The organism is Psychrobacter sp. PSi21, from assembly GCF_054960615.1.
Genome location: NZ_JBHNYR010000010.1, coordinates 57,672 through 115,342, shown reverse-complemented (window position 1 = coordinate 115,342; position 57,671 = coordinate 57,672). Strand labels below are relative to the sequence as shown.

Annotated in this window: 44 protein-coding genes (2 of these 44 cut by a window edge); 30 read left to right on the top strand and 14 right to left on the bottom strand. The window is 47.1% G+C overall.

Features of this window, described 5'->3' with window-relative positions:
• Both rpoC and ACFI32_RS08780 read left to right on the top strand, forming a co-directional pair.
• Nucleotides 1-2,498, top strand: partial view of a DNA-directed RNA polymerase subunit beta' gene (gene rpoC / locus ACFI32_RS08785; RefSeq protein ID WP_462626161.1) — the 3' portion only. The gene continues 1,720 nt to the left of window position 1, outside the view; 2,498 of the gene's 4,218 nt are visible here — the last part of the coding sequence; its start codon lies off the left edge, out of view; the stop codon is at nucleotides 2,496-2,498.
• A gap of 182 nt (nucleotides 2,499-2,680) precedes the next feature.
• Nucleotides 2,681-3,208, top strand: coding sequence for a DUF6586 family protein (locus tag ACFI32_RS08780; protein WP_462626160.1), 528 nt, complete (start codon nucleotides 2,681-2,683; stop codon nucleotides 3,206-3,208).
• A 121-nt stretch (nucleotides 3,209-3,329) separates the two neighbouring features.
• Here ACFI32_RS08780 and ACFI32_RS08775 read toward each other — a convergent pair whose 3' ends face one another.
• Nucleotides 3,330-5,936 carry a penicillin-binding protein 1A gene (locus ACFI32_RS08775; RefSeq protein ID WP_462626159.1) on the bottom strand — a complete coding sequence of 869 codons (2,607 nt, stop codon included), beginning with the start codon at nucleotides 5,934-5,936 and terminating at the stop codon, nucleotides 3,330-3,332.
• 193 nt (nucleotides 5,937-6,129) lie between these two features.
• Here ACFI32_RS08775 and pilM point away from each other — a divergent pair, with 193 nt between their 5' ends.
• From pilM to ACFI32_RS08720, 11 genes are all read left to right on the top strand, one after another.
• Complete coding sequence (gene pilM, locus ACFI32_RS08770; RefSeq protein ID WP_462626158.1) at nucleotides 6,130-7,185, top strand: type IV pilus assembly protein PilM; 1,056 nt, start codon at nucleotides 6,130-6,132, stop codon at nucleotides 7,183-7,185.
• Nucleotides 7,185-7,853: a PilN domain-containing protein gene (locus tag ACFI32_RS08765; RefSeq protein WP_462626157.1), complete on the top strand. Its 669-nt coding sequence runs from the start codon at nucleotides 7,185-7,187 to the stop codon at nucleotides 7,851-7,853. Before pilM ends, ACFI32_RS08765 begins: the two co-directional genes overlap by 1 nt.
• Nucleotides 7,850-8,569 carry a type IV pilus inner membrane component PilO gene (locus ACFI32_RS08760; protein WP_462626156.1) on the top strand — a complete coding sequence of 240 codons (720 nt, stop codon included), beginning with the start codon at nucleotides 7,850-7,852 and terminating at the stop codon, nucleotides 8,567-8,569. Before ACFI32_RS08765 ends, ACFI32_RS08760 begins: the two co-directional genes overlap by 4 nt.
• Nucleotides 8,570-8,613: 44 nt before the next feature.
• Entirely contained in the window at nucleotides 8,614-9,099 is a 486-nt protein-coding gene (locus ACFI32_RS08755) for a pilus assembly protein PilP (RefSeq protein WP_462626155.1), read from the top strand.
• Between the two features lie 27 nt (nucleotides 9,100-9,126).
• Entirely contained in the window at nucleotides 9,127-11,508 is a 2,382-nt protein-coding gene (pilQ, locus tag ACFI32_RS08750; RefSeq protein WP_462626154.1) for a type IV pilus secretin PilQ, read from the top strand.
• Between the two features lie 147 nt (nucleotides 11,509-11,655).
• Nucleotides 11,656-12,222, top strand: a complete 567-nt coding sequence (gene aroK, locus ACFI32_RS08745) for a shikimate kinase AroK (RefSeq protein WP_462626153.1) — start codon at nucleotides 11,656-11,658, stop codon at nucleotides 12,220-12,222.
• Between the two features lie 128 nt (nucleotides 12,223-12,350).
• Entirely contained in the window at nucleotides 12,351-13,445 is a 1,095-nt protein-coding gene (aroB, locus tag ACFI32_RS08740) for a 3-dehydroquinate synthase (RefSeq protein ID WP_462626152.1), read from the top strand.
• 91 nt (nucleotides 13,446-13,536) lie between these two features.
• Nucleotides 13,537-14,523 (top strand): hypothetical protein, encoded by a 987-nt coding sequence (locus ACFI32_RS08735; protein ID WP_462626151.1) that lies wholly within the window; start codon nucleotides 13,537-13,539, stop codon nucleotides 14,521-14,523.
• 864 nt (nucleotides 14,524-15,387) lie between these two features.
• A complete protein-coding gene (gltB, locus tag ACFI32_RS08730; RefSeq protein WP_462626149.1) occupies nucleotides 15,388-19,851 on the top strand; it encodes a glutamate synthase large subunit in 4,464 nt (1,487 codons plus the stop codon).
• A gap of 414 nt (nucleotides 19,852-20,265) precedes the next feature.
• Nucleotides 20,266-21,687, top strand: a complete 1,422-nt coding sequence (locus ACFI32_RS08725; RefSeq protein WP_462626148.1) for an FAD-dependent oxidoreductase — start codon at nucleotides 20,266-20,268, stop codon at nucleotides 21,685-21,687.
• 198 nt (nucleotides 21,688-21,885) lie between these two features.
• Nucleotides 21,886-23,094: an FUSC family protein gene (locus ACFI32_RS08720; protein ID WP_462626147.1), complete on the top strand. Its 1,209-nt coding sequence runs from the start codon at nucleotides 21,886-21,888 to the stop codon at nucleotides 23,092-23,094.
• A 102-nt stretch (nucleotides 23,095-23,196) separates the two neighbouring features.
• On the opposite strand, the gene ACFI32_RS08715 is transcribed toward ACFI32_RS08720, so the two are convergent.
• On the bottom strand, nucleotides 23,197-24,318 hold the full coding sequence (locus ACFI32_RS08715) for an ABC transporter substrate-binding protein (protein ID WP_462626146.1): 1,122 nt from the start codon (nucleotides 24,316-24,318) through the stop codon (nucleotides 23,197-23,199).
• A gap of 145 nt (nucleotides 24,319-24,463) precedes the next feature.
• Nucleotides 24,464-25,306, bottom strand: coding sequence for a Cof-type HAD-IIB family hydrolase (locus ACFI32_RS08710; RefSeq protein ID WP_462626145.1), 843 nt, complete (start codon nucleotides 25,304-25,306; stop codon nucleotides 24,464-24,466).
• Nucleotides 25,307-25,658: 352 nt separating this feature from the next.
• On the opposite strand from ACFI32_RS08710, the gene ACFI32_RS08705 reads away from it, so the two are divergent.
• Both ACFI32_RS08705 and ACFI32_RS08700 read left to right on the top strand, forming a co-directional pair.
• Nucleotides 25,659-26,270: a hemerythrin domain-containing protein gene (locus ACFI32_RS08705; RefSeq protein WP_462626143.1), complete on the top strand. Its 612-nt coding sequence runs from the start codon at nucleotides 25,659-25,661 to the stop codon at nucleotides 26,268-26,270.
• A gap of 115 nt (nucleotides 26,271-26,385) precedes the next feature.
• Nucleotides 26,386-26,874, top strand: coding sequence for a BLUF domain-containing protein (locus ACFI32_RS08700; RefSeq protein WP_462626141.1), 489 nt, complete (start codon nucleotides 26,386-26,388; stop codon nucleotides 26,872-26,874).
• A gap of 174 nt (nucleotides 26,875-27,048) precedes the next feature.
• Here the strand turns inward: ACFI32_RS08700 and ACFI32_RS08695 are convergent, their stop codons facing one another.
• Nucleotides 27,049-27,372, bottom strand: a complete 324-nt coding sequence (locus ACFI32_RS08695) for a hypothetical protein (protein WP_462626140.1) — start codon at nucleotides 27,370-27,372, stop codon at nucleotides 27,049-27,051.
• 181 nt (nucleotides 27,373-27,553) lie between these two features.
• Nucleotides 27,554-29,839: a DNA topoisomerase IV subunit A gene (gene parC / locus ACFI32_RS08690; protein WP_462626139.1), complete on the bottom strand. Its 2,286-nt coding sequence runs from the start codon at nucleotides 29,837-29,839 to the stop codon at nucleotides 27,554-27,556.
• Between the two features lie 389 nt (nucleotides 29,840-30,228).
• On the opposite strand from parC, the gene ACFI32_RS08685 reads away from it, so the two are divergent.
• The 6 genes from ACFI32_RS08685 to ACFI32_RS08660 all read left to right on the top strand — a co-directional run bounded on the left by ACFI32_RS08685 (nucleotide 30,229) and on the right by ACFI32_RS08660 (nucleotide 38,836).
• Nucleotides 30,229-31,977 carry a vWA domain-containing protein gene (locus ACFI32_RS08685; RefSeq protein WP_462626138.1) on the top strand — a complete coding sequence of 583 codons (1,749 nt, stop codon included), beginning with the start codon at nucleotides 30,229-30,231 and terminating at the stop codon, nucleotides 31,975-31,977.
• Between the two features lie 325 nt (nucleotides 31,978-32,302).
• Nucleotides 32,303-34,030, top strand: a complete 1,728-nt coding sequence (locus ACFI32_RS08680) for an AMP-binding protein (protein ID WP_462626137.1) — start codon at nucleotides 32,303-32,305, stop codon at nucleotides 34,028-34,030.
• Between the two features lie 443 nt (nucleotides 34,031-34,473).
• Nucleotides 34,474-36,189 carry an AMP-binding protein gene (locus tag ACFI32_RS08675; RefSeq protein WP_462626172.1) on the top strand — a complete coding sequence of 572 codons (1,716 nt, stop codon included), beginning with the start codon at nucleotides 34,474-34,476 and terminating at the stop codon, nucleotides 36,187-36,189.
• 214 nt (nucleotides 36,190-36,403) lie between these two features.
• Nucleotides 36,404-37,120 (top strand): ribonuclease PH, encoded by a 717-nt coding sequence (gene rph / locus ACFI32_RS08670; RefSeq protein ID WP_462626136.1) that lies wholly within the window; start codon nucleotides 36,404-36,406, stop codon nucleotides 37,118-37,120.
• Nucleotides 37,121-37,177: 57 nt separating this feature from the next.
• Nucleotides 37,178-37,678, top strand: a complete 501-nt coding sequence (locus ACFI32_RS08665; RefSeq protein WP_462626135.1) for a hypothetical protein — start codon at nucleotides 37,178-37,180, stop codon at nucleotides 37,676-37,678.
• Nucleotides 37,679-37,966: 288 nt separating this feature from the next.
• A complete protein-coding gene (locus ACFI32_RS08660; protein ID WP_462626134.1) occupies nucleotides 37,967-38,836 on the top strand; it encodes a hypothetical protein in 870 nt (289 codons plus the stop codon).
• 125 nt (nucleotides 38,837-38,961) lie between these two features.
• Here ACFI32_RS08660 and hemJ read toward each other — a convergent pair whose 3' ends face one another.
• From hemJ to serB, 6 genes are all read right to left on the bottom strand, one after another.
• Nucleotides 38,962-39,396, bottom strand: a complete 435-nt coding sequence (gene hemJ, locus ACFI32_RS08655) for a protoporphyrinogen oxidase HemJ (RefSeq protein ID WP_462626133.1) — start codon at nucleotides 39,394-39,396, stop codon at nucleotides 38,962-38,964.
• 85 nt (nucleotides 39,397-39,481) lie between these two features.
• Nucleotides 39,482-40,582 (bottom strand): biotin synthase BioB, encoded by a 1,101-nt coding sequence (gene bioB, locus ACFI32_RS08650; protein WP_462626132.1) that lies wholly within the window; start codon nucleotides 40,580-40,582, stop codon nucleotides 39,482-39,484.
• A 160-nt stretch (nucleotides 40,583-40,742) separates the two neighbouring features.
• Nucleotides 40,743-41,249 (bottom strand): hypothetical protein, encoded by a 507-nt coding sequence (locus ACFI32_RS08645; RefSeq protein ID WP_462626131.1) that lies wholly within the window; start codon nucleotides 41,247-41,249, stop codon nucleotides 40,743-40,745.
• A 328-nt stretch (nucleotides 41,250-41,577) separates the two neighbouring features.
• Nucleotides 41,578-41,967 carry an AciT family ciprofloxacin tolerance protein gene (locus ACFI32_RS08640; RefSeq protein WP_462626130.1) on the bottom strand — a complete coding sequence of 130 codons (390 nt, stop codon included), beginning with the start codon at nucleotides 41,965-41,967 and terminating at the stop codon, nucleotides 41,578-41,580.
• A gap of 187 nt (nucleotides 41,968-42,154) precedes the next feature.
• Nucleotides 42,155-43,144 (bottom strand): DUF368 domain-containing protein, encoded by a 990-nt coding sequence (locus ACFI32_RS08635; protein WP_462626129.1) that lies wholly within the window; start codon nucleotides 43,142-43,144, stop codon nucleotides 42,155-42,157.
• 122 nt (nucleotides 43,145-43,266) lie between these two features.
• Nucleotides 43,267-44,457, bottom strand: coding sequence for a phosphoserine phosphatase SerB (gene serB / locus ACFI32_RS08630; protein WP_462626128.1), 1,191 nt, complete (start codon nucleotides 44,455-44,457; stop codon nucleotides 43,267-43,269).
• Nucleotides 44,458-44,859: 402 nt separating this feature from the next.
• Between serB and ACFI32_RS08625 the strand changes: the two genes are divergently transcribed.
• The 6 genes from ACFI32_RS08625 (at nucleotide 44,860) to ACFI32_RS08600 (ending at nucleotide 48,790) form a co-directional block, all read left to right on the top strand.
• Nucleotides 44,860-46,260, top strand: coding sequence for a hypothetical protein (locus ACFI32_RS08625; RefSeq protein WP_462626127.1), 1,401 nt, complete (start codon nucleotides 44,860-44,862; stop codon nucleotides 46,258-46,260).
• A gap of 139 nt (nucleotides 46,261-46,399) precedes the next feature.
• A complete protein-coding gene (locus ACFI32_RS08620) occupies nucleotides 46,400-46,627 on the top strand; it encodes a PA3496 family putative envelope integrity protein (protein ID WP_462626126.1) in 228 nt (75 codons plus the stop codon).
• 157 nt (nucleotides 46,628-46,784) lie between these two features.
• Nucleotides 46,785-47,342: a UPF0149 family protein gene (locus ACFI32_RS08615; RefSeq protein WP_462626125.1), complete on the top strand. Its 558-nt coding sequence runs from the start codon at nucleotides 46,785-46,787 to the stop codon at nucleotides 47,340-47,342.
• 90 nt (nucleotides 47,343-47,432) lie between these two features.
• On the top strand, nucleotides 47,433-47,870 hold the full coding sequence (locus ACFI32_RS08610) for a YbjQ family protein (protein ID WP_462626124.1): 438 nt from the start codon (nucleotides 47,433-47,435) through the stop codon (nucleotides 47,868-47,870).
• 96 nt (nucleotides 47,871-47,966) lie between these two features.
• Nucleotides 47,967-48,491, top strand: coding sequence for a YbjQ family protein (locus tag ACFI32_RS08605; protein ID WP_462626123.1), 525 nt, complete (start codon nucleotides 47,967-47,969; stop codon nucleotides 48,489-48,491).
• A gap of 62 nt (nucleotides 48,492-48,553) precedes the next feature.
• Complete coding sequence (locus ACFI32_RS08600; protein ID WP_462626122.1) at nucleotides 48,554-48,790, top strand: hypothetical protein; 237 nt, start codon at nucleotides 48,554-48,556, stop codon at nucleotides 48,788-48,790.
• 101 nt (nucleotides 48,791-48,891) lie between these two features.
• On the opposite strand, the gene ACFI32_RS08595 is transcribed toward ACFI32_RS08600, so the two are convergent.
• Nucleotides 48,892-49,878 carry a formate/nitrite transporter family protein gene (locus tag ACFI32_RS08595; protein WP_462626121.1) on the bottom strand — a complete coding sequence of 329 codons (987 nt, stop codon included), beginning with the start codon at nucleotides 49,876-49,878 and terminating at the stop codon, nucleotides 48,892-48,894.
• Between the two features lie 346 nt (nucleotides 49,879-50,224).
• On the opposite strand from ACFI32_RS08595, the gene ACFI32_RS08590 reads away from it, so the two are divergent.
• Both ACFI32_RS08590 and ACFI32_RS08585 read left to right on the top strand, forming a co-directional pair.
• Nucleotides 50,225-53,170, top strand: a complete 2,946-nt coding sequence (locus tag ACFI32_RS08590; RefSeq protein ID WP_462626120.1) for a valine--tRNA ligase — start codon at nucleotides 50,225-50,227, stop codon at nucleotides 53,168-53,170.
• A 109-nt stretch (nucleotides 53,171-53,279) separates the two neighbouring features.
• Complete coding sequence (locus ACFI32_RS08585) at nucleotides 53,280-54,875, top strand: GmrSD restriction endonuclease domain-containing protein (RefSeq protein ID WP_462626119.1); 1,596 nt, start codon at nucleotides 53,280-53,282, stop codon at nucleotides 54,873-54,875.
• 153 nt (nucleotides 54,876-55,028) lie between these two features.
• Here ACFI32_RS08585 and ACFI32_RS08580 read toward each other — a convergent pair whose 3' ends face one another.
• Complete coding sequence (locus ACFI32_RS08580; protein ID WP_462626118.1) at nucleotides 55,029-55,736, bottom strand: hypothetical protein; 708 nt, start codon at nucleotides 55,734-55,736, stop codon at nucleotides 55,029-55,031.
• A 177-nt stretch (nucleotides 55,737-55,913) separates the two neighbouring features.
• Between ACFI32_RS08580 and ACFI32_RS08575 the strand changes: the two genes are divergently transcribed.
• Nucleotides 55,914-57,200, top strand: coding sequence for a VWA domain-containing protein (locus ACFI32_RS08575; protein WP_462626117.1), 1,287 nt, complete (start codon nucleotides 55,914-55,916; stop codon nucleotides 57,198-57,200).
• 115 nt (nucleotides 57,201-57,315) lie between these two features.
• Here the strand turns inward: ACFI32_RS08575 and ACFI32_RS08570 are convergent, their stop codons facing one another.
• On the bottom strand, nucleotides 57,316-57,671 hold the 3' end of the coding sequence (locus ACFI32_RS08570; protein WP_462626116.1) for a carboxypeptidase-like regulatory domain-containing protein. It continues 1,711 nt past the right edge of the window; the window shows 356 of its 2,067 coding nt (coding positions 1,712-2,067); its start codon lies beyond the right edge, outside the window — the gene reads right to left on this strand; the stop codon is at nucleotides 57,316-57,318.

Below are 57,671 nucleotides of genomic sequence, written 5' to 3'. Positions count from 1 at the left end.
CGGTTGCTGGTCGTCTATTGATCTGGAACATCATGCCAAAAGGTATGACCTTTGAAGAGTGCAACCAAGAGATGACGAAAAAGAACATTTCGCGTCTTATTAACTCTTGCTATCGTAAGTTGGGTGTCAAAGACAGCGTCATGTTTGCTGACCAATTGATGTATCTTGGTTTTGCACAAGCTACCTTGTCTGGTGTGTCGATTGGTATCGAAGACATGGTTATTCCGCCAATGAAAAAACAGATTATCGAAACGGCAGAAGCCGAGGTTCGTGAAATTGAAGATCAGTTTGAGCAAGGCTTTGTAACCGCTGGTGAGCGCTATAACAAAGTGGTTGATATTTGGTCACGTACCAATGATAAAGTCGCGAAAGCGATGATGGATAACTTGGCTACTGATAAAGTAACCAATGCTAAAGGCGATGAAGAAGAGCAAAAATCATTTAACTCGATCTTCATCATGTCGGATTCTGGTGCTCGTGGTAGTGCGGCTCAGATTCGTCAGTTGGCTGGTATGCGTGGCTTGATGGCAAAACCAGATGGCTCGATTATTGAAACCCCAATTAAAGCCAACTTCCGTGAAGGTTTGACGGTACTTCAGTACTTCATTTCAACGCACGGTGCGCGTAAAGGTTTGGCCGATACCGCATTGAAAACAGCGAACTCAGGTTACCTAACCCGTCGTTTGGTTGACGTGGCGCAAGATTTGGTTATCACCAGTGATGATTGTGGTACAGATCAAGGCTTGCTCATGACGCCGCATATCCAAGGTGGCGAGATCATTGAAAAATTGGGCGATCTCGTACTGGGTCGTGTGACGGCACGTGACGTGACGTACAATAATGATGAAAGTAAAGTATTGATTCCAGCAGGTACGCTCATCGATGAGCATTGGGTCAACATCCTTGATGAAAACGCGATTGATGATATCTGGGTACGCTCAGTTATTACCTGTGACGTAGCGCACGGCGTATGTTCACAGTGTTATGGTCGTGACTTGGCACGTGGTCATAAAGTGAATATTGGTGAGTCAGTCGGTGTCATGGCCGCACAGTCTATTGGTGAGCCGGGTACTCAGTTGACCATGCGTACATTCCACGTGGGCGGGGCAGCAAGCTCAGCATCTGTGGACAACAGCATTACGGTACGCAATGCAGGTCAGGCGCACTTCCATAACATGAAGACGGTTGAGCACACTGATGGCCACTTGGTTATCGTCTCTCGTTCTGCAGAAATCGCCTTGACTGATGATTTGGGCCGTGAGCGTGAACGTTATAAAGTACCATACGGTGCTAGTGTATTGGTTAAAAGCAGTGACCAAGTTGATGGTGGTCAAACCATCGCCAAGTGGGATCCGCACACACATCCAATCATCACTGAATTTGCGGGTCAAGCGCGCTTTAGCGACATCACTGATGGTCAGACAGCGACTGTGAAGATTGATGAAGCAACAGGTATGAGTTCGTTTGAAATTTTGGCCACGCGTGATCGCTCAAGCTCAGCAAAAGACTTACGTCCAGCCATTATCTTGAATACAGACGAAGGTAAAGAAGTGGTTTACTTCTTGCCAGCTGAAACTATCATCCGCGTCAGCGATGGTGAAAAAGTCGCTGCTGGCTCAGTACTGGGCCGTGTACCACAAGCCTCTTCAGGTACGAAAGACATTACCGGTGGTCTACCACGTGTTGCTGACTTATTTGAAGCACGTCGTCCGAAAGATCATGCCATTATGGCTGAAATGACGGGTGTGGTAAGCTTTGGTAAAGAGACCAAAGGTAAAAACCGCTTTATCATTACCAATGAAGATGGTGAAGTCCATGAAGAGCTGATCCCTAAATGGCGTCAGATCAACGTCTTTGAAAATGAGACGGTAGAGCGTGGTGAGGTGATTGCTGATGGCCCACAAAATCCACATGACATCTTGCGTCTGAAAGGTGAAACAGCGCTTGCCAACTATATCGTCAACGAAGTACAAGACGTTTATCGTTTGCAAGGGGTGAAGATCAACGACAAGCACATCGAAGTGATTATTCGTCAGATGCTACGTAAAGTTGAAGTCACTGACGGTGGCGATTCAAGTCACTTCAAAGGTGATCAAGTTGAGTATGCTGATGTGAAAGCATTGAATGCACAGCTTGTGGGTGATGATAAATTCCCAGTTCAGTATGAGCGTCAATTATTGGGTATCACCAAAGCCAGCCTAGCGACGGAAAGCTTTATCTCAGCGGCCTCATTCCAGGAAACCACGCGTGTACTTACTGCGGCGGCCGTTACTGGTAAAGTCGATGAGCTACGCGGCTTGAAAGAAAATGTCGTGGTTGGTCGCTTGATCCCAGCAGGTACGGGTCTGGCATATCATAAAGCTCGCAAAGAAAAAGCTGAGCAAAAACTGCAAGATAAAGACTTAAATGCAGCCTTTGATATGACTGCCAGCACTGATAGCAAAGATTTTGCCAGCTTTGATGAAGCATTTGCTCAAGAGCTTAACCAAGATAACTAATAGCTTGAAGCAGTTTTAATTCGATAAAAAAGCCAGCCTAAGTCGCTGGCTTTTTTATGTCTGTAAAAAAGTATAAGATGTCAGAGGTATTCATAAAGTACGCCTTGTGTATGTGAGGCGGCATATCGTTGCATCAGCTGTAATTAAGGTTTTATTTAACTATTTCAAATAAGGATAAACACATGGCAGGGAAGAGTCGCGTTGCAAAATATCAAGCAGATCGCACCAATCAAAAACTTTATTTTTGTCGTCTTGCTTGTCAATCGGCAGCGGCGACAGCCGACAAGCAACTGTACCAAGCTCACTGTGAAACCGCTATTTTTCATCTATACGGCACGCATTTGGCTTTTCTGCAGGAGTTGTCACAATTTTATGGTTTGAGCTTAAATGCGCCTAATCTTACCGATATAGAAGCCGCATTAGCGCTCAGGACGCAAGTGTCGCCAGAAGTGCAGCGGCTACAGCAACTATTAGAGCGAGGGTTTTTAGCCGATATTGACCATGCTTATCAGCGCTGCTTGTATGCTGTGTTACCAGCTGATAGTAATGAAGGCAGCGCCAATGTGTTGGACAGTACCGCGCAAGACTTGATTGTGAACGTAGTAACGTTATCCAACCAGTGGTTACCTGATGAGGGCACGATACGTGAATGGCGGCAGCAGTTTTTGGCATTGATTGAGCAGCTGCGTGCAGGTATGGTGGAGTATTAACCAAAAACTTCAGTAATTGCAGCCGATAAAAAAAGCTTATCGCCCAGAATGCGATAAGCTTTTTTATATGCAGTATTTTATCATTGATAAGACCGTCATCTGTATGGCGACTGATGCATAGTTATTCGGGCATTGGCGGCATCTGCTCTGCAGGTGTGGTTCTCAGAGGACTAGGCTGATTTTGATCACTGATCGGGCTATTAGTCACAGTGTCAACTGGCTCAGGTAGCAGTCGCTGTTGAATCGTGGGTTTAATGGGTTTTCTGGCACTATTGTCGTCAACATCTGCTTCAGTGGTTGTTGTTGCCACGACACCCTCATCCCTCATTTCTATAACATGCTGTTCTTGCTGTTCAGCTTTTGAGCGATTGTTAACCGTTACCCACTGGTGCGGAGTATCTTTGAGTTGTGACTTCATAAAATCCATCCAGACGGGTAGTGCTGCCACGCCACCGTATTCATGACGGCCAAGTGTTGAGGGCTGATCAAAGCCCATCCATACTACGGTAGCATTGGTTGGATGAAAGCCTGCAAACCAAGCGTCTTTGGCTTCGTTAGTGGTACCCGTTTTACCGCCGATATCGTCACGACCCAGCGCGCGTGCGCGCACAGCAGTACCATGTCGTACCACATCGCGCAAAATACTGGCCATATCGTAAGCCACTTTTGCTTTTAATATTCGCGGTGCTTGCTCAGCGTAGACATATTCAGTCTTAGGTGCTTTTAGACGATCGGCAGCTGGGCTAGCGTCATATACACGCAGACGTTTTTCTTCAGCTTGTTTGGCTTGTTCTGTCTCAGTATCTACTGTGTCAGCTTCAACACCATCTGCATCAGCGATGGGTTTGTCTTGTTCATCGATTAGGGCTTGTTTGTCCGCATCAATTTTTTCATTGAAACATGTGGCACAGGCCTGCTGAGGATTGGCTTGAAATAATAACTCATTGTCGTAGTTATAAATCTGGTCAATAAAGTAAGGTTGGATACGGTGTCCACCATTAGCAAAGGTAGAGTAGGCTGTGGCCATCTGTAGTGGCGTGGCTTGACCAGTGCCGAGTGCCAACGAGAGAGTGGTTGGCAGTTTCTCCTTATCAAGGCCAAACTGATCAAGCAAGTTACGAGCATCAGAAACGCCAACTGCTTGTAATAAGCGGATAGACACCAAATTACGTGACAAGTATAGGCCGCGGCGTAGCGTGATATTGCCCAGAAAACGACCGTCTGAGTTTTTTGGTTCCCAGTCACCCACTCGAATAGGGCGATCTGAAACGATACTGTCGGGCTTATACCCTTTTTCTAAAGCTGTGGTATAAATGAGGGGCTTTATGGTCGACCCAGGTTGGCGCCAGCCCTGTAAAGCTCGATTAAACTTACTGCGACCAAAGTCAAAACCGCCGACCAGCGCGTTTAATGCACCAGTATCTGGATTCAAGGACACCAAGCTGCCCTGTACTTTTGGAATTTGTCCCAATTGCCAATTGCCATTATCAGTTGCAATCAAACGCACGATATCATTTTCATTAACCACGTCTTTTGCGCTTTTCGGATAATAACCAATGCGGTCAGCGGAGATATATTTACGAGCCCATCTGATGCCTGACCAGTTTACGGTCACATTTTCACCTGAGGCCATAGTAGCCTCAAAACTACGAGCGTTGACCTTGGTAACTTTTGCAGGGTACATGCTACCGTAGCGTTGAAAATCACTGAGTGGCTTATCATTGGCTTCAGCGCCGCGCCAGCCGTGGCGATGATCGTAAGCAACTAGACCTTTTAAGATAGCCGATTCAGCAGCTACTTGTGCTTTACTATCAACCGTCAAGCGCACACGCCAGCCACCATTGATTACCTGTTCGCCATAGCGATTGACCAGTGCGTAACGGGTCATCTCTGCTAAATACGGCATGTTGACATCAAGTTTTTCTTTATAGAGGTTAAGACCAATGGGTGCGTTTACGGCTTCTTTGTATTGTGCTTCAGTGATATAACCCAGCTCATGCATACGGCCAATGATCCAATTGCGCCGTGTTAACGCTCGGCTTGGGTTGGCAACAGGATTATATTTAGAAGGCGCTTTTGGCAAGCCTGCCAGCATTGCCATTTCGGCGATGGTCAGATGATCAAGTGATTTGCTATAGTATTTTTTCGCCGCTGCCCGAATACCATAAGCACCTTCACCAAGATAGATCTTGTTTACATATAAGGTTAAAATCTCATTTTTACTAAGCTCATCTTCCATTTTGCGAGCCACAAAAAGCTCAGTCAGTTTCCGATTTAAAGTGCGCTCAGGGCTTAAAAAGTAATTTTTGGCAACCTGCATGGTAATGGTTGAACCGCCTGTTTGGCCTTCGTCATCGGTAACCACTTCAGTGACCGCACGCCCAAGCCCCTTAATACTGATGCCACTATGCTGAAAGAAGGAAGCATCTTCTGCTGCTAAAAATGCATGAGTCAAATCATCTGGGATCTCGTCGAAAGTGACTGGCAGAGACATACGATTGCCGTATTGTCCAACCAATTTATCATCGCTACTATAAATCTGTAAGGGCATCTCAAGGCTTGCGGTTTTAATTTCTTGGATGCTCGGTAGCGTCGGTGAAAGGTACATAGCCATACCATAAAAACCAATTGGTACCGCTAGTGCCAGTACGACTGCTAAGGCAAGACCAGCAACAACAAGTTTCACTAAAAAATGTATGATATAAACAGGCGCTTTTTTTTCGGTCATAATGAGACTTATTGATTAGAATGTGCAACAGATGACGCATTATACATTGAAGGAAATATGCAGGTCACATAAAAAGTGTAATTTCTCTACTATAGTTTCTTTAAATACTTGAAACTGTCTGTTAAGTAACGTATTGTATTCAATTATTACAAATACCCATCAGATCGTACATTTTATATAAGGTATAGAGTTTGTGAGGCTATTTTCTTCTAAAGGTCAGCGTTTGGTGGGGGTAGACATCTCTGCTACTTCGGTCAAACTTGTTGATATACAGCGTCAGCAAGGAATATTCCACCTTAAGTCATATGCTATTGAGCGACTATTGCCCGGCGCAGTGGTTGATAAATTGATTGTTGATGCTGAGCTGGTTGGTGATGCAATCATGCGGGCCGCGCGGCACTGTCATGTGGCTGGTGTAGATGCAGCAACGGCGGTTTCTGGTTCATCAGTCATCACCAAAATTATTGATATGGATATGAAGTTGACCGACGTTGAGCGTGAAGCTCAGATTCGTTTAGATGCTGATCAATATATTCCTTATCCGCTAGAGGAAGTGAATCTCGATTTTGAGGTGTTAGGCCCTTCATTAGTTGATGAGAATATGGTGCAAGTTTTGCTCGCCGCATCGCGTTCAGAAAACGTCGATCAGCGTGTGGACGCTCTCGTTTTTGGTGGACTAAAAGCAAAAGTTATTGATATTGAATCTCATGCTATTGAGCGTGCATTTGGATTAATGGCAAGTTATCTACCAGATCTACCACAATTGGTAGCATTGGTAGATATTGGTCACAATCAAACCACGCTATATGTCATCAAAGATGGTGAGTTTGTATACAGTCGCGAGCAGTTATTCGGTGGCATACAGTTAACAGAAGCCATTCAGAATCGATATGGACTGTCTTTTGAGGAGGCAACCATCAGCAAGCGTGAACGTAGCTTACCTGATGACTATTATTCAGAAATTCTAACCCCTTTTATGGAAAGTGCCATTCAGCAAATCACGCGATCGTTGCAGTTTTATTTTTCATCCAGTCCTTATAGCAGCATTGACCACTTGGTGCTTGCTGGTGGCAGCAGCTCAATGTCTGGTCTGTCTGGAATGGTACAGCAAAAGCTTGGCGTACCAGTCACTGTTGCTAATCCATTTGTCAAAATGACCCTAGATCCTTATATTGATAGTGAGCAGCTAGCAGTTGACGCGCCAAGCTTGATGGCTGCTTGTGGTTTGGCATTAAGGAGCTTTGACTGATGGCTCATATTAACCTGTTACCGTGGCGCCAAGAAGAACGTGAGCGCCGCAACAAAGAATTTATTACTTTGGTCGCAGCAGTCACTTTGCTTGCCTTACTGACAGCATTTGCGACATGGAGTTATTTTAACAATGAGTTGGCTGAGCAATTAGATGCTAATGCTTTGATTGAGCAGGAAAATGCACGTTTAGATACTGCGTTAACAGAAATCGATAGTTTAGAGCAGCGACGTGATGACATCGTTTCACGTATGCAGGTGATTCAAGACTTGCAAGGTCGCCGCCCTGTGCCAGTACATCTTTGGGATGACATTGCCAAAGCAATTCCATCTGCATTGTATCTCAATAACTTGAAACGGCAAGATGATCTTATTACGCTAACTGGTAAAGCTGATAATCCAAATGTGGTATCAAACTTGATTCGCAATTTAGACAATAGCGAATGGATGGATAATTCAGCAGTACGGACCATTCAGCAAGATATCACTGCTTATGCATCAGCACCAACGCTGCCTCAAGCATCTACTACAGGTGAACAGCCTCGTCCTGTTTATCCTGAAGACAGTTATGTACAATTTGTAGTCACCACAGAAGTGCAGCATGCCACAGAGACTGAAGAAGATGAGATAGCAGGTAATAATACAGCTGCCGTGGGAGATGCCTCATGAAACTGGCTCGCAAAAAATTACTGTTAAAAAAGAAAAAAACGATAGCATCGCCCAAAAAATCTTTTGATTTCAACGAATTTCGTAGCAGTTTTGAATCTTTAGATAATGACAATTACGGTAGCTGGCCAGCCCCCGTTAAAGTGACCATACTGGTATTGATTTGTGCTTTTATTGGTGCACTTGCTTGGGCGCTACCGATTAGCAATAAAATTGATGCTATTGATGCTGCTGAAAGCCAACAACAGACCTTGCTTGAGAGTTACCGTGAAAAAGAATCACGTGCTCGGCACTTAGCGGCTTATAAGGATCAGGTCACACAAATGGAGATAGAATTCAATACGCTGCTCGACCAGTTACCAAAAGAGACGCGGGTTTCAGAACTGGTTGATGGTATTAACATGACTGGAGTCGGCAGTAATATTCGCTTCCAAGATATTTCTGTTGAACCAGAGCTTGAGAATGAATTCTTTATTGAACAGCCTATACGTATCGCCGCTTTAGGTGAGTATCACCAATTTGGTAGCTTTATTAGTGGTCTTGCTGCTTTGCCTCGTATTATCACTATGCATGATTTTGAGGTCAGCAACCCGCAACCCACATTAGATGCAGTTCCAGAGCTGAATCTGGTACTACAAACCAAAACCTACCGCTCAAAAGAAATCACAGAAGATGCCGCAGCTGTTCCTGAAGCAGCAGCTACCGCGGGAGGTAATTGATGATAAATCGATCATTTATGTTCGCAGCTATAGGAATAACTAGCGTGTTATTGAGTGGTTGCGCTGACCGTATCGGAATGGCAGAGCAGGATATGGAGGCGATTCGTAATTCGCCAGCACAGCCGATTGCAGATGCGCCAAAGGCGGAGCTGATAGAGGATTTTGTATACAGTGCCAACATGGTACGAAGCCCCTTTTTGCCACCAAGCTTAGTTAACGTACAAGGACCTACTACCGCCATTGATGGTGTTCGTCCTGATATTACTCGCACAAAACAACCGCTAGAGCAATATGAGCTTTCTCAGCTTACGTTTCGCGGGATGGTAGTTTCACCAGAAGGTCAGGAGTACGCGCTTGTGCAACGTCCGGATGGCTCGGTTGCCAGTGTGAAAGTTGGTGATTATCTCGGGTTGAATAATGGCCGTATCGTTGAGATCACACCGACCCAAATTAATTTGATTGAAATTGTGCCAGATAATCGTGCTGGGTTTATCGAAAGACCGCAGTCGTTGGTTTCTCCTATCAACTAAGTTGGCATATTTTTTGAGGAATAAATAATGACAGTACGCCATAATAAGGTGATGACGATGAGTAACCGTGTATCCTCTACTTTCGCCATATCTGCATTGGCAGTCAGTATGATTGCAATCAATAGCAGTGCGTATGCTGAGCAGCGTATCAATAACGTTTCAGTGGTCCAGACTGCGCCTGCAGTTACCCAGATGCGTCTTGGATTTGATGGTGCCCCTGTGATACCAAAGGCTTACCAGTTAAATAATCCAAGCCGGTTGGTTTTGGATTTTGAACAAGTGGAAAATGGATTGACCAGCCGTTCTACTGATTACCATATCGGTATGGTCAATGATGTCACCACAAGAAGTAGTGATAATACGACTCGTTTGGTTGTGGGACTAAAGCAAGATGGCGCATACACCACAGCGGTCAGTGGTAATGACTTGATATTAACTATGACAGATCCCAGTGGTGTACAGTCTCAAGCGGCTGCACCTATGCTTGCTTCAACTGTAACAGTACCAACCACGGTCGTGACAGACAGCGCCTTCACCACTACGGCCATTAGTACTCCTGTTGTTGAAACCAGTAGTGTGGCAGTGACACCTATTGCTAACACTTCTACTGCTGTACAGGTAGAAGCACCACCAGCAGATACCATGGTAGTACGAGTCAATCCATTGCTTGACCCTAGATTGGCCTCGGCCCAAGTGAGCAAGCAGTATAATTATGATGGCTTGTCTGCATTAAATTTTACTGCAGCAGCAGATGGTGGCGGTAATGTCAGCATTGCGCTGGCTAATGAAGCGGTTCCTGTTGATGTACAGCGTCAAGGCAATAAGCTGGTCGTTCGATTAACTGGCAGTACGGTGCCACGTAACTTACTACGTCGCCTCAATATCAATAGCGGATTGGTTGGTAGTGTTGACACAAAAAATCAAGGTCAAAATGGCGTGATCACCATTAATATGCTTGGTGACTATGAGTATCAAGCTTATCAAGCTGGTAATCAGCTTAATATTGGTGTCAGCAAGCCTAAATTGCTGCGTGAGCCGACCCTTGAAGAAAAAACCTATACGGGTGAAGCGCTATCTATGGAGTTCCAAGACGTTGAGATTCGTAGCGTTTTAGACATTCTGGCGCAGTTTACGGATATGAATATTGTCGCCAGCGACTCCGTGACCGGTAATATCACCTTGCGTCTGATTAATGTGCCTTGGGATCAAGCATTAGATATTATTTTAAAGAGCAAAAATTTAGGTAAGCGCGAAAACGGTAAGGTGATTTTGGTTGCACCTGCGACTGAGCTTGCTGAGCAAGAGGCCCAAGAGCTAGCAGCGCAGCAAGCAGTCGAAGCTTATGCACCGCTACGTACGGAATACATTCGCCTGAGCTATGCGAACGCAGATGCAGTCATGACATTGATATCGGAAGGGAGCGGCTCTTCCAATAATAGTAATATCGGTATAGGGGCACGTATTGAAGATAATAATACGCTGCTCTCTAACCGAGGAACGGTAACGATTGATGAGCGCACCAATACTTTGATTATTAAAGATGTGGCTGATAGTATCGAGAACATTCGTGAACTGATCAGTAAAATCGATATTCCTGTACGTCAGGTAATGATCGAAGCACGTATCGTCAATGCTTCAGATACTTTTAGCAAGGAGATTGGCGTACGCTGGGGGATATTGTCTGATGGTGCCGCGACCAATCGTAATCTGCTGGTTGGTGGTAGTGACCAAACGTTATGGGACTTAAAGGATTTTGATGTAGAAACCACCACTGTCAATGGTCAAGAAGTCTCTTATCCGTCTTATACCATCAATCGTCCTGATAACCTAAACGTAGATTTAGGCGTTGCTAACCCAGCAGGAAGTATTGCTTTTGGTTTGCTTAACTTATCTGGGGTGACGCTTGATTTAGAATTATCGGCACTGCAAGCAGATAATCGTGGTGAAGTGATTTCTACCCCAAAAATCTTAACTGCAGACAAACAAACGGCAAAAATATCTTCAGGAACCCAGATTCCGTACCAAGAAGCCTCCGCCAGTGGTGCCACCACTACCAGCTTTAAAGAAGCTGCATTGAGTTTGGAAGCGACACCAAATATTACACCGGATGGTAAAATCGGTTTGCAACTGAATATCACTAACGGTAGTCCAAGAATATTGAATGGTGGCGTGGCGATTGATCAAGATGCCATATCAACCAATGTTATTGTTGAGGATGGTCAGACTGTGGTCTTGGGCGGTGTCTTTAGAAATACTACCAGTAATGAAGTTCAAAAAGTGCCATTCTTAGGTGATTTGCCATATATTGGTCGTGCTTTCCGCAAAGATGTACGTAACAATAACAAACAAGAGCTGCTGATCTTTGTGACTCCAAAATTGATTAACGATGGTGTTAGCCATTTAGATTAAAAGTAGTGTTATAGGCACAAAAAGAGCAAGCCTTCGGGCTTGCTCTTTTTGTGCCTGCTGATCAAGGATCTGATGAATAATCACGTTCAGTTACTAGCCAGAATATCGGTGACGTTGTATGATAGTTGATTTATCTGAGTGAGTATTATGTTGGAGGAATTGCCGTCGATATTCTTAGTCGGGCCGATGGGTGCTGGGAAGACGACAGTTGGCCGATTGCTGGCCAAGCAGCTGTCACGCGAATTTGTAGACAGTGACTGGTATATTGAGCTACAAACTGGTGCCGATATTGCTTGGATATTTGCTAAAGAAGGAGAAGCGGGTTTCCGTAGTCGTGAGACGCGAGCGATTGATGAATTGACGCAGCGCCAGCAGATCGTATTGGCGACAGGCGGTGGGGCGGTATTATGCGACGACAACCGTCGGTTTTTACACGAGCGCGGTATTGTGGTGTATTTAAATGCCCCCGTCGATGTACAGCTGGCGCGCACGGCAAAAGACAAATCGCGTCCGCTACTGCAGCAGCCAAACCCCAGAAAAATTCTACAGAACTTGTATAAAATTCGCGATCCGCTGTACCGTGACGTGGCACACATTGTCATGCCAACAGGTCACACCTATCCGCGGCATATGGTGCATCAGCTACTCCAGCAACTACAAACTTTATTTGATACTCATTTATCAGTATCTGACAGCACGTCATCTGAGTCATGATATTCGACAAAAATAAAAGCACCAATAAATATAACAAAGTGGTTTATTAAAAACGTGGCTTGCTTTGAGCCGAGTTAGGTACTTTTGACAATGAGTGGTAACGACTTCACTGAGGTAAGGAATAATTTATGACCACACCTTTATTTAATGATGACCTAACCGTCAGCACCCATAGCCATGATTATCCTATTGTTATTACAGCAAAGAGCACTATGGCTACGCAGATTGCACCGCATATCAGTGGTCAGCAAGTATTGATTGTCACTAATGAAACCATCGCGCCTTTATATTTGCAGCCGCTACAGAGTCAGCTGGCGGCTGATTTTACGGTGGCGGTATGTATTTTGCCAGATGGTGAGCAGTACAAACACCAAGAAAGCATCAATCGCATTTATGATGCTTTGATGGCAGTGCATTTCAACCGTGATGTCACACTTGTTGCGCTGGGCGGTGGCGTCATCGGTGATATGACAGGGTTTGCAGCGGCAAGTTTTATGCGCGGTGTGGATTTTATCCAGATTCCGACCACCCTATTATCGCAAGTGGACTCTAGTGTCGGTGGTAAAACAGGCATCAATCACCCTCAGGGCAAAAACATGATCGGTGCCTTTTGGCAACCTAGAATGGTACTTGCTGACATGAGTACCTTACAAACTTTGCCAGCACGCGAGTTGTCGGCAGGCTTGGCTGAGGTGATCAAATACGCGCTAATCATGGATCATGACTTTTTGGCATGGCTAGAGGACAATATGGCTGCCATGATGGCCTTAGATTTGACGGTACTTGGTCAAGCAGTTAAGCGCTGCTGTGAGTATAAAGCGCAGGTTGTTGCGGAAGATGAAAGAGAGACGGGCGTACGCGCATTGCTGAACTTTGGCCATACTTTTGGTCATGTGATTGAAACACATGAAGGCTATGGCAACTGGCTTCATGGTGAAGCCGTAGCCGCAGGTATGGTACAGGCTGCTGAGCTGTCTAAACGTTTGGGCTGGCTCAGTGAAGATGATGTGGCAAGGGTCAAGCGTATTCTGATATCGGCCCGTTTGCCGATAACGCCGCCGCCTATTGCAGTTAATACGGCACTGCACCTCATGGGTCATGATAAAAAAGTCAAACACGGACAAATCCGTCTGATTTTGTTAAAATCTTTAGGCAAGGCAGTACTGACTAATGAATTTGATGCTCAAATTCTGCATGATCTGTTGGCAGAAACTTCTGCTTAGTGCCGCGTATATGTTCAGTATATTATTCCGCCTGTTCTAGCTGATAATGCTTTTATGACGTCTTACTGGCGTTAATACCAAGGAAACACCCATGGCAGTAATCCCTCCAAGTAAGCGGCCTGCACGTCAGTCCTATCGTAGACAAGCCTTGATTTGGCTGATGACCACTTTGATTCTTGGCGTGGTGACTGCACTGGTGTGGATGTTCAGTCAAACACCCGCTATGGGTGCAAAGATTAAAAATGAACCAATTACCGCACCTGAAGTTTCAAAAACTGAGCTGAAACAGCCTTTGAAAGTGGAGTCGTTGCACGAGCTTGATACTGACGTACAGCCGATTGATTTTGAAGCGACTGTGCGAGATTTGCGCAATTATCCTGATGAGTTTAAGGATAAACGTTACTTGATAGCAAATAAAGGCAAGTGGACGGTACAAGTCATGAACGTCGCGGAAAACGACGTGGTTACCAATTACTTAGAAGGACGGCCTGACCGCAAAAAATTTGCGTATTTTCGCTATCGGGATGAAAATAACCAACTGCGTTATATGTTGACCTATGGTTTGATGAGTAGTCCGCAAGAAGCGGTAGGTGCGGCCAAACTGATTGATTTTAATCTACCAGCCAATGTGCGCGTGTTACCAGAGGAAATCAGCCGTTATATCAGCGTGATCGATAATTACGAGCGTCCAGAGCCGCTCAAAGACTTAAGCACGCAGCGCTCACGGGCTGTGCGCCTACAACCGACTAAGCGAGAAGTACCTGTGCGTCAGCCAGAACCTGAGCCTACAGCTGATAACAATGAAAATAGCAGCACCAGTAGTAATCGCCGTGTTGAGAGTATTCGCCAGTCCGAAGATACCTCAGAGACTCTAGCTGTAAACGAGGAGCGCGTTTTATCGACTGATAGTGATACGCCAGCCAAGAATAACGCTCCAAAAAATGAAAAGCCAGCCAAAGTGGAGCCTGAATCTAAAAAGCCGGCAGCAAACAACAATAGTGGCAGCGACAGCATGAAAGCGCTCATTGAGAATGGCAGCGACAGCATGAAATCGCTCATTGAGGACAAAACCAACTAACCCAATCATTTTATTACGTTTGTAGGTTCCTCCCCATAGCTGCATTCGATAATTATTATTTCGATGGAAAAACGAGCGCTCGCCACTTGCGGTAGCGCTCGTTTTTTTTATCAAGTGCGCTATGTGCCCCCTTTTTTTGACTGCATATTTTTGTTGAGTGTGATTTCACAGGTCACTCTGCGATGCTTATGTAGAACATTGTTATTATTCATATATATGAATTTTTAGGCGGTACAGATAAGAAGTTCACTTTAGTGGCTAAAGTGCTATTGATAAATGTTTATCCATTAAAGTTATGATGAGGCGAAAAAAAGACTAGATTTTTTATGATACATTAACTAAGATGAAGGTAGACGACATTATGTACGACCATCTTCGATGGCCTACAGCCTAAGCGGTATTGCTTATGATGTTGTTGCAAGCGCTGCTGTTTGCACCGTCATTATCGATAAGTGACCTGAATTTATCATCGATGATTACAAGGATTAGTTGGTTCATCGCAAGCAGCACAACTCCCTTTACCACGTTCCTCCTTTGGGCTATAAGGCGCTTGTTTATAAAGCGTTTTGTATTCAGTTACGACCATCCTACAGTCCGATAATTCATAGGCCTCTTTTTTAGCATACGCCTTATTGTAACCAGTGTGCTAGAGAATCGTGTGTCAGTGCTTAAGATACCAGCGGGCAGCACCTCGTCAACTTTGGCGTTTGCCGCTTTGCTGCCAGATAATATCCGTCTTTCGATACTTGAGTGCTCTTTTGGCTTGGTCGTGTGAATATGGCTCATCAGCCCGTTCTGCCTGCGGTCTTCAGTTTGTGTGCTGCATTGGTGCATATGCTGCCCGCCTATTTATAAGGACAAGCCATGTCAATGATCTCCCCCCACGCGCATCTTGCAACGCCAGATGACTTTTCTGATAACTGCGGTTTTGGTTTGATTGCCCATATCGAGGGTGCTGCCAGCCACGATTTGGTACAAACGGCCATTCATAGTTTGAGCTGTATGACCCATCGCGGCGGCGTCGCCGCTGATGGCAAAACAGGTGACGGCTGTGGTTTGCTGCTGGCGATGCCGACGACGTTTTTTACTACGATTGGTCAAGAACTCGGGTTTGAGGTTGACAGTAACTTTGCGGTGGGCATGGTGTTTGTTAACACCGATAGTGGCAAGGCTGCACACAGTCAGCAAGTGCTGGCAGAAGAAGTGGCGGCGCAAGGACTGAGCGTTGCAGGCTGGCGTGATGTGCCATTGGACTTGAGCATTGTCGGCGATATTGGCCGCGAAACATTGCCTGACTTTAAGCAAATCTTTGTGAATGCGTCAGAAGCGCTGTCGGCAGATGATTTTAACCGCAAACTGTTTGTAGCGCGCAAAAAAGCAGAGCAGCGCCTGATTGATGATGAATTGTTTTATGTGTGCTCGCTCAACTGCCAAACCATTATTTATAAAGGTCTGGTCATGCCATCAGATCTGCCTGCTTTTTTCTTAGACTTGCAAGATGAGCGCTTGGCATCGCATATTGTGGTTTTCCATCAGCGTTTTTCAACCAATACGCTACCGCGCTGGCCTTTAGCACAGCCGTTTCGCTATCTGGCGCACAACGGTGAGCTGAACACCATCACAGGCAACCGCAACTGGTCTGAAGCACGTACACCAAAGCTTAAGTCACCAAAGCTGCCGAATTTAAATGAGCTGCGCCCACTGGTTAACAGAACAGGTTCGGATTCGTCCAGCCTTGATAATATGCTAGAAGTATTGATGTCTGGCGGCATGAGTTTGTTCCATGCAATGTCGATCTTAGTGCCGCCTGCATGGCAGAACGTTGAAAACATGGATATGGATCTGCGCGCTTTTCATGAGTTTTATTCGCAGCATATGGAAGCGTGGGACGGCCCTGCAGGTCTGGTGATCCAAGATGGCCGCTATGCGGTTTGTATGCTAGATCGCAATGGTTTGCGTCCTTCGCGCTGGGTGACTACCAAAAATGGTTATATCACGGTTGCCTCAGAAGTGGGCGTTTGGGATTATGCCGCAAAAGACGTATTGGCAAAAGGTCGCGTTGGGCCAGGGCAGATGCTGGTGATCGATACCATGACTGGTCAAATCATGGATACCAAGGCCATCGCCACCTTACTTAAAAAAGCCCACCCTTATCGCAAGTGGCTGCGTGAAGAGGCTGTACGTATTCGTGATGATGAGCGCTTAGAGGAAACTTTGGCGGCGCAGGCCTACCGCAGCGATACTTTAAAATCGCTACAAAAGATGTATAACATCACCAATGAAGAGCGTACAGAAATCATTCGTCCCAATGCTGAAAATGGCCAAGAACCGGTTGGCTCAATGGGTGATGATACGCCAATGGCAGTGCTGTCACAGCAAATTCGCCACGTCGGTGATTTTTTCCGCCAACAGTTTGCACAGGTGACCAACCCACCGATTGACCCATTGCGGGAGTCAATCGTCATGTCACTACAAACTTGCCTTGGTGCGGAAACCAACGTCTTTGCGCCATCAGCTCGTGACGCGCATCGCTTGATTTTATCCTCGCCAGTGCTATCAGCCAGCAAAATGCATCAAATTGAAACCCTAGATGATCCTGCCTTTCGTTTGGCACGTGTTGATCTGAACTATGATCGCGAGCAAGACTTGGCCAGTGCCATCCAAGGGATTTGTGAGCAAGTTGAGCAGGCGATACGTGATGGTAATGCGTTGATCGTATTGTCTGATAAAGACATCAGCGCGGATAAAGTCCCTGCTAATGCCATCATGGTTACAGGTGCAGTGCACCATTACCTGATTGCTCAAGGTATCCGTACTGATGCCAACCTGATTATTGAAACAGGTCTGGTGCGCGACTCACACCAAGTGGCAGTACTGATCGGCTTTGGTGCGACGTGTATTTATCCTTATTTGGCTTATGACGTTATCGATGACTTGGTAGCGACAGGTGAGCTGCTTGGTGATCCGATTCAAGCGCGTGTTAATTTCCGCAAGGGCTTGGACAAAGGGTTACTAAAAATCTTATCTAAAATGGGCATCTCGACAGTGGTGTCTTACCGCGGTGCGCAGCTGTTTGAAGCGGTGGGTTTGTCAGAGCCTGTAGTGAATTTGTGCTTTAAAGGGGTGCAAAGCCGTATCAAGGGCGCAACCTTTGAAGATCTCGCCGCTGACCAAGCACAGTTGGCAGCCAATGCCTTTAAACGCCGCGCCCCACTAGAACAAGGCGGCTTGCTCAAATTTGTGTTTAATAAAGAATATCATGCCTTTAACCCTGATGTGATCAACAGCCTACATAGCGCTGTGCGTACAGGAGATTATGAAAACTATCGCCAGTATGCCGACTTGGTCAACAGTCGTCCTGTCGCTACCTTGCGTGATTTGTTGCAGGTTAAGACTGACAATCCCATCGATGTTGATGATGTGGAAGACGTCAGTGAAATCCTAGCACGCTTTGACTCTGCGGGCATGTCGTTGGGTGCACTCTCACCTGAAGCGCATGAGTCTATTGCTATCGCCATGAATACTATTGGCGGCCGCTCAAACTCAGGTGAGGGCGGGGAAGATCCAGTACGCTACGGCACACTGCGCAACTCTAAAATCAAGCAAGTGGCCTCTGGCCGTTTTGGGGTAACGCCTGCTTATCTGCGCTCAGCTGAAGTGATGCAGATCAAAGTCGCACAGGGGGCAAAACCGGGTGAAGGCGGTCAGTTACCAGGGGGTAAGGTTAACGCCCTGATTGCCCGTCTACGCTATTCAGTTCCGGGCGTCACATTGATTTCACCGCCGCCGCACCATGATATTTATTCTATTGAGGACTTGGCGCAGCTGATTTTTGATTTAAAACAAGTCAACCCTGATGCCTTGGTATCGGTTAAGTTGGTATCACGTCCGGGTGTGGGTACCATTGCGACTGGGGTTGCCAAAGCCTATGCTGATTTGATTACCATCTCAGGCTACGATGGCGGTACAGCTGCATCACCACTGTCTTCTATCCATCATGCTGGCTCGCCGTGGGAATTGGGTCTTGCTGAAGCGCACCAGTCGCTACGGGTCAATGGCTTGCGCGACAAAGTACGTATCCAGACTGATGGTGGTTTGAAAACGGGTCTTGATGTGGTCAAAGCCGCTATTTTGGGTGCAGAAAGCTTCGGTTTTGGTACCACGCCGATGATCGCGGTTGGTTGTAAGTACTTACGTATTTGTCATTTAAACAACTGCCCCACAGGTGTGGCCACGCAAAAAGCCGCGCTGCGCGACGAGCATTTCATTGGCGAAGCAGAAATGCTGATCAACTTCTTTAAATTTGTGGCAACGGAGACTCGTGAATGGCTTGCCGCGCTGGGCGTACGCAGCATGGAAGAGCTGGTTGGCCGTACTGATTTGCTTGAAGTGTTAGAAGGCACGACTGACAAGCAGCGTCATTTAGACTTATCGCCGCTGTTATACAGCCATCCTGCCAGTGCTGGTGCGCCGCAAACCTGCCAAGTACCGCGTAATGAGCCATTTGATAAAGGCTTGCTGGCTGAGCAAATGGTCAATGACATGTTACCAAGCATCCGCCAAGGGGTCGGCGGTGACTATAGTTATCATGTGGGCAACTGTGACCGTTCTATCGGCGCGCGTATTTCAGGTGAGATTGCACGCTTGTGGGGCAATGTGGGTATGAGTGACAAACCGATCAAAGTACATTTGACCGGTACGGCAGGACAAAGCCTTGGCGTTTGGAATGCGGGTGGGCTTCATCTTGAGCTTGAAGGCGATGCCAATGACTATGTAGGTAAGGGCATGGCTGGTGGCGAGATTGTGATTTATCCGCCGCAGGATTCAAGCTTTATCACTCAAAATACCGCCATTATCGGTAACACCTGTCTGTATGGTGCTACAGGCGGCAAGCTATACGCGGCAGGTACAGCAGGTGAGCGCTTTGGGGTGCGTAACTCAGGCGCACATGCCGTTGTTGAAGGTACAGGCGACCATTGCTGTGAGTATATGACAGGCGGCGTCATCACCGTACTTGGCCGTACCGGACTGAATTTTGGTGCGGGTATGACGGGCGGTTTTGCCTATGTACTGGATATGGAGGGCGATTTCTTTGATCGCTGCAACCATGAACTGATTGACCTTAACCGCATCTCAAGTGAGCAGACCGAGGCTTATCGTATCCACTTGCATCAAGTGATCGAAAATCATGTGGATAAGACGGGCAGCGCGTGGGGTCGTACCATACTGGCAGACTTTGAGCATTATGTGCGCAAATTTTATCTGGTGAAACCAAAAGCGGCAAATATTGCCTCACTACTCAAAACCACCATGGCCGATCCTCAGTAATGACCGCGATAAGGCGTCATCCCAATGATGATGCTTTATCCCCGTCATAGATATTGGCAGTGTGTCACAACGAGGATCATACTTTGTTTCAACGCTGCCCCTTTATATTGCAAGCAGGTCAGTAACACCATACGATTAAGATAGCGTCAGTAAAATACCATTAAGCGCATGATTCAGACAGTACGACCATCACTGTCATTAGCAGCGCTTCAATGATTATCACCGCTTATTGGTGTCATTGAGCCATCATTATCAGGTGCTAAAGTGAACGTGTCATCGTTATCGTCAGATGGTGATGACAGCCATCCAGCTGAGATGGCCGACGCACATCAGTGAATGATGACCAGCAATCATTTTTTACGTCCAGTCTTATCCTTATGGTTGTTTGCGCCCACTACCAAAGAGAGTTTTATTATGGCAAAACGCTTACAAAACAGTTTCCAGTTTTTAGACGTCCCTCGTTCAGAGCCAATCAAAAAAGATGTGGTTACCCGCTCAACCGAATTTGTAGAAATTTATACCCCGTTTGAGAGTGAAAGCGTGGCGCAGCAAGCGCATCGCTGCCTTGAATGTGGCAACCCTTACTGCGAATGGAAATGCCCCGTACACAACTACATTCCTAACTGGTTGAAGCTGGCGACTGAAGGCCAGATTTTTCAAGCGGCTGAGCTGTGTCATCGTACCAACACCTTACCTGAAGTCTGTGGTCGTGTTTGTCCGCAGGATCGCTTGTGTGAGGGTGCGTGTACCTTGAACGACGGCTTTGGTGCAGTGACCATTGGTAATGTTGAAAAGTACATCAATGACACCGCCTTTGCACTAGGCTGGCGTCCAGATATGTCTGATGTGATCCCCACGGACAAAAAGGTCGCTATTATTGGGGCTGGCCCTGCTGGTCTGGGCTGCGCCGATATCTTGGTTAGAAATGGTGTCAAACCAGTGGTCTTTGACAAGCGCCCAGAAATTGGTGGCTTGCTTACCTTTGGTATTCCTGAGTTTAAAATGGAAAAAGATGTTATGCGTAACCGCCGTGAGGTGTTTGAAGGCATGGGCATTGAGTTTCAGTTAGAGACCGAAATTGGCACTGATGTCAGCATGGATACCTTGATTGAAGAGTATGATGCGGTGTTCATGGGTATGGGTACTTATACCTATATGCGCGGCGGTTTTGCTGGTGAGGCACTTGATGGTGTCTATGATGCGCTTGATTTTTTGATTGCCAATGTTAATCGCTGTAATGACTGGGAGAAAAACCCAGACGACTATATTGATTTTAAAGGCAAAAAAGTAGTGGTGCTTGGCGGCGGTGATACCGCGATGGACTGTAACCGCACCAGTATTCGCCAAGGTGCGGAGCAGGTGGTTTGTGCTTATCGCCGTGATGAAGAAAACATGCCCGGCTCGCGCCGCGAAGTGGTCAATGCGCGAGAGGAGGGCGTTGAGTTCTTATTCAATCGTCAGCCAACCGAGATCATTGGTTTAAATGGTAAGGTCAGTGCAGTCAAAGTGGTCACCACTCAGCTGGGTGCGCCCGATAACCGCGGCCGCCGCCGTCCTGAGCCGATTGAAAATTCAGAAGAAATCATCGACTGTGATGCCGTTATTATGGCTTTTGGTTTCCGTCCGAGTCCTGCTGACTGGTTTGACAGTCAGCAAATTGAGATGGACAGCACTGGCCGTGTATTGGCACCAGAGGAACAGACCTTTAAGTTTCAGACCAAAAATCCAAAAGTGTTTGCTGGCGGGGATATGGTACGCGGCTCTGACTTGGTGGTTACGGCCATCTGGGAAGGTCGCCAAGCGGCTGAAGGTATCTTAGACTTTTTGGATGTTTAGAGATGAATTGTGTGCTTGATAATCTTTTATCAAGCGCTCACATTTTTTGGTATTATCCGTTATCATAGCCACATTATTAACGCCTTTTCCCTCAAAGCGGGTTAAGGCGTTATTTTTTTGGACTGCGCGTGATGATGGATGCTGCTGGCATTGTATTACTTACCGCGACCGTTACTTATTGATACAGGGTATGACTGCGTGACAACGTCTATTTGGCAACGCTTTGCCGCCTTATTTGTCGAATCCTATGCCCGCTACCAGTATGCTGACATACTGCACGCCATACGTTTGGGCGTGGCGGTGGTATTGGCACTATTGTTAAACAAACTCACTCATTTTCCGCATGGCGAATGGACCACCATCACAGTCTTTATTATCTTAGGTCTGCTGCAATATCAAGGGGCGATTTATACCAAAGCCAAAGAGCGGGTGCTGGGCACGCTGCTTGGGATTATCGTTGCCTTGGCGATTTTGTGGCTGACTCAAGGCTTGGGCGGTTGGTCATGGCTGTATTATGTGCTAATCGGTGTTGCCAGTGCGGTAATCGGTTATACTGCCGTGAGACAATTGGGCTATATTGGCTTGCTCACAGGCATCACTATGCTGATGATCGTGTCCAACACTAATCAGGTCAATGTCAGTCAGGATGGGATATACCGCGCGCTCAATATATTGATCGGTACAGGAGTGTCGGTTGCGGTAACGTTGATACTGCCGCTCAAATCGACGCTGATGTGGCGCTTTTTGCTGGCAAGCAATTTGGAAGCCTGTGGCAACTTATATTCAGGCGTGGGTGATCATATTGACAATGAACCCGTAGCGCATGTACCTAAAAAAAGCAATGTACCGCAGGCCTTTATTGACAATGACATTCCGGTGAATAAAGCGCTGATCGCAGAGCTAAAACAAATCAATAAGCGGCTGCTGGCGGTACGTCCGCATATTGCAGCCACAGCCAGTGAAGCGCGTATCAAAAAAGAGACGCTTGAGACCATACAGCGCACTCACCGCAATATCATCGGTACGATTGATTTGCTGCTCAACGCTGCACCGCGTCTGGCCAACATTGACATTGACGACGACAATCACGTCCTGCTGATGCATTATCAGCATGAGTTGACCCAAGCAATGCGGCATATGGCTGCGGTACTGCGTAGCCCCAGCGATCAGGTGTTTCGCCCCATCACCCGTATTGCGGTGTCAGAATATCCCAGCGTCAATCATCTTAGCTTTGAGTGGCAAGGGTACTTTTGGTTGACTCAAAAGCTGCAAAGCCAGTTGCAATACTTAAGTGACTTACTACAAGCCACCAAGCCGCAGTGGTATGCCGCCTCAGGACTTGGCTATCAGCGCCGTGAGCAGCGACGCATCCAAGAAAAAGGTGGCGAGACAGATTTACATGTGTAGTGCAACGCGGTCGCCACCTTTGATTGAGGTGTCAGTGACTGGCTCGGACTGGCTTGGCTAATCACCGTAACAAGCGCTTCATAATACCAGCCAGTGTACTGATTAGTTGGCTTTGAGCTTATCCCAGTATTGCTGATAAATTTGCAGCGCTTCATCACCCACATCTTCTTGGAATTCAGCTTTGGCAAGCGTGGCTTTATCAGGATAAATGGTCGGGTTGTTTTTGACCGCATCTGGCATCAGTTCGCGTGCAGCTTGATTGGGTGACGCATAGCCAATTTCTTCACTGACAATTTTGGCATTTTCAGGGCGCAGCAAGTAGTCAATAAACTGATGCGCGGCATCGACATGCTTGGCATTTTTGGGGATGACAAAGTTGTCCATCCACAAGATAGCGCCCTCGCTTGGGTATTTGTACTCAAGGTTGGTGAGGCCTTCATCCTTAGCCATCACCGCTTCGCCATTCCAAATCATACCGACGTTGGTTTCGCCTTCAATGTACGGCATACGTGCAGCGTCTGAATTGAAGGTTTTAACGTTTGGCATTAAAGTGGTCAACTTATCGTAAGCGGCTTTGATTTCGTCAGGGTTTTTGCTGTTACCTGAGTAGCCCAGCGTCATCAGTGCCATGCCAAACACTTCACGCACATCATTCATCAGCATCACCTGACCTTTATATTCAGGCTGCCACAGATCATTCCAGCTGTTAACAGAGGCAGGATCGACAGCGTCGCCATTGATCGCCAGACCTGTGCTGCCCCACATATAAGGAATCGAGTATTTGTTTTCTGGATCGACCTTGGTATTGGTAAATGAGGTATCAAGGTTGCTAAAGTTGCTCAGTTTGGATTTATCCAGCTCTTGCAATAAGCCCTCATCGGCCATTTTTTCAACATAATAGGTAGAAGGTACGGCCAGATCATATTGGCTAGAGTCGTCAAGCAGCTTGAGCTTGGCGTACATGGCTTCATTAGAGTCAAAGGTGGTGTAATTGACGCTAATACCTGTCTCGGCCTCAAAACCGTCCAAAATTTCCTGCGGCATGTATTCAGACCAGTTGTATAGGTTGAGCGTCACGTCACTGCTGGGTGCACCGTCAGCGGCGGCGTTGTCATTGTTACTACAGCTGGCAAGTGCCATGCCGATGGCCGCACATAAGACAGCTTTAGGCAATACACGAGTCGAAAAGCTTGGGGATGGGTGAGATACGGATAAACGTGGCAAAATAGCGCTCCTAAGCAAGGCAAGCAGATAAAAATGGCGAATCATAACAGTTTGTTGCGTTTAACGTTACTATTATGGTTATGATGACCCTGAATTTAAAGGGGAATTAACCAATGGATATTTGATGGGCGACTTGGTTTGCCCATCAGCGGTGACTGGTAATGGCATCGATATACAGAGGCTCAAGCACAGACTGAATGCCATACGCCTCAATCGTGCCTGTGATTATATCTGCACGCGCCTTGAGCTCAGGTTTGGCATCGCCCATTGCCACTGCAAAACCCACCAAATCAAACATTTCTAAGTCATTCATACCATCACCAAATGCCATACAATCGCTGACATCAATGCTGTAGTGCGCGCATACGTCTTTTATACCGCGCGCTTTAGAGGCATTGATGGGCAAGATATCGGCACCAATTTGATGCCAATGCACCAGTTTTAGACCATATTGGGTAAAGTCAATCTCTTGCATCTTATCTTGTTGATTATTAAAAAATACCGAACACTGATATACAGGGGTCGTTTGGTAATAGACGGGATCGACGATTGAATTTGGCGTACGTGCATTAAATTCTCGCAAAAGATCATTTTCACCTGACCAAGCAATATGGGTGGCTGAGTCAAACTTATAGATTAATTGGCTTTTTTGGCAGAGAGTCGCGATGGTATTTACCTGCTCATCAGACAACGGGTAGTGGCTGATCACCTGATCACGATCAAAGCTGTATTGTCCATTCATACAAATGATGGCATCCAAAATATGGTTGTCGAGCAGTGCCAAAATGTCATCAGGTAGTATCGCTTTAGAACGACCTGTTGAAATCACCAGCTTGATGTCTGTTTTGGCCAATGCTTCTAGTGTCGCTTGGTTGTGGGTGGCGATAATACCACCGCGACTCAAAGTATCGTCAATGTCAAAAAAGATAATCTTTGGTGTGGCTATTTCTGGTATGGGCAGTTGCGTTACCGTGTCGTAGGTAGACATAGGCTTCCTTAGTTGTCGTATCCCTTATGTGTGCTACTTGAGTATCAGCAATCATTTGGGTGTATGGTATGGCACTTGGGTGTTTGGTATAGATAGGCATATTTTATACTCAGCTTTCACTTTATCCTACCGATTCGTCTATGCCGATTGATAGACTTTTTGACGAGATTGTGTAACGAGCCAACTTGTTTCTAATTTCTTTTTATATCAACCAGTTAATGTAAATTTTTATTGATATTACCGTTGTTTTTCTAAGTTTTAGTGCTATATAGATGAGGTACGTCGCGGCTGTTCTTAATTTTATCTATACAAATTATAGCCGCGTAACTGATCAAAAAGGATATGATATATAGTGACTGAGCAAATTCAAGACATAGATAATAACGCACGGCTGGGCGATGAGGTGGTAAACGTATCAGCGCGCCACCCTGAAAGCAGGCTGGATGCAGATCAGCTGTTTTTGTACCAACAACTGCCGCCTAAGCAGTGGCAAAGCGGAGCATATCGTTATAAAACCTCATTTTGGCTGAATATCCATGCCGATATTCGCCAACATCAGCAGCGACTTTATGATGTCAGTACCATGTATCAGACAGGCGATTTGACATGGACAGTGTACCGTACTCAGATCATGCCACTTATCCACCAGTATATCTTTAAGTTGCATCAGCACCACAATATCGAAGATCAAGGTTATTTCCCGCATTTTATCGATAGATATCCGCAGCTACAGTCAGGATTTGAGATATTAGATGATGATCATGTGCGCTTGGATGCGCGGTTAAATGACCTGCAGGCGTTGAATGAACAGCTGGCGAGCAGTCAAACCCAGGATGCAGACCTTGCCAAGCAGCTGCATCAAGTGTTAATAGATACCAGTGAGTTGCTCTTGCAGCACTTAAGTGATGAAGAGGATTTGGTGATACCTATTTTGGGTTTGAATGAAAGCGTAGAGACGTTTTGAGTGCCTATCGTTTGAAGACAGAATTTAATTATTAAGAAACCTAAAAATACTATTGATTAGAGTTAGAATTAAATAGTATCTTAAATGAAATTATTTATTATCAAATGGACTTATTATGACCATTAATGCTAAAGATACCTCGAAAATGCGAAAAAGAAATGGTGAACATATCTTGATTAGCCTGACGTATATCGGCAAAAATGTCGAACTGAAGCCAGGGCTGGAGTTGACCCGTGCGCTTGAACACTGGCGCCGATATTTTGAAGAAAGTGGCTTGGTTTCAGCACTTGTGATTAGCGAAGGTTATTTTGTCCAAAATATTCAAGGATCCAGACCCGCTGTCAATGAGGCATTAACTAAGATCGTTGAGGAACACTTGAAGATTTTCCCTAATGTCGTCAAGGTAAAAGAAATAGAGGCGCGTCGATGGAATGGCTTTTTGGTCAAGCATCTGACCTCAAGTCTTGAAGATGAAGACTATGCGCTCAGAAGCTTTTCGGCAGGCCACGACTATAACCCTTATTTAATGAAAAATAATCAGATCACCGACTTTATAAAAGCAGTCTTTGATGAGCACGATGCAGAAGTGGACAATATCATTTGATTTTAATTTTTTGTAACTAAGCGCTTGCCAAGCAATGGCTTGAGCGCTTGCCTAATGCCATTAACTGATGGCCGCGATACCTAAATGGTATCTACACGGCAGGTCAATGGCACACCTTAGTAGACATCTTATATATGAAGGGAAGGCAAATCCAGCCAGTATGTATCGCCAGTCTTATTTTACCCCAAAGAAACCGACCTCATAGCCCGCTTGACGCAATACTTTTGTCCCTTTTATGCTTAAAAAAATGAGCGTAATTAAGCTTATGAACGGAATAAATAAAAGTATGATGACTAAAGCTTTGATACCGATCGAATAATCGAGCCCTGTACAAAGACGATAAGCACCGTAAACCGCTGCTGCGCTGACCAGTAGCGACAGTATAACAAGAGTAACACCGAGCTCAGGGGTGCTGCGTTGTGATACGCTCACCAAAAAATTGGCGACAATGGCATAAATAACAATTTTTTGTCCAGAAGCGATATCTTGTATATTCATAGTAAAGACTCAAGTTATTTAACGATATATATTAATGGCAAACCATCGTGATCGAATATGAGGGTTGTTATTTCATTAGCGATCAATCAGCAGGGTTAACCCTCTGAAAAAAACCATCTGACGGATGTGCGGTAACAGGGTAGACACGGTTGCCGCACATCATGGCAAAAAATCAGTAGCGCTACCCAATATCAAGACGAGTCACATTTTGAAAACCTCTTGGCAACTGTGCGCCGCGATTGCCCCGTTTGCTGGTATAGTTGGCCAAATCGATCGGCTTTAGGGTCACATGACGTTTGCCTGCCGTGATGACCAGGCTGTCTTGCTGATTGAGCACTGTCATGGCGATGATAGCTTCATTGTCCTTGAGCGCGATCATTTTATTTCCCTTACCACGAGCCTGTTCAGGCAAATCATCAAGTGGAAACATGAGTAGATAGCCTGCATTAGTCACCACGGCAATGTGGTCGGGTGTCCGCTGCGCCGCGTCATCTGCCGAGGTGGGTAGGGCGATTGGTACGACTGGTAGCAGCTGACTGTCATCATCGATGGTGATGATTTTTTTGCCTGCTTTTTGGTTGGTGTCTAGAGTGCCCAAGGTATTGATAAACCCATAGCCTGCGCTACTGGCAAGCAAAATCTGCTGTGTGTTATCTCCTGCTAATAGCTGCTCAAAGCTTGCGCCTGTAGGTGGCTTTAACACACTGGTCAGCGGGTCGCCTTGACCGCGCGCGGAGGCAAGGCTGTGCGCGTCGATGCTATAGCTGCGTCCTGTACTGTCGAGGATATAAATTTTTTCATTGGACTTACCGCGTACGTGCGCTTGGTAGCTGTCGCCTGAGCGGTAACTCATGCCTGTGGCATCGACTTCGTGACCTTTGGCGGCGCGTATCCAGCCAGCTTTTGATAGTACAGCAGTGATGGGCTCGCTGGGTACCAAGTCAGACTCTTTTAAGGCTTGGGCTTCGTCGCGCTCCATGAGTGGTGACATGCGGTTGTCACCATTGGCTTTCATATCTTCCGTCAGCTCGTCAATGATCAGCCCCGTCAGACTGTCTGGATTGTCCAGATAGTCTTGTAAGGTGGCGCGCTCTGCTGCTAAGGCGTTTTGCTCACTTTTGAGGGCGATTTCTTCAAGTTTTGCCAGCTGACGTAAGCGGATATCTAAAATAGCACTGGCTTGAATGTCCGACAATCCATAGTCTCGCATCAGCGCGGCTTTTGGCTCATCCTCTTCACGAATGATGCGAATCACCTCGTCAATATTGAGGTAGGCAACGAGTAGTCCTGCCAAGATATGCAGGCGCTTATCAATCTTATCGAGGCGATGCTGAATACGGCGGGTAACCACGCCGCGGCGACAGATGAGCCATTCTTCTAAGATATCTTTGAGGTTTTTGACTTGCGGCTTGCCGTTTAGACCAATCATATTCATGTTGACGCGGTAATTGCTCTCAAGGTCGGTACTGGCAAACAAATGGCTCATCACTCGTGCGACATCGACCCGCGTTGAGCGCAGCTCAAGCACGATGCGGCATGCGTTTTCGTGATCAGACTCATCATGAATGTCTGTCACCCATGGCAGTTTTTTATCACGCATCAAGCGCGCGATTTGCTCTTGGATTTTGTTGCCTGAGACTTGGTAAGGCAGCGCATCGATGATGACCAGATTTTTTTCTTGGCGGTCAATATGGTAAGTGGCGCGCATTTTGTAGCTGCCACGGCCACGTTCATAGATGGCTTGCAGGTCTTTTTTACTGGTGATGATTTCAGCGGCTGTTGGCAAATCGGGTGCTGGAATCGACTGGGTCAGTTGTTTGATTGACAAGTCAGGATTTTTAAGCAAGCGAATGGCGGCGCGTACCACTTCATTGAGGTTGTGCGGCGGGATATCAGTTGCCATACCCACGGCAATACCTGTGGTGCCGTTCAATAAAATATTGGGCATGCGTGCAGGCAAGGTAATGGGCTCTTGTAGCGAGCCATCGAAATTGTCTTGCCAATCGACCGTACCTTGTCCAAGTTCGGTGAGCAAGGTATTGGCGTAGGCTGACATCTTGGCTTCGGTGTAGCGCATGGCGGCAAAGGATTTTGGATCATCGGGACTGCCCCAGTTACCTTGACCTGTGATGAGTGGGTAACGATAGCTGAACGGCTGCGCCATCAGTACCATTGCTTCATAACAAGCACTGTCGCCATGAGGGTGGTATTTACCCAGCACATCACCAACCGTACGCGCGGACTTTTTGGGTTTGGCAGAGGCTTTTAATCCAAGCTCACTCATGGCATAAATGATGCGCCGCTGTACGGGCTTTAGACCATCGGCGATATGCGGCAGAGCGCGATCCATGATGACGTACATGGCATAGTTCAGATACGCCTGCTCGGTAAATTCCGCCACAGAGCGAGTATCCATAGGCTCGCCCGATACGGCGGGCGCAATCGTGTTATCAATAACATCGGACATAAAATAAGTTTCGCTTATAAGAATCAAATCAGATGGTGCGGCGCAGTAGCACGGCCTCATGGCAAGACGGCTATATAGCGTGTGCCATGGCTCACAAGACAGGTATGGCAAGCCGCTACTGTCCGGATGCCGTTGTCTTGGTGCTGTTTGGTTGCGCCGCAATATAATACCGCTATCGTAAAGCAAATCGCGGCAATTAAAAAGGTGCTGGCCAGAATAGACGACAAGCGATGACGTGCTTATGTGGCAGGGTATGGGGGCTTTGACGCTTACAGTTGGATATAGTGCAGGCCGTTTTTTTATGATTTAATATACTTTTGTACAGTCAATTGATACTGGCTGCTATTGCCATCTATTTACCAACTGTTTATCAACGAGGATATTGCCTTATGCCATCACCGTGCGATACGTTTTCACGCAAGCCATCAGCCGTTTGCTGCATGTTTTTATTGAGTACGTTGAGTCTGGCACTCGCCGCCTGTAGCACGACTGCTGTGGATCAATCGAGCGCTGATCATGCGGCCTCAATGAATGGAACGTCTACGCCAGTCGTGGCATCAGAAGCCATGCGGATACCAAAGAAAAGTCACAGTAGGATGTACCGCCGCAGTAGCCCCCAAGCCATGATGATGTTGTCGGGATCCATGCCATCTCCAGTTGTGCCGCAGGTTACGGCACGCGACAACTACCAAAAAACAGAGGCCAATCCTGTCCACCGTACCGCAGAGATGCCGGTGGCGACCTTATCCATTGATACTGATACGGGCAGCTATGCCAACGTACGCCGCTATCTAAACGAAGGCCAGCTGCCACCTGTTGCTGCGGTACGGATTGAGGAGATGATCAACTATTTCCCCTATGATTTTTCTAACAGCCGCCGTCTGCGCGGTGCACCCTTCAGTGTGGAGACCGAAGTGGTCGAATCACCATGGGACAAAACAGAGCAGAAAAATCAGATCTTAAAAGTGGGTATCAAAGCGCTGGAGCAAGGAGCATCAGCAAATCGCCAGCTGCCGCCTGCTAACTTGGTGTTCTTAGTTGACGTGTCGGGCTCTATGGCATCACAAGACAAGCTGCCGCTGGCCAAATCATCACTGAGCCTGTTAGCCAAACAACTGCGCGCTGAGGACAGCATCAGTATAGTCACCTATTCAGGAAATACTCAGGTGGCACTGCCTGCGACAAAAGGCAGCGACCGCGCTCGTATTCAAGCGGCTATTGAAGCGCTAGGCGCTGGTGGCAGTACCAACGGTGAGGGCGCGCTCAAGCTGGCCTATGCACAAGCGAGCAGTGCCTTTAAAGAAGGCGACATCAACCGTATTTTGATGCTCACTGATGGCGACTTTAATGTTGGCATTCGTGATGTGGATGACATGCTGGAGCTGGTCAAAAACAATCGTGATCGCGGCGTCTCGTTATCGACCATTGGCTTTGGGCGCGGCAATCTCAACGATCATATGATGGAGCAAATGGCGGACAATGGTAATGGCAATTACAGCTATATTGACAGCCTAACAGAAGCCAAAAAGGTCTTTGGCGATGAATTGGCCGCCACCTTTAACACCGTTGCCAGCGATGTCAAAATCCAAATCGAGTTTAACCCCGCTCAGGTGGAGGAGTGGCGGTTGATCGGTTATGAAAACCGCGTGCTGGCTGAGGCTGATTTTACTAACGATAAAGTCGATGCAGGCGAGCTTGGTGCTGGCAAGGCGGTGGTGGCGCTGTTTGAAATCACGCCCACAGGTCAGCAAGGTACATTTGCACCGCGCCGTTATGCGGACAATCAGACTGCTGCCGATCCAAAACATACCAAGGCAGACGAGCTTGGGTTTTTAAAAATCCGCTATAAAACAACGCCAGACCAACCCTCAAAGCTGATCGATGTGCCTATCAGCGCAGGCCAATCCACATCGCTACAAAACGCCCACCCTGATACCCAGTTTGCCGTTGCGGTTGCAGGGTTTGGTCAACGCTTGCAGCAAAGCGATTATATCAACGACTGGCAATATCGTGATAGCAGCCAGCTGGCTCGCCAAAGCCTCAGCCACAATACCGTCTCTGATCCCAACGGTTTGCGCCGCGGCTTTGTGCAACTGACTGAGCTTGCCGAGGCGCTACAACCCTCGCATAACGACTGAATATGGGGGCTACCTATCGCCTCTTTGACGGCTGTCAGTTAAAGCGGATCAGTAAAAAATACTCAGCGATGATAAATCGGAATCAGTCGTGATAAGCGGTAGAAAATACAATCGTGATAGCGTCATATATACGCTGATATAAGGGGTAACAACCTTTTGTAACAGTCACTTAACTGACTGATTTTTTTGATAAAATAGGTCGTCAAGCGTCTTTGGAGACCTGAGTGCTACTCTTTTACATTGAGTAGTCTTGGCAAAATGTGTATGTTAAAGAATAAAGGAAATTTACTGTATATGTTACACATTTACTGGGAGTAGTGAGATTATGGACAATCAAAACAATATGGTTCGTCACGATGACAAGGTATGGTTAAAAACCTACGAAGCGCTGGGCATGGATTATGACATCACCCTGCCAGATGACAACACTTCACTCATTGATATTTTTGAGCAAAGCTTTGCCAAACACAACGAAAAAACGGCGTTTGTGTGCATGGGCTCGTCTTTAACCTTTCAGGAGGTTGACCTCTATAGCAGACTTGTGGCCGCTTATTTGCAGGGGTTAGGGCTGGTCAAAGGCGACAAGGTGGCGGTCATGATGCCCAACATCTTGCAGCTGCCCGTCACCGTTATCGGGGTACTGCGTGCAGGCTTGACCTTGGTCAACGTCAACCCGCTATATACCACCAAAGAGCTTGAGCACCAGTTGACCGACTCTGAGGCCAAAGCCTTATTTATCGTCGAAAACTTCGCCAAAACCTACCAAGATATTGGCCGCAATGTGGTCGATCATGTGGTCATCACAGGTATGGGCGATTTGATGGGGACGCTTAAGGGCTTTATGGTCAATACCGTCGTGCGCCATATTAAAAAGATGGTGCCTAAGTATCATATTGCCAAAAGCGTACGTTTTAAAACAGCCATCGATGAGGTGACCATTGGCAAATACAAGCGTCCCACCGATATTGGTTTGCAGGATATTGCTGTTCTACAATATACAGGCGGCACCACAGGCGTGGCCAAAGGCGCGATGCTGACCCACAAAAACTTGGTGGCCAACCTGATTCAGTCGGATACCTTTTTGGGCAGTGCTTTTGATGAGTACGATAACAATGGTGAGCAGCCTGTCATCATGACCGCGCTGCCGCTGTATCATATTTTTTCTTTTACCGTATGCGGCATGTTTGGTTTATATCGTGGCTGTGTTGGTTTGCTTGTGCCCAATCCGCGCGATCTTGACAGCCTCATCAAGGCGTATAAAGAAAACCCACCCGCATTTTTTCCCGCGGTCAACACCTTGTTTAATGCGTTGGCCAACAATGAAACCTTTAAAGGCATGGATCACAGCAAGCTGCGCACCTCGATGGGCGGCGGCATGGCGGTACTTGGCCCGACAGCAGAAAAATGGCGTCAAATCACAGGCAATATCATCGTCCAAGGCTATGGGTTGTCCGAAACCTCCCCCGTGGCGACTGCCAATCCTGTCAATAGCGACAGCTTTAGCGGTACCATTGGTGTACCGATGCCAGGTACCGACATTGCAATTTTGGATGAAGAAGGCAACGAGGTTACCCTTGGTGAGCGCGGCGAAATCAGCGTACGCGGGCCACAGGTAATGAAAGGCTACTGGAAGCGTGATGATGCGACCGAAAAAGTGATGACCAAAGACGGCTTTTTTCGCACGGGCGATATTGGCATCATGGATGAAGACGGCTACGTGACCATCGTTGACCGCAAAAAAGACATGATTTTGGTCTCAGGCTTTAACGTTTACCCCAATGAAGTCGAAGAAGTGATGGCAGGTCATCCAATGATTGTGGAATGCGGCGTCATCGGTGTGGAAGACGAAAAAAGTGGCGAAGTACCAAAAATCTATGTCGTCCGTCAAGACGATAGCTTAACTGCTGAAGAGGTCATCGCCTATGGTAAAGAGCATCTGACAGGCTATAAGCGTCCGCGCCAAGTCGCCTTTATCGATGAGCTGCCCAAGTCCAACGTCGGTAAAATTTTGCGTAAAGACTTACGCGATCTCGAAGCCAAGAGCAATAAATAATCGCTAAACGTATTCTATTTTCATAGCACTGTTTTTGAGTAACTAGGTGATAAACAGTAAGGTCGCATCCGTGTGGCCTTTGCTTTTTTTATCCGCATGTTTTGACCGTTAATACGTCTTATAAGCTGCTTTATCCTCACTGTCACGCCGCGCAAAACGGATAGGTGCGCGTGGCGGCTGCGCGTGGCACTGAGCGGACAAAACTGCTATAGTGCCAGCACCTATTTACCGTCTTTTTGGGCAAAAAGCCCAATAATAATAGCATCAACAGCCCCCGCGACAACGACAACTGACCATAATAATCGAGTGTGCAACCAGCGGTGTGGTTCACAAATAATCACCAACCAATATGATATTTGCCACCTCATTAGATTATTCTATATCTTTCATTGCATTATTTAGGACAAGTCATGACTGACCATACCAATAACAACACTGCCGAAATGAGCCAATTGCCGACCATGCCTGAGATTCCAAGCGACCGCCCTTGGCTTGATGCCTATGAGCGCTACAATATTGATGCCACTATTAATATGCCCACGGACAATACCTCCTTACTCGAAGTGTTTGAGCGCAACTTTAGTCGTTATGGTCGCAAAACGGCTTATATTTGTATGGGTGCATCCATCAGCTTTAAACAGCTGGACTTGTACAGCCGTCAGATTGCCAGTTATTTGCAGTCTCTTGGGCTCAACAAAGGTGATAAAGTCGGCATCATGATGCCCAATATTTTGCAGTATCCCATCATTGCACTGGGTATCATTCGCGCTGGCATGGTCTTGGTCAATGTTAATCCGCTTTATACCAGTCGTGAGTTGTCGCACCAGTTGCATGACAGCGGTATAAAAACACTGTTTATCGTCGAAAACTTTGCCAAAACCTATCAAAAAGCTGAAGACAAAGGCGATGTTGAGCAGGTGGTCGTTTGCAAATTGGGTGACATGCTGGGTACGGTCAAAGGTGTGGTGGTCAACTTGGTTGCCCGTCATATCAAAAAAATGATCCCCTCTTATAACCTGCCTGATAGTGTCAGCTTCAAGCATGCACTAAATGCCGTCTCGGCCAGCCAGTATAAGCGTCCTGAGCTGAGCTTAAGCGATGTGGCATTGCTGCAATATACGGGTGGCACCACAGGAGTGGCCAAAGGTGCGATGCTCTCACACGGTAACCTCATTGCCAATATGCTACAGATCAATGCATTGATGAACAGCGCCTTTGAAGACGATGTTAATGCTGATGACGTTATTTTAACCGCCTTGCCGCTGTATCATGTGTTCTCCTTTATGGTCTGCGGTATGTATGGCATGTACCAAGGTTACGCAGGCTTGTTGATTCCCAATCCGCGCGACCTAGATGGCCTGATTAAAGAGATGGGCAAATACAAGCCATCCTTTATCCCTGCAGTCAATACCTTGTTTAATGGTTTGGTCAACAAAGACGCGTTTGCCGATCTGGACTTTTCTAACCTAAAAGCCTCTATCGGCGGCGGCATGTCTGTATTGCCAAGTGTTGCCAAAGAGTGGCATCACATCACCGGCTTGCCGATTGTCGAAGGTTATGGTTTGTCCGAGACCTCACCTGTGGTCGCCTTTAACCCGATGACCATCGCTGAGTTTACTGGCAAGATTGGTATTCCTGCCTCAAGCACAGACGTGATACTGACCGATGATGACGAAAAAGAAGTCGCCATAGGTGAGCGCGGCGAAATCTGCGTCAAAGGCCCGCAAGTGATGATTGGCTACCAAAACCGCCCTAAAGAAACCAGCGATTCCTTTACGAAGAGTGGTTATTTAAAGACGGGCGATATCGGTATCATGGATGAAAAAGGCTTTATCAAAATTGTTGATCGCAAAAAAGACATGATCTTGGTATCAGGCTTTAATGTGTACCCCAATGAGATCGAAGAGGCAATGAGCGAACACCCTGCAGTCAAAGAGTGCGGCGCGATTGGTGTACCCAGTGAAGAGCGCGGCGAAGAGCCAAAGATTTTTGTGGTCAAAAAAGGTAAGGTCACTGAGCAAGAATTGCTCGATTTTGGCAAAGAGCAACTGACTGGCTATAAGCGTCCGCGCCATGTGCAGTTCGTTGACGAATTACCCAAATCAAACGTAGGCAAAATCTTGCGTAAAGAATTGCGTAAGATGGAAGGCTTAGAATAAGCGCTATGGGCTATCGATTGATCGCAAGCTACGCAAGTGGGCAGGGCGTCTTCGCCTTGCTATTGCGCAGCGGTCACGTTAGGATGTCTCGATATTTGGGTCAGCGCCTGCGTACTTGACCCCAGACCACACTACTAAAGCGCAGGGCAGCCAGTAAGGTTGCCTGCCGATCGCTTTTTTCTTATTGCTCTTATAACCCGTACTGGAAGATTTTATGCGTATTGATAACCGTGAGCTTGACCAACTTCGTTCAATCAGTTTTGAGCGCCACTACACCAAGCATGCTGAAGGCTCCGTACTGGTCAGCTTTGGTGACACCAAGGTATTGTGTACCGCCAGTGTCGAGTCAGGCGTACCGCGCTGGCTTAAAGGCAAAGGCAAAGGCTGGATCACCGCCGAGTATGGCATGCTACCGCGTGCAACCAACACCCGCAACCAGCGTGAAGCGGCGCGTGGCAAACAATCAGGCCGCACCCAAGAGATTCAGCGTCTGATCGGTCGTAGCCTGCGTGCGATGATTGACTTGAGCAAGCTGGGCGAAAACACCATTTATCTTGATTGCGACGTATTGCAAGCAGACGGCGGCACGCGTACTGCCAGCATCACAGGTGCGGCAGTGGCCTTGATTGACGCGCTTGAGACGGTACAAAAAAGCAAGAAGCTCAAGGCTGATCCACTAATCGGTTTGGTCGCTGCGGTGTCTGTTGGTATGAAAGATGGCGAAGCGTACCTTGATTTAAACTATGAAGAAGACTCGAGCTGTGATACTGACCTAAACGTGGTTATGACGCAAAAAGGCGAGTTTATTGAAATACAAGGTACGGCGGAAGAAAAGCCGTTCACCCGTGCCCAAGCGGATGCCATGCTGGCAATGGCAGAAAAAGGCATCGCTGAGTTGGTTGAGATGCAACAAACGGCACTGGGCTGGTAAGCTGACCCATAACCATAGTGGTTGCTTTAACCCGATCATAATAATAGGTAATCAGGCATGCTCAAGCTGACCGATGATGGCGCAAAAATCACCCTACAAGGACAACCACCCGCAGGGGATAATGGGCTATTTTGGTTCGGCTCGGCGCTGCTTATTGGCGCGGTGGCCGTAGCAATGGCCATGAGCTTATTGCCTGAGCGCTTTGCTATTGGCGCGCTGGCGTTACTGATTGTTGGCTGTTTTATATTTAACCGCAAGCGTCAGCAGCAAAAAAAAGACCACAGCGGCTATATCAGCGGCGGCGTGTTATGGGTGCGGGCAGGCGAGTTGGTTCATGACAGTCAAGGCAAGCGTGAACACATTCATCTGGCAGACGGCGATCAGGTCACACTCTTTGATGAACAAGTCCAAATCGTCGGCGCGGACAATCAGCGCAAGTATCACATTAGCGGTTTTGATAGCGCCCAAGAAGCGCAAGCGACCAAAGCCATTTTAAAAGGTGAGGCGTGTGGCAAGCGCCATGTGAATATTAAAATGCAAGACACGCCAACAGACTAACGCAGTGTTTATAGGACGCCGCCACTCAGATGACATGAGTGGCGGCGTTATTTTGCCCCTAATTATCGATTAGTAAACCCTTACTGTCTTTTTGTTCACCGTTCATTTCTCCCGCTCATTGACTTCCCTTTCATCTGTCCTATGATACCTTTTATCTTTTAAATAACCCCGCTCGTCGCCAATAAATGCTTGCAGAGTGGCTGGTAAATGGTTTATAAATGAAGGCTGATAATCTCACAGTGATGGCAAGTTTTGCTGCCATTGTCATGGTTCTAAAAGGAGTTTGTCATGCCCTGTTTGTCAGTCAATGCTCAAAAGCAGCTGTCACCAGCCCGTTCATCAGATACTACCGTTGCTACTCTCACTACCGCCAGCGTATCATTAGTCAAGCAGTCTCTGCTGGCAGGTGGTTTACTACTGGCGTTAAGTGGTATCAGCCAAGCACAAGCCGACAGTATGAGTGATTTAATCGCCCAAAAATCATCCCTTGCTGAGGTTCCTGTGCCCAGCGCTCGTATCAGCACCCGCTCGACCATATCTCGCGCCCGTACGCCTGCTGCGACCAGTAATGTGCAACAGACCAGCTATGTCCAGCCAGCGAGCAATCATCGTTATACCTCGCAAAAAGTGACAGTCACCCCCTCAAATCCAAGAGACACCCGTGGTTATCCTGACGTGCCGCGCCAGTCGTTTGGGGTGTTGCCTGCGTTTTTGTCTGCCACTTACGACAATGTCGATAGCCAATATATGCCGCTACTTAGCCGTGCTGAAACCCAAAGTGCCCGCGCCGCACGTGAGGTCATCAGTACCGCCCGCACCATGGCGCTCAATGAACGGACGATCATCCAAGGCGGCTGCTGGGATTATCTCAATGCGGTATTTAATCGGGCAGGGGTGACGCGAGACACCATCCATAAAGGCACTTACCGCGAAGGGCCTTATGCCAGCAGCAATGAGATACAAGCAGGTGATTGGCTGTACTATATCAATCATGGCTATAACGATATCGAGCACAGCGGCTTGTTTGTTGGCTGGGTCGATCAAGCTGCCAACCAAGCGCTGATACTCAGCTATGCTGGCGAAAGCCGCCGTGAGCCTGCGCGCTACCGCGTTTATGACTTAAGCCATGTTTACCAGATCATGCGTCCTGTTGGCTAATCGCATTGTCAGTAAAATAGGTATAAAAATAAGCCCCATAAAAAATGTCCACCGCCGTTTGGCGATGGACATGGCGACTATATAGCGTAGCGAGCGTCTATAGAGCAGTTATTAACGATGCTGTGTTAAAACGGTTTGACCACCACCAAAATCACAATAAAAATTAAGGCAAAAACAGGTACTTCGTTAAACCAGCGCCAAAACTTGTGCGTTTTGTAATGCGGATTGTCGATCAGCTTTTTGCGATAGTAGCCGCAAGCACCATGATAGCCTGACAGCAAGACCACCAAAAACAGCTTGGCATGCAGCCAGCCTTGGGTCTTGTACACATCCCAGCCCAAAAACACCATCCACAGCCCAAACGCCCACGTGGCGATCATCGCGGGTGTCATAATACCGCGATACAGTTTGCGCTCCATAATGCTAAAGCGCTCTTGGCTGATGGCATCCTCACTCATTGCATGATACACAAACAGGCGCGGCAAATAAAAAATGGCCGCAAACCAGCACACCATTGAGATGATGTGCCATGCCTTAATCCAGTTAAAATAATCTGCCATAATAGGTTCTCTAGTGCGTCTGTATCAACAGATTTGCGTGGCATATCTGCACATACCGCTGGGGTGCCAGCGGTATTGATTAGGCTTATTCGGCCACCATTATCTGTGACTGATGACCACTCATGGCATCGATGACAGGCAATACTTTGGGCGCACGCGGGGCCGCAAACTGCGGGGTTAAACCCAGCTCACGCATCAGGCGATTGTCACTAGACTGGCTGGCGTTGCCTGTAGTGAGTAGCTTATCACCATAAAAGAAAGAATTGGCACCTGCCATAAAGGCCAAAGACTGCTCGGCATCAGACAAGCTCTCACGGCCTGCAGACAGACGCACGTAGCTGCTTGGGCAGCAAATACGGGTCACAGCGATGGTACGAATCCACTCAAGCACTGACAGTTGACCTTCTGCCAACACCTTGTCACCCAGCGGTGTGCCTGCGATGGGTACCAACAGATTCACAGGGATAGACTCAGGCGCTTTTGGCATTTTGAGCAGCTCATGCACCCAGTCGATGCGGTCGTCGCGGCCCTCACCCATACCAACGATGTTACCGCTACAGACATTGATACCTGAATTGCGCACGTTGGCTAGGGTGTCTAAGCGATCATCGTAGCTGCGCGTGGTGACCACTTCATCATAATAGCGGCGCGAGGTGTCTAGGTTGTGATTGTAATAGTCAAGCCCTGCGTCAGACAACTGCTCAGCTTGATCTGGACTGAGCATGCCTAGCGTCATGCAAGTCTCAAGGCCTAAATCTTTGACTTCTTTAATCAGCTCGACCACATAGGGCATGTCTTTGGCGCTTGGGTGTTTCCACGCTGCTCCCATACAAAAACGCGATGATCCAGTAGCTTTGGCGCGTTTGGCTGCGGCGATGACTTTATCAATCTCAAGGCGCTTTTCTGCCTGTAGTTTGGTCTTGTCGCGATGATGACCTGACTGTGAGCAGTAGCCGCAGTCTTCAGGACAGTTGCCTGTTTTGATAGACAGCAAGGTGCTGATTTGCACTTCATTGGCATTAAAATGCTGACGATGAATGGTCTGCGCTTGCAATAGCAAATCCATAAGCGGCAGGTCAAACAGCGCCGTAATCTCTTCACGGCTGCGCACGACAGGGGCAGCATCAGGGTGCTCGGTGTTGCTCGTATTGGCGGTAGGTTCTGTGATAGAAAGCAGTCCTGCCATGATACAAATCCTTTTAAAAAACTGAAAGATAGTCAACCGAGTAAGTACCGCGCTGACGGTATACTCACTCATAAAAAAAGTTGCGGTATCCTAGTATACCGCAACCTTTGCCATAAAAGCAGACCTGTGCGCCCTGATAAGGAGCACGGCAGACTGCATTTTATTTACCGATTTTGTGCTTGGCAACGCCAATCCAATGATTGGTAAATTGCTGCGCTTTATAAGCATAAGGCTTGGCGCGAGTGATATAAGGTTTTAGCTCTTCTGGTACAGGCGGCACCACGTGTTTGGCCAATTTATTAAACCACATAATCAGGCTATAGTCGCCTTCCATGCTCAGTTTGCCTTCCTGCACTGCAGTCATAAAGCCCATTGCATTGCCTTGAGTCAACAGCTTAACACCCGTCATCGAATCTTTAAAGTTAATGGTCAATGTTGGCTCATCGGCGTGACCACTGTGCTGGCTAAATTCACCATTATCAAATTGATAATAACGCGCTACGCCAGACTCTTCGCTGGCAAGCTCAATGGTGACTTGACGATCGGTCAATAGGGCTTGGACGTCTTCATTGTCACTGGATGCCAGCATTGACAAACGGTAGCCGATAACGGCCAGTAGTACGTCAAGCGGGTCAGATTTGATGTCTAAAACAGGAATGGTAAACATGGTCAATCTCCTAAAAGTGAGCAGTAAAATAGAAATCAATGTATCTGAATTTTTACCACAATTATATTTGTATTTAGTATAAACAGTCATCAAACGCAACTCTTTAGGAGTTACGTAGAACCTATTAAGTATCTTGTAACAGTCTTTAGCAGTAATAAGAGCGTGTGAGACGTGATAAGCAGGCATGCTACCGCGATCGTAGACGCTGCGCAATAGGGTATTGAGTAAAACGAGGAGCTGACTCTGGGTTAGGTATCTGGTTCAGGGTATTCAGTCGTGCTGACATTGGACTATTGATGATGAGGCAGGGGTATTGTAGACCGTCTGCTCATTCAAAACGCGGTTCAAAATCGTCATAAATCGGTGTGTGTTCTATTAGGTGCGTGTTTGCAGCGGCGCGCTGCTTGGCTACCGTTTGGCTCAAGTCTTCATAACGCAGCGCTCGATACAGCACCCAACCGCCAAAGGGCAGCCAACTGATACCCAGTGCCGCCACATAGCTGTGCCACTGACTCAGTGCCAACCAGCTGATTAGTAGCTGCTGAATAACAATCAAGCTGAGCACAAAGCCCGCGCTACCAACCAAAGACAATAGCAACCAGTGCCGCGAATAATAAGCGATGGCCACTGCAAATCCCATCAACATACCGCCAATAAACAACATGCCCGCGCGCCACAGGTTGATATCGTGATCCAACAAAGTTACTAAAAGCATCATTCATCTCGCCGTCATAAGGTGAATTGCAATGTGATCATTATGACGGCTTGGATGGCAAAGCTAAATAGGCGGTAGGCAGTATTGCGACAATGGTTGACGCTTAGGTTTATCGGTATGTTGGGAGGTATAAGCGGTCGTTTTTTGCGACAAAATGACAAAAATGACCGAAACACGATGCAGTATCAGCTTAAGCGTGACCGTTACGACGTCCCCACCATGACAGCAAAGACACCAATACCGCGCCCAAGACAATCAGTCCAACAGTGGTGAGCCAGTGCGCGCCAGTAGGGTATTGCCACGGCATCACATTGTGAATCGCATCGCCAGTTAAGCTGCCTATGGCATCGACTTTCCACGGCCAGACCTTGACCAGTGACCCTGCGATAAACCCTGTCAAAAGCGCCAGCGTGGCTTGATAGTAGCGTGACAGTAGCCACTTGAGCATATGGGTAAAGAGCAGTAGCCCTGTGACCATACCCGCCATTACCGTGGCAATGATGGACAAGTTAAAATTGTGTACCGCCTCTAATACAGTGTCATAAGCCCCCAGCAGCAGCAGGATAAATGATCCAGACACCCCCGGTAAAATCATCGCACAAATGGCAATCGCCCCTGCAAAAAACAAATAGGGCAGACTTGTTGTGGCGGCCAATAGTGGCATACTACTGATCATCACTGCCGCGATAAGCCCAAAAACAAACAAGCCACCGCGTACTGGTGTCCAGCGCTTAATCTCCGTCAGTAGTAGCAAGACGGTGGCTGCCACAAGACCAAAGAAAAATGACCAAATTAATAACGGCTGATTGTCCAGCAAGCCTTTGATAATACCTGCTAATGTGATGAAGCTGGTGGCAATCCCCAAAACCAAGCACAGCAAAAAGGTCGCATCGATATGACGCCACACGGCTGCCAAGCCTTTAATACCACCCTCTTTACGAAACACTTGCCACAGGTTGGGGCCGATGCTGCCAAGCGCACTGATCAGACGCTCGTAAATACCTGAGATAAGGGCAATCGTGCCGCCTGAGACGCCAGGTACGATATCGGCGGCGCCCATTGCCATCCCCTTAACATAAACGGCGAATAGCGACTTTGGGGTATCTTGCGGATCGGTCGCGTCATCAGTGTGCTGAGGTGACAGTGCAGCATCGGGCCGCGGTGATTGTGATGCCGACATGGACATTCCTTTTGACAAAAAAAGCACCCAATGTTGGGCGGTGAAGATAAATGCGCTGGGCTTACGGTGCAAACCCAGCGTTGAGAATGGCGGTGTGTATAGCCGCCAAATAGAGAGGCTGGTTAGGCAGGGACAAGGGCAGGGTAGCCAAGCGCATAGAACACGCCTTCAAGCCCTGTCACATTGACCGCCGCATCAGCGCGTGCTTGCACAATAGGCTTGGCATGGTAAGCCACGCCCAAATCAGCAATTGCCATCATTGGCAAATCATTGGCACCATCACCAACACACACCACTTGCGACAGCTCAATGCCTAGGCGCTCAGCGGTATGGGTGACGATGGCCGCTTTTTTGGCACCATTGACAATCGGCAGCTGCACGCGACCTGTGACCGTGTCCTCTTCAATATCTAAATGGTTGGCATGAACCTCGTCAATACCCAACTGCTCAGCGATGTAATTGGCAAAGTAGGTAAAGCCGCCTGATACCAGCATCGTATGGTAACCCAAGACTTTAAAGGCGCGGATGGTGGTCAGCGCCCCAGTTGACAGCGTGAGACGCTCACAAATCTCATCCAGCACCGTGGTTGGGATGCCTTCTAACAGAGCCACACGCTGGGCAAATGACTCATCAAAGTCGATCTCACCGCGCATGGCTGACTCCGTGATGGCTTCTACTTGTTCACCAATACCCGCTGTTTTTGCCAGCTCAACGATGACTTCTTGCTCAATGAGGGTCGAATCCATATCAAAGCATGCCAGCTTATGGGTACGCAGCATGTGACCGACTGAAAGAATATGACAATCGACCAAATCTAGCGCATCAAAATCGTCATTAAAGTCAGCACAATCTGGATTGAGGCGATACTGCTCAGCCAACTCACGGCGCAGGCGCGTGGTCAACTGATCGTCAATAATGTGCGCCGCAGCGGTCTTTTTGGCAGGATGCATCAAGGTATCGGTGACGGGCACAAGCAAGTAGCGAAACACTTGCGTCGGTATAAATGGTGGTTTGGCGGCGCTGTCTGTTGCAGCTGTAAGCGGTACGTCAACAAAAGACGCCTTCTTGTCTTCGGCCACGGTGACCAAGTGCCAGTTCGGCTGTTCGTTAACCCACGACTGGACATACTGATGGACATCAAGGGTTGGCATGCGGGTAGGGAGTACCACGACTAAGGCAAATACAGGTAGAGACTGTAATGCGTCAAAATCCCGCAAATCGGTATCATCAGGCAGTAACGATGCAATAGAATCGACGGCTTGTTGCCAAGCTTTGCTGTCTTTTGGTAACGAGTAAGGCGTATTTTTTGGCATGGCTGAATTGTCCCTTGTATGCTCAGATAAGATTAGGAATAATAACAGTTTTACCGTGCAGCGCCTATAGGCGGCCTATGAAGTATTTTTGGCTTATTTTGTCCTATTTTTTTGGGATTTATTCACATACACATCGGCTTTAACGTTAGAATGTCAGCGCTGAGCTCATATCTCTGACAGACGGTGATAAACGCGTTCATTATTGGCAAAGCGCTCGTATCACATCAACTGCGTATGCCCTATGTCGTCCTCACGATCACCGCTGCACCAGACTTGCGACGCATCCAGTCAGCGCATGGGCATCTCAAGCATGGGCACCTTAGTATTGGTAGTACACAATTCCAAAAAATGAGCCATCGTCTCGTTTTTTAATTTCTCTTATCCAAAAAAGTTTACGACATCATGATGTATTTAGCGCCGCGGCAAGGGTTGTTTGCCATTATTATTTTGGTCAGTTTCTGTTTGCAAACGTTGTTTTTAGTCATCAGTACTGATCAGCAGCTGACGGACAACCGTGAGCAAAAAGGTGAGCAAATGGTCACCCAGCTCATTGATGAGGCGCGACTGTCTTTAGAAAACAAAGACCGCGTCAGCTTAAGCGTGATTGCCAACCGCTACACCAGTGAGCAGGACGTGGCACGCTTGGTGATTCGTGACAGCAAAAACAATATTTTGGTGCCTGTGGGTAACGCACCCATGCAGCAGGGCGAGACCATCACCCAAATTGCGACGCAAGGCGATGCGGTGATCGGCAGTGTGGCGCTCACGCTAAAAGACATCAGTAAAGGTGAAATCATCGCCATGCAGTGGCCGTTCGTCATTGCGTCACTGATTTTGCATTTGTTTTTATGGCTCATTTATGGCTACATTGCACGTCCAACTCAAGCGCAAATAGATGCGCTGAGCCGCACGATTCAAAACCAGCAGCAAACCTCTGACGGTCAACAGCCGCCGCCAGCCGCCGAGCGCCGTAACGATGCCACGCCGCCTCAGGACAATAGCGCCGATAGCAGCCAGCACACCATCGTCAAGCGTGCCGCGGTAAAAGGCAAAAACATTCATAAAGAGTTAAACGCTTATCTCAGATCACAGCAAACGAGCAACAGCGAGAAGGAAGCAGATGACGTAGAGCCGCAAGCTGCTGCGACTCAGCCCAGCAGTAAAAATAAAAACAGCACCAGCCCTACCAAACTCTCGGGAGGGCGTGACTTTAGCCGCGTCAGCGTACATATCATGTTTCATGATGAGTACAATATGCTTGAGCGCCTAGCCCCTGAAATGCGTGCGCCTTATTTGGCCTTATGTACGCAGCTTTTGGATCAAGCCTTGCACGAACTGCTCAAGCAGCCGCTACTTGCAGGAGTGACGGCAGAAAATGAGCCTTATTTTAGTGAAAATGGCGCGTATGCCGTGCTCAAAGCCGATAACAACCATGCCAAAGTGGCGCTTGCTGGCGTGATGCTGGGTAAATTGTATCTGATGCTCAATAAAATCATTCATGATAAGCATATTGAACTGTCTCGTTTTGCGTTGCCTGCCAAAGTTGGGGTCAGTGATGAAGCACAAGCCGATGCCATGGGTGCCCTGCTGGACAATAAAGGTAGAAAAGAGCAAATGTTGATCTTGCTGCCGACACTGGGACTCAAACAAATTAGCCACCACGTTCAGGTGCATAGCCTAAAACGCCCAACCACCGTTTATGAGCGCGAATGTGCGGTATTTGATGGTGCCAACGAGTCCTTAATGCAGCGTTTGGCTGATGTGCGTAATGCTGTCCTAATGGGCGGCAATAGCCATGCCTAAAAAGCGATAGCGCGATTCCGACCAGCGTCTATCACCGCGCTTTGTCATGAAAATGATTGACAAGGCGCAATAGAGACTTTATAAGGCATATATAAACCAAGTAGTTTTCATTTTCTAGCCCAGATAATAGGAGATTGTCATGAGTGATTCTGATATTGACGACGATTTTGATGGTGATTTTGTAGACGACGATGATGCCAAGATGGTAGAAGAGGCGGAAACCAGCGTACGCAATCGCTTAAGCAGTTTAGAAAAGCGCCGTTTGATTGATAACTTGTTAGAAGAAAAGCGTCTGGCCAAGGCATTAAAAGATGAGCTAGACGACTTTGATGATGACGACGATGATTGGGATGATGACGACCTGTAATTAATGCCCCGATCGACCACCTGCAAACAACAAGTGATCTGCACTCAACTGTGCTAAGCTTGTAGCGCGTATCTTGCCAGTTACCCCTCGTTTTTTCAGCACTTAACAGATAGGCACGGGCATACTGCCCCACCTATCGATCCAAGGATAAGTACCCATGAGCACTCCATTAAGCTTCGATGAACTGCTGGACTTTTTAGACACCTCCGACCACCAGTACGTCCTAGATAGCGTCGCCACCCACGGTTTTTTGACCGCCACGGTGATTGGTCGTCCGCTACCCAACTGGTTGGATGCGCTGTTTGAAGGTCATGTCAGCGAGATTCCAAACAATGTCGTTGACGGCATTCAGCGCTGGCGTGATGCCATCACCAATGAGCTTAAAAACGAAACCCCAATTGAGCTGCCCTTTGGTGAAGATGCGGGTGATGAAGAGGTGGCAGTGGACTTTTCGGAAGATTCAGACATCGTGGCGTGGTCGATTGGTTTTGTTGATGCCATGTATGCTGATGACGCTGAAGACTGGTTTGCTAACGAAGACACTGCTGAAGATGTGGCGGTACTGACGCTGCCGATGATCGTGCTGAGCGGTATTGATGATGAAGACCCAGAACTGATGCAAATGCGTGCTGACCAAGACAAAATGGCACAGATGGCCAATAGCATCGAAGGCAACTTGACCGAGCTGTTCTTATTGTTTCATACTGACGACTGATTCAGTAGTAGTGGCGGCGCAGACTGACTGTGGCCGCGACTGGTTATTCGTTTTTGTTCGCCTCTCTTGGCTAACCTAAAAGGGTCTCTCATGCAGCTATCTAACCTTGAGCACTTGCCCAACTATCAGATCACCGAGCGCCTTGATGTGGTCTACGGCAGCACGGTGCGCTCAAAACACGTCGGCAAAGACTTGTTTGCAGGGCTAAAAAACATCGTCGGCGGTGAGCTGACGGCTTATACCGAGCTGCTGGAAGAATCACGGCAAGAAGCGATTGATCGTATGGTGGTCAAGGCCGAAGCGCTCGGCGCAGATGCCATCGTCGGGCTACGGTTTTCGACCTCAAGCATCGCCCAAGGCGCGTCTGAGCTGTTTGTTTATGGGACAGCGGTCAAAGCTGTGCCTGTGTCGCAAGCAGCTGCTACGCCGTATCAGCCGCCACATAATAACCATGGTGGCGGTGCTGCTGTGCCAGATTCTACGCAGACTCCAAGCGATGAGTTGCCGCGTTTTAATCCGTTTGGCTAGGGCAGTCCCTAATGCAAACGTTTATCACCATTTTCAAATAGGGACACGCCCTAATCTGGCAGCTGTCCTTGATGGGCTGCATTACTGAGACGTCTTATGACCGACCACATGTTTAACCTACTTATCAACTACGGCCCAATACTGGTTTTGATTGCGGTGGGCTGGTTTTTTGGGTCGCGTCATGAGCGTCAGCACTTAGCGCAGCTGGCTAAGGCCGAACAGGCACTCGGTCATATTATCGTTTCAAGCGAGCGCTTTTATCAGCCCAAGCTGGTGGCGGGTAGTGAAGGGACGTTGGTGCTGGGCAGTGTGGTCATCGCGCAAGATTATTTTAAAATGGTCATTGCCAATATATTCAATCTGTTTGGTAAAAATCTCACCACCTATGAGACGCTGCTGGATCGCGCGCGCCGTGAAGCGTTGGTGCGTATGCGTACCCAAGCCGAGGCACAAGGCTACAGTCATATTTACGGCTTGCGTCTTGAGGTGACCAATGTCAACCAGCTGGGCAGTATGGTTGAGGCCATTGCCTATGGTACAGCAGTGCATAGTATGGACCGTGTTCCGGTCTCTGCGGCTTCTGCTCAGAGACCGTCTACACGTCATCAAAGCGATACGTAGCGCAGTCATCGCTTCACGGTACTCACCCCATCCAACACCATATTGACTGAGAACAGCATGCTATGATTGATTTTTTAGTAGAAGTAATGTTCAAGCTTATCTTCCTATATGGCATTGTCAAAACAGTCACATGGCTAAGTGAGGCGGATAACCGAGAGCGTTTTGCAGACAGCGTCGGAGTTTTTCTTGACGCTGCCAACTCCGATGGCAGCAGTTCTAGCGGTGAGTCTTGCGGCGGTAGTGACTCAGGTGGGTCATGTGGCGGCGGTGACTCAGGCGGTGGCGGCGGTGGCGACTAAATGCGGTATGGCTTATCGACCTTGACTAAGGACAGCTGTCCTGCTGTATCAGCTAGGGTAACTGTCTTTACCGCTACTAATGGTGGATTATGGATTGCATGTTATCGTGAACGACCTGCCATCTGCGCCTTGACCTTTTCGATATCAAACAAAAAGGTGCGGTTTTTGAGTACCGCGACAAAGACCACACCGCCTATCGTATTGCCCACCAATACCACAACCAAAAACCACAAATACTCAAGCAAGCCCACACTGTGACCATACATCAGCGCCGCAAACACCTCGATATTACCGACGATACTGTGATGTAAACCCAAAAAGCCAATACTCATGGTGATGAGTGATACCAGCACAATACGGCTTAAGGTATCGCGTGCGGAGGTCACGAGCCACGCCGCCACGCCCATCATCCAGCCCGCCAAAATCGCACTGCCAAAAATCACCCACCAATCAAAACGCAACACATGATGCGCATAAGCATCGATGCTCTCGGTGGTAAACAGCTGCATATGGATACCCAGTCCAATCATCAGCGCGGCAAACAAACAGCCGCCTGTGATATTGCCCGCAATCACAATACCCCACAGGCGCAGCAGTTTGTGCAATGGCTCGATTTTATTGAGCACAGGCAGGCTGAGTAAGGACGTCTGCTCAGTAAACAGCAGCGACTGACCAATCACCACGATGATAAAGCCAAGCGGATAGAGCAGGGAGGAGAGCACCATCGCGTATTGACTGGGCATCAGCTCACCGAGCAAGGCAAATACCGACAAAATCACAAACAGGCTAAAGCCAATCTCAAGCCCTGCGGTAAAGGCGCTGGTAAACAGGGAACCCAAGGAGCGATTAAAGGTTTCTTTGGCATCGATGACCTGCTCGACCAAGATACTGGCATAGCTTTTTGGCTCGCTAAAGTTGTCATCACTGGCGACTTCCTTGATGGTCTCTTTGTCGTCTTCGCTGATGTCTTGTGGTAAGTCTTTATTTTCAACGGAATGAGTCGCGCTTGGCGCATGGTCATTTGCTACATCGCTATCTGCTACGCTGTTAGTAGGCGCGTTATCGTCAGGCTGGTCGTGCTGGGACATGGTGGTTACTCGCTTGGGTCTGCTAGACAGGTGCGCCCAGCAGCAATAAAAGGTTGCTAAACAATCAGTCATGATGCCTTGGTGCGCATCAATGCATTTATAAGCGCCTAGCGGTTTTGGTTCATGTTTTGGTCAATGTCTCGGTCAGTGCAGCGCTCGTATATTGGGACGAAATAAGGAAAAATCATTCGATGCTAACAAAATGTGCGTATATAAGATAAAATCAGTGCTATTGCGCATTTTTAATGCCGACACTGTCTTCGTTATTTTTTGTGGTCATGCCTATCGTGACCGTCTTTACTTTGCTTAATCCTTCACTTTTTTCACTTTTTCGTTTGAGAATTTTATGAGTCATCACAACCTAACCGTTTCGATTCAAGCCGCCTTGCAACAATTAGAAAATGCCTATTCACCTGCCACGGTCGAATCAGGGATGTATCAAGGCTGGGAAGACAATGGTTACTTTGCGCCCACCTTTGATAAAGAAGAGTCGTTCTCTATCGCCTTGCCACCGCCGAACGTCACAGGCTCATTGCACATGGGGCACGGCTTTAATAACGCTATTATGGACGCGTTGACCCGTTTTCACCGTATGAATGGTGAAAACACCTTATGGCAACCTGGCACCGATCATGCGGGTATCGCCACGCAAATGGTCGTTGAGCGTCGCCTGAATGCCGAGGGCATCAAGCGCCATGACCTTGGCCGCGAAGAATTCGTCAATAAAGTATGGGAATGGAAAAAAGAGTCAGGAGGCAATATCACCAGCCAGATTCGCCGTTTGGGCAGCTCGGTCGATTGGTCACGTGAGCGCTTTACCATGGATGACGGCTTGTCTCATGCGGTCAAAGAAGTGTTCGTACGCCTATTTGATGACGGGCTGATTTATCGCGGCAAGCGTCTGGTCAACTGGGACCCTAAGTTCCAAACCGCCCTGTCTGATCTGGAAGTCGAAAACCACGACGAAAAAGGCAACCTATGGCATTTCCGCTATCATTTCACTGACAGCGATGTGACCACCCAAGACGGCAAAAACTATCTGGTCGTCGCCACCACCCGCCCCGAAACCTTGCTCGGTGATACGGCGGTTGCGGTCAACCCAAGTGATGAGCGCTATGCGCATTTGGTTGGCAAAACCATCACCTTGCCGCTAACAGGTCGCGTTGTGCCTATTGTGGCTGATGATTATGTCGAGAGCGACTTTGGTACAGGCTGCGTGAAGATTACCCCCGCGCATGACTTTAACGATTATGAGTTGGGTCGCCGTCATAACTTGCCACTCATTAACGTCTTAGACGCACACGCCAATATCTTGGCTGACATGGAAGTCTATCCAGACCTACAAACCCGCGAGCCAAGCCTTGAGAGCACACCAACCGATCATTCAGGTAATAGCTATGCAGGCCTTGAGCGTTTTGCCGCGCGTAAGCACTTGGTCGCCCAAGCTGAAGCAGAAGGCTGGCTCGATGGCATCGAAGACTACGCGCTCAAAGCCCCACGCGGCGATCGTAGCGGCGTCATCGTTGAGCCGTGGCTGACCGATCAGTGGTATGTGGCGGTCGAGCAACTGGCGAAACCTGCGATTGATGCGGTCGAAGATGGCAGTATTGAGTTCGTCCCCGCCCAGTACAAAAACATGTATATGGCGTGGATGACTGACTTACAAGATTGGTGTATCAGCCGTCAGCTGTGGTGGGGGCATCGTATCCCTGCTTGGTACGACGCAGACGGTAACATTTATGTCGCACGTGACGAAAGTGAGGTGCGCCAGAAATACAGTCTCGCAGTAGACGTGACCCTAACCCAAGACAATGACGTGCTGGACACGTGGTTCAGCTCAGCGTTATGGACGTTTAGCACCCTCGGCTGGGCCGATGGCAGCGCTGACCCACGCGTGATGGAAACCTTTCACCCTACCAGCGTACTGGTGACAGGCTTTGACATCATCTTCTTTTGGGTCGCGCGCATGATCATGATGACCCTGCACTTTGTTAAAAATGAAGATGGCAGCGCGCAAATACCCTTTAACACCGTGTACGTCCATGGTCTGGTACGTGACAGCTATGGTCAGAAGATGTCCAAATCTAAAGGCAACGTCCTTGACCCAATCGACATCATTGACGGCATCGACCTTGAAAGCTTGGTCACCAAACGCACCAGCAACATGATGAACCCCAAAGACGCCGCCAAGATTGAAAAACAAACGCGCAAAGAATTCGTTGATGGTATCCCCGCGTATGGTACAGATGCGCTACGCTTTACCTTTACCTCACTGGCGAGTACAGGTCGCGATATTAACTTTGACCTCAAACGTGTCGAAGGCTATCGTAACTTCTGTAACAAAATCTGGAACGCCAGCCGTTTTGTGCTCATGAACTGCGTCGATAATGACGGCAATGCCAAGGCCATCGACCAAGCGGCGAACCCTGAGGTATGGGAATTACCAGAAAAATGGATCATCAGCCGTCTCAACTCCACCATCAGCGACATTCGCCAGCATTTTACCCAATATCGTCTCGACATGGTCAGCCAAGACATCTATGAGTTTATCTGGAATGAATACTGCGATTGGTACGTTGAGCTTGCCAAAGCCAGCCTCAATGATGACTCGGTGAGCGATGCGCGCAAAGCGCAAATCCGCTACGTACTGCTACACGTCCTTGAGACAGCGCTGCGCTTCACCCATCCCATCATGCCGTATATCACCGAGCAGGTCTGGCAGACTATCGCGCCGCTGCTGGCTCGCAAAGCCACTGACAGCATCGTCATCGCCGCCTACCCACAGACCGATGACAGCCAAATCAGCGAGCAGACTGAAGCGGATATGGCGTGGCTACAAGAGCTGATCGCCAGCGTGCGTAACATTCGCGGCGAGATGAAGCTCGGCAACGCGGTACGCCTGCCTGTGCTGCTACAAAACATCACCAGTGATGAAGAAGCGCGCCTCACGCGTATCGAAAACCAGTTTAAAGCGCTGGCTAAAATAGACAGCCTTGCCATCGTCAAAGAAGGCGATGACGTGCCACTATCATCATCTAGTATGGTCGGTCAGCTACGCGTACTCGTACCGATGAAAGGTCTAATCGATCCCACCGCTGAGCTGGCACGTTTAGGTAAGTCATATGATAAGTTGAAAGGTCAATCCGAAGGAATCGCTCGCAAGCTAGGCAATGAAGGCTTTGTCAGTAAAGCCCCAGCGGAAGTGGTCGATGCTGAGAAGGCGAAACTGGCTGAGCTAGAAGGGCAGCTTGCGACCATGAACACGCAGATTGAGCAGTTAAAGGCGTTATAATATTTTTATAAAATATTGATAATTACATTCTAAAAATTGATAGACTAATATTTTTTATTTAAGTTAAGATGGTTTCTTATAAATAGTTTTTACTATAAAGGATAGAGTAATGAGCGATTTAAATATTAGAAGGATATTGGATAAAATTTCCAATGGGAATATTAGAATCCCTACTTTTCAAAGAGGGTTTGTATGGGATCCTGAGTCTGTAGCTTTTCTTATGGATAGTATTTATGAAGGCTATCCATTTGGAACAATACAGTTGTGGAGAACTAAAGAGCAATTAAATTGTGAAAAGAAAATTGGAAATTTTGATCTTTTTAAAAGAGATGAGGATTATCCTATAGATTATGTTTTAGATGGACAGCAAAGACTAACATCGATTTTTGGTGTTTTTCAAAGCGAAATAGATACTAGTGAAAAAGAAAATAGCCCATTTAATATTTATTTCGATCTAGAAGTTGAAGATAATTCTCAAGATTCACAATTTGTAGCATTTGAAGTAGGGGCTGATATTGATGAATCAAAATATTTTCCTCTAAATACTTTGTTTGACACAACGAAATATAGAAGTGCTACTCAAAAAATTAATGATCAAACGACTATTGAAAGAATAGATAAGCTCCAAGAGAGATTTAAAGAAGTATCAATACCTTCTCAAACTTTGGAAACTGACGATAAATCAAAAGTTGCAATTGTATTTGAAAGAATCAACAGAAGAGGAGTGGAACTAGATACTCTACAGTTATTAACAGCATGGACTTGGAGTGAAGATTTTGATCTTCAAAGTGAGTTTAAAAATTTAAAAGAAGAGCTCTTACCTTACGGTTTTGAAGCTGTAGGATCTAATGCAAATTTATTATTAAAAATAACATCTGCAGTAATAAATAATAGTTCAAATATAGAGGAGCTAATTTCACTAAATGGTGAAACAGTTAGAAGTAGGTTTAAAGAGATTAAAAATGGAATTTTAGGAAGTATTGATTTCTTACGTAATAATATGAAAATAGAGTCTATAAAAAATTTGCCATATGAACATTTTTTAATACCTATGTCTGTATTTTTTGCGGTTAATGGAAATACACAGTTAAGAATAAATACATTGCAAAGTAAAAAGATAAAGAGTTGGTTCTGGAAAAGTTCATTTGGTAGAAGATATGCTTCTAGTACAAGCAAAAAAATAGATCAAGATATTAAAGAAATGGTGAAACTAAAAGAAAATGCTAATATTTCTAGTATAGACTCTATTCCATTTAATGGAATAAATGCGAATTTTTTTAAAGAAGAAGTATTTTCAATGAATAGGGTTACTTCTAAAGCCTTTATTTTATTACTGGTGCAAAATGGCCCGAAAAGCTTAGTTTCTGGCGGTGAAATAACTTTGAAAAAAGTCCTTAAAGAATATAATAAAAATGAGTTTCATCATATTTTCCCAAAAGCATATTTGAAAAATTTGGATAACAATGAGGAACTATATAATAGTAATTGTTTTGCAAATTACTGTATTTTATCAAAATCAGACAATAATCTAATAAAAGATAAAAAGCCTTCCGAATATCATGATTTATATATCAGTACAGAAAATGATGATGTTTTGAATTCTGCTTTTATAGATAGACAGTCTCTTAAAAGCGATGATTTTAATAGTTTTGTTGATGCTAGAGCAGATAAATTAATGAATAAATTGACGAGCCTTATTAGTTGATTTTTTAGAAAAACAATAATATCAGATGTATAGTCTATTTTTTCTATTAAAAATATCAATGATAATTAGATAACTCATAAATTTATATAAAGATTAAAAAAAGGTTCACTATAGAATAGTGAACCTTTTTTACTCTCTTTCCTATTATTCAACCTACCTAGACGCCTGCGCTTTTAGCTTTATTAACTGAGTCAGCAAGATACGTCGATCATAACCGCGAAATTCTTCACCGCCGCTACGGCGTATCTCAAAGCCTTTGATAGCGCTGGTGGAGACCATATTGCCTGCGTATTTCCCTTTACTATCCAGCGCGACGATAAACGGATAATAATAAATATCCTTAGGGTCTAAGCCAGTCAGCGCCACCGCTTCATCGCCGTTGGCATAGACGTTTTCGATATGTGCCACGACAAAGTTGTTGGCGACATAGCGATTCAGAGCGCGTGCGTCTTTGATATCGGCTGGGGAGACCCGCTCGCGCATCGACCAGTTGAGTATATCACCATCACCATAGCGCCACTCATAATCAAAGCTTCTAAACTTACCGTGAAAGTAATTATCCAGCACATGACACCAGATGCACCACTCACCACCATAGACGATCAGTACGGTTTTATCCTCGGCACGTGCCGCACGAATCGCTGTACTCAAAATGCTGACTTGATCGGCACACTCATCATAGAGCTTCGCCGCGCCATCGTTGCAGGCGTTGGACAAGGTGCTAGGGAAATGGGTGATAGGAAACGTATTGGTAGTCGCGTTACCTTTGATTGGTTTGTTATGACTTACTGCGCTGACAGCCAATGGTGTTAGCGCAGTAAGCGTTAGTAGCGTTATAGATAGTGATCTTATGACTGGCATTACTATGATCCAAATGTGATAGGCAGTATGAATAACGTATATAAACGAAATTGAGTTGACTATTTATATTAGTATATAGAACAAAAAAACCGCTTATAATCTATATGGCAAATGAGATTTCCATTTCGATAACGACCCCATATCACTGTTAAACGACATGCCAACATCAGGAATACTATGAACCTCACCATCGGACAACGCGCACCACTAAGCAACCTTGCTATTGACGAGACTGCGCCAATCACACTTAAGTTTACTCGCCAAAGTCCAATAGAGATGGACATCAGCTGCTTTGCCTTAGATGCAGTGGGCAAACTGATCAATGATGATTATATGGTGTTTTATAATCAGCCAACCTCACCCTGCGGGCAAATCAAGCTCACCCATTACGAGTCGCAGCCATCATCCGCTAGCAGCATCCAAGCTGAGTTTGAGGTTAACTTATCCAAACTGGCTACCAATATAGACAGCTTGTTTTTTGTGTTATCAGCCGACACGCCACTGAAGCAAATCCAGTCGTTAGCGATTGGCATTTGGCAGCAATCGCAAAAGGTACAGGCAGAGTATCAAGCAGCAGACTTTGCCGAGCAGCAAGCCAGTATGCTGATGCAGCTGTATCGTAAGGGTGGGGTTTGGCGGGTCTCTAACGTCGCGCAAGGTTTTAACGGTGGACTTGCCGCGATTGTGCAGCATTTTGGTGGTGATGTAGAGGAGGAATCAACGGATACAGCCACGGCCAATCTCAACACGGCCAAAGTGAGCCTAGAAAAAGTGATGCAAGATCGTGCGCCAAAGCTGGTGAACCTGGCCAAAAAAGCCACCGTATCGCTAGAAAAACGACAGCTGCAGCGTCTAACCGCAAAGGTAGCGCTGGTGCTCGACGCCTCAGGCTCAATGAACAGACAGTATAAAAAGGGTCGCGTACAAGAGGTGGTGAACCGCTTATTGCCATTGGCCGTGAGCTTTGATGACGATCAAATGCTAGATTGCTGGGCGTTTGCTCGCGATCCGCAGTATTTGGGCGAGGTGGGACTGGGTAACTATGATGGCTTTATTGATACCGCGCATGGCGGCTGGCGCAAATGGACGCTTGGCCCGCGTATTAACAATGAAGCCGAGGTGATGCAGGCAGTAACCGATTTTTATCAGCAAGATGGTCTGGAGGTGCCTGTTTATGTTTTATTTATCAGTGATGGCGGGGTGAGTGATAAGCGCGGTATCACTAAGGTCATGACGGAGGCGGCCAAGCTGCCCATATTTTGGCAGTTTGTCGGCCTAGGCGGTCGCAGCTACGGCATCTTAAAAAAGCTTGATGACATGACAGGGCGCGTGATAGACAATTGCGATTTTTTTGAGCTGGATGACTTAAATGACATCAGCGAAGAAGCTTTGTACGAAAATATGTTAGAAGAATTTCCCAGCTGGCTGGTAGAGGCAAAACGGCTGGGCATTATCAACCGCTAAACGAGCATCTGATCTTAATAGCCAAAAAAACCGCTCACAGCACGACTGTGAGCGGTTTTTATTTATTGAAGCATTTTAGGGTTATTGTGCCAATATATATGAGCAATAGTGACAGTTACAAATCAGGATAGGCCGCTTGTATCGCAGCTAAGATTTGGTCTTTAGCAGCTTCGTTGTAAAAGACGCAATCACTATTTATATCACGATCTTTATCTGCATAGTAGTCGTAATATTCACCAGAATATATGCGGTTATTGTATTTAACATAGGCGGCTACGCTTTCATCGTCTTGCAAATAACCTCTACCCCACGCGATACCATTCCACACTCCCTTGACAAGAGTGTCTAAATAATCTGCTTCAGGATCGTAATTATCAGTTTTCACAAGTGCCTGATTAAGAGTAATAAAACTCATATCTGGCAGAACAGGTAACTCCGTTTTACAGCTGGCTGCGCCATCAAAGGTACTCA

Excerpts from the sequence above, each read along its gene's own strand:
- ACFI32_RS08780 (WP_462626160.1), top strand. The coding sequence starts at position 2,681 with ATGGCAGGGAAGAGTCGCGTTGCAAAATATCAAGCAGATCGCACCAAT.
- ACFI32_RS08775 (WP_462626159.1), bottom strand. The coding sequence starts at position 5,936 with ATGACCGAAAAAAAAGCGCCTGTTTATATCATACATTTTTTAGTGAAA.
- ACFI32_RS08765 (WP_462626157.1), top strand. The coding sequence starts at position 7,185 with ATGGCTCATATTAACCTGTTACCGTGGCGCCAAGAAGAACGTGAGCGC.
- ACFI32_RS08760 (WP_462626156.1), top strand. The coding sequence starts at position 7,850 with ATGAAACTGGCTCGCAAAAAATTACTGTTAAAAAAGAAAAAAACGATA.
- pilQ (WP_462626154.1), top strand. The coding sequence starts at position 9,127 with ATGACAGTACGCCATAATAAGGTGATGACGATGAGTAACCGTGTATCC.
- aroK (WP_462626153.1), top strand. The coding sequence starts at position 11,656 with ATGTTGGAGGAATTGCCGTCGATATTCTTAGTCGGGCCGATGGGTGCT.
- aroB (WP_462626152.1), top strand. The coding sequence starts at position 12,351 with ATGACCACACCTTTATTTAATGATGACCTAACCGTCAGCACCCATAGC.
- ACFI32_RS08735 (WP_462626151.1), top strand. The coding sequence starts at position 13,537 with ATGGCAGTAATCCCTCCAAGTAAGCGGCCTGCACGTCAGTCCTATCGT.
- gltB (WP_462626149.1), top strand. The coding sequence starts at position 15,388 with ATGTCAATGATCTCCCCCCACGCGCATCTTGCAACGCCAGATGACTTT.
- ACFI32_RS08725 (WP_462626148.1), top strand. The coding sequence starts at position 20,266 with ATGGCAAAACGCTTACAAAACAGTTTCCAGTTTTTAGACGTCCCTCGT.
- ACFI32_RS08710 (WP_462626145.1), bottom strand. The coding sequence starts at position 25,306 with ATGTCTACCTACGACACGGTAACGCAACTGCCCATACCAGAAATAGCC.
- ACFI32_RS08700 (WP_462626141.1), top strand. The coding sequence starts at position 26,386 with ATGACCATTAATGCTAAAGATACCTCGAAAATGCGAAAAAGAAATGGT.
- ACFI32_RS08695 (WP_462626140.1), bottom strand. The coding sequence starts at position 27,372 with ATGAATATACAAGATATCGCTTCTGGACAAAAAATTGTTATTTATGCC.
- parC (WP_462626139.1), bottom strand. The coding sequence starts at position 29,839 with ATGTCCGATGTTATTGATAACACGATTGCGCCCGCCGTATCGGGCGAG.
- ACFI32_RS08685 (WP_462626138.1), top strand. The coding sequence starts at position 30,229 with ATGCCATCACCGTGCGATACGTTTTCACGCAAGCCATCAGCCGTTTGC.
- ACFI32_RS08680 (WP_462626137.1), top strand. The coding sequence starts at position 32,303 with ATGGACAATCAAAACAATATGGTTCGTCACGATGACAAGGTATGGTTA.
- ACFI32_RS08675 (WP_462626172.1), top strand. The coding sequence starts at position 34,474 with ATGAGCCAATTGCCGACCATGCCTGAGATTCCAAGCGACCGCCCTTGG.
- rph (WP_462626136.1), top strand. The coding sequence starts at position 36,404 with ATGCGTATTGATAACCGTGAGCTTGACCAACTTCGTTCAATCAGTTTT.
- ACFI32_RS08665 (WP_462626135.1), top strand. The coding sequence starts at position 37,178 with ATGCTCAAGCTGACCGATGATGGCGCAAAAATCACCCTACAAGGACAA.
- ACFI32_RS08660 (WP_462626134.1), top strand. The coding sequence starts at position 37,967 with ATGCCCTGTTTGTCAGTCAATGCTCAAAAGCAGCTGTCACCAGCCCGT.
- hemJ (WP_462626133.1), bottom strand. The coding sequence starts at position 39,396 with ATGGCAGATTATTTTAACTGGATTAAGGCATGGCACATCATCTCAATG.
- bioB (WP_462626132.1), bottom strand. The coding sequence starts at position 40,582 with ATGGCAGGACTGCTTTCTATCACAGAACCTACCGCCAATACGAGCAAC.
- ACFI32_RS08645 (WP_462626131.1), bottom strand. The coding sequence starts at position 41,249 with ATGTTTACCATTCCTGTTTTAGACATCAAATCTGACCCGCTTGACGTA.
- ACFI32_RS08640 (WP_462626130.1), bottom strand. The coding sequence starts at position 41,967 with ATGATGCTTTTAGTAACTTTGTTGGATCACGATATCAACCTGTGGCGC.
- ACFI32_RS08635 (WP_462626129.1), bottom strand. The coding sequence starts at position 43,144 with ATGTCGGCATCACAATCACCGCGGCCCGATGCTGCACTGTCACCTCAG.
- serB (WP_462626128.1), bottom strand. The coding sequence starts at position 44,457 with ATGCCAAAAAATACGCCTTACTCGTTACCAAAAGACAGCAAAGCTTGG.
- ACFI32_RS08625 (WP_462626127.1), top strand. The coding sequence starts at position 44,860 with ATGATGTATTTAGCGCCGCGGCAAGGGTTGTTTGCCATTATTATTTTG.
- ACFI32_RS08620 (WP_462626126.1), top strand. The coding sequence starts at position 46,400 with ATGAGTGATTCTGATATTGACGACGATTTTGATGGTGATTTTGTAGAC.
- ACFI32_RS08615 (WP_462626125.1), top strand. The coding sequence starts at position 46,785 with ATGAGCACTCCATTAAGCTTCGATGAACTGCTGGACTTTTTAGACACC.
- ACFI32_RS08610 (WP_462626124.1), top strand. The coding sequence starts at position 47,433 with ATGCAGCTATCTAACCTTGAGCACTTGCCCAACTATCAGATCACCGAG.
- ACFI32_RS08605 (WP_462626123.1), top strand. The coding sequence starts at position 47,967 with ATGACCGACCACATGTTTAACCTACTTATCAACTACGGCCCAATACTG.
- ACFI32_RS08600 (WP_462626122.1), top strand. The coding sequence starts at position 48,554 with ATGATTGATTTTTTAGTAGAAGTAATGTTCAAGCTTATCTTCCTATAT.
- ACFI32_RS08595 (WP_462626121.1), bottom strand. The coding sequence starts at position 49,878 with ATGTCCCAGCACGACCAGCCTGACGATAACGCGCCTACTAACAGCGTA.
- ACFI32_RS08590 (WP_462626120.1), top strand. The coding sequence starts at position 50,225 with ATGAGTCATCACAACCTAACCGTTTCGATTCAAGCCGCCTTGCAACAA.
- ACFI32_RS08585 (WP_462626119.1), top strand. The coding sequence starts at position 53,280 with ATGAGCGATTTAAATATTAGAAGGATATTGGATAAAATTTCCAATGGG.
- ACFI32_RS08580 (WP_462626118.1), bottom strand. The coding sequence starts at position 55,736 with ATGCCAGTCATAAGATCACTATCTATAACGCTACTAACGCTTACTGCG.
- ACFI32_RS08575 (WP_462626117.1), top strand. The coding sequence starts at position 55,914 with ATGAACCTCACCATCGGACAACGCGCACCACTAAGCAACCTTGCTATT.